Here is a 57,111-nt window from a genome sequence, read left to right as displayed (position 1 = left end):
TTCAGGCGCAGCACTTTTGTGTGCGTCGTTCTCTCTGCCGGCACTGGCAACCCCCGAAAGTGACACCCAACCCGGCGACGCGGCCACGGCCTCGGCAAGCGAAACAACCCCAGCACCGATCACCGTTACCGCAACGCGCACAGACACCCTCGGGGACAAGGTTTATGTGGGGGACGTCCTCACCTTCACCTTCACCTACACGAACGAGACTGACAGTGCTCTGACCGTATTCCCGAAGGAATCGAACCTCGCGGGCGTCCTGACGACCGGCGCGCCGAACTGCCGCTGGCACAACCTCGCCGCGCACACGACCAAGCAGTGCAAGTCCGCGACCTACACGATCACCGAGGCCGACCTGACCGCCGGCTCCTTCACGCCGACCTCGACGTGGGCGGCGACCCGCGACCGCAACGGAAACGACGTTATCGCCGGCGGAATTACCGCCACTGCCGAGGCCATCACCGTGCTCCCCGGCTCGCGTGCAGCTGAGCCTGACCCGGTGGAAACCCCCAAGGACTACGCGATCGGTGAGGTCGCGCGCCTGGCCTCGCCCGGGCTGAATGGATTCAAGTGCCATCGCATCCCCGCGCTGACCACAGCCACCAACGGCTGGATCATCGCCGCATGGGACGGCCGTCCCGAAACCTGCCAGGATGCGCCCCAGGCGAACTCGATCGTCTACCGCATCTCGAAGGACGGCGGTAAGTCGTGGACCCCGATCCAAACTGCTCTGGCCGGGACACCCGGTGCGAATAAGGTCGGTTTCTCTGATCCTTCTTTCGTTGTTGATCGCACCACCGGGACGATCTTCCTCTTTTCGGTGAAATCTTTTGACGCGGGCCTCTTCCAGTCGCAGCTTGGTACCGATCCCAATGCGCGCAACATCCTCCACGCACACGTTGTTGAGTCGCACGACAATGGCCAGACCTGGGTGAATCCTCGCACGATTACTGATCAGGTGACGCAGGGCAATGAAGACCAGTGGTTTACTCGCTTCGCTTCTTCGGGTGAGGGCATCCAGCTGCGCTATGGCGCACACGCTGGTCGCTTGATTCAGCAGTACGCGGTTGCAAATGCTGGTAGCACCTCGCTTATGGCTGTTTCGGTCTACTCTGATGACCATGGCGCAACGTGGAAGCCGGGTGCTCCCAGTGAGGGGAGTGCGGATGAGAATAAGGTCGTCGAGCTTTCCGATGGGCGCCTGCTGCTCAACTCTCGTACGCAGGGTACCGCGGGCCAGCGCCTCGAGGCGATTTCCTACGATGGCGGCCAGACCTGGGGTCCTTTCCGCCACAACTGGGACCTGACTGATCCGCGCAACAATGCTTCGATCATTCGCGCATATCCGAATGCGCCTCAGGGTTCGGCGCGCGCTCGCGTCCTGCTCTTCTCGAACGCAGATTCGTCGAGTGCCCGCGCGAATGGAACGATTCGCGTGTCTTATGACGATGGTTTCACCTGGAACGAAGGCAAGGTCTTCGAGAGCGGCGACATGGCCTACTCGACCCTGCATGCGCTGAATGATGGAACCTGGGGCCTGCTGTATGAGACCGGTGGGTACAAGAACATTGATTTCATGCGCGTTGATGCCGCTTACCTGGGTTTGACGGACCCGGGCGAGGACGTCGCGCCTACTCCGCAGCCGACTCCTTCGGTGGACCCGACTCCGGCACCCACGCCCTCTCCTTCGGTGGACCCGACTCCGGCTCCCTCCCCGTCAGTCGATCCGTCGCCCGCGCCGCAGCCCACCCCTGATCCCGAGCCGACCCCGACCCCTGATCCCACGCCTTCCGCAACTCCCGCGCACTGGGTGAACACCGGCGCAGGCTGGAAGTGGCAGCTCGAGGATGGCACCTTCGCGGCCTCGCAAAGCGTCGTCATTGGCGATGCGACGTACCGCTTCAACGCTGATGGCATCATGGTCACCGGTTGGGAGCAACAGGACGGCAAGTGGAGCCACTACAGCTCGTACGGCGCCCGCACGAACGGCTGGCTCCACGAGGACGGCAGCTGGTACTACTTCGATCCGAGCACGGGCGTCATGAAGACCTGGTGGGCGCAGATTGAGGGCCACTGGTACAACTTCGGCCTTGACGGCCGCATGGTGACCGGCTGGAAGAACCTCGACGGACACTGGTACCGCTTCGGAACCGACGGCCATATGGCAACCGGGTGGCAGCGCATTGGCCTGTCCTGGTACTACTTCGGCACCGATGGCCAGATGCGTACCGGTTGGCAGATGATCGATGGCCGCTGGTACTACTTCGCTCGTTCGGGAGCGTGGATCTGACCGGATCGTCTGGTTTATCTGCTGATTGACGAGGCCGGGGCCGGGGAGCGCGATTATGCTCCCCGGCCCCGGCTGTTTGTATTGAAATGTGTTGGCAGTCCTAGGGCTATTCCGCTGAGCGGGCCCTAGGTGCTTTCACCGCAGCGCTTCAGTTTTCGCCGCGGCGACGCGCTGCCATGAGGACCGTGATTCCCATACTCAAGAAGGCTGCCGAGGCAGCAAGAGCGACGGGTGACCAACCGGTGTGTGCCAGTGCTCGCGGAGCGTTTCCACCCTGCGTGCCTTGCTCAGGTGCAGGCTGACCGGGCTGTGCTGGGTCGCCTGTTCCAGGCTGTGCCGGGTTGTCTGTTCCGGGCTGAGCCGGGTTACCGCCGGGCTGACCGGGGTCAGAGGGCTGGTTGGGAACAACCGGAGCCGGAGACTGAGGAGTGGAAGGCGTTGCCGGAGTTGCAGGCGTTGCAGGAGTGGTCGGCGCGACCGGGGGAGTAGAGGCCGAAGGCACAGGCGCCGGAGTGGTTACTGACGGAACTGGTGCCGGTGTGGTTACTGAAGGCGCCGGGGTCGTGGGGGTGGGGGTAGGAACAACGTTTTGCTCCCACTGTGCAACCAGCACGCGGTTCGGGTTCGCGGTGGTCAGCTCGACCGCGTCACCGGGAGTGAATTCCTCGCCACTTGCCTGGTCTTTCCAGCCCTTGAAAGTGTAGCCGTCGCGAGTGATTGCGTCAGCAGCGGTCTTCGTGACCGAAGGCTGTGTAACGTCACCGGTCTTGCGATCAACCTCGAAGTTGCCCTCAACACTTGGTGGCGTCGTCGAGCCGCCATTCGCGTCGTAGCGCAGAGAGTACTTCGGTGCCCACACTGCCTTGAAGGTGTTAGTTTCGAGCAGTTGCTCCCAGGTCTTCGTGGTGGCAGCGGTCGTCCATACGGAGACATTTGCCCCCGCCTTGTAGGTATAGGTGTAGGTTGTGCCGAGCAGAGTCGTGCTATTCGTCCAGTTCACGAAGGTGTAGCCATCGCGAATGGGCTCTTCAGTGAGGAGGCTCGTGCGCGTCGTAATTGAAGTACCGGTCGAGGCCACCGCGTCGGTGTAGGTCGGCTGGCCCTTGATGGTGCCGCCGTTTGCGTCATAGACGATGGGGGCGCAGTTTTTCGGCGCAACAACCTTTACGCGGAAGCCCGTGTAGAACAGGTGATTCGTGTTTCCGCCGGTGTTGATGGGGGAGTCTGAGTTTCCCATCAGTGTGTGGTGGAAGTACGCGATGTAGGTCTTTCCGACCTCGGCGCGATTCGTTGCCTTGAAAATGTAGGAGAGCTTGCCGCCGTTGTTTGCCTGGGAGATCGGGTCGGTTGAGGTGTTGATGACGCCGATCAGGTCGGGGTCGAAGTCGCCGCCAATCCCCGAGGGTGATGCAGCGATGATCGTGGTGTTGACGTTGAAAGTGCCACCCAGAGGGCGCGAGGTCGTGTACTTGGAGAACTCGCCCGAAACAGTCAGTGTCGAGCCCTGTGCGATCTCAATTTCACCGAAGCGGTCCGCTTCGTCGGTGGCAGTTGTAGCCGTCGGGTTGTGGTTGATAGTCAGTGAGTTGTCAACGTCGCCGTCGGGGGAGAAGACACTCTTGATGACGGTGTTGGGGGATTGGCAAACTTCGGGGCGCGTGATTGCCGAGGCCGTGCTCCCGTCTGCTGCCGAGGCTGCGTGAGTGGGGGTGAGCAGTGCTGCGCCCGCGAGGGGGACAGTGATGAGCGCTGCGGCCACGCCGAGCGCTCTGCGTTGACGAATAATTGACAGGATCATGCAAACTCCAGAGAAAATTCAGGTTTTCTTGAGATAGGTTTCCACTGTAACGCAGCGAGCCTGCAGTTCCATACAGTTTTGCGAAAATGTGGTCATTTCAACGAAAATAGCTGAAAGAAAGCTGGATGTGAGCAGTTCTTGCGTTCACTGGTGTCTTGCTTGGCCCCCGTCCTCCACACGAAGTCACTAAAAGACGCAGGCTATAAGGCATGACATTTGCCGACTTCGTGTGTGTTTTGAGGAGTGCAGCGTGGGGGCAGTCGGGAAGCTGCCGCTAGGCCTCGTCAGTGGAGGACTGGTCTTCTTCGATCGTCGCAAGCGCAACCTGGGTTGCACCTGCTCGCGCATTCCAGCCGAGGACTCCGACGGTGAGCGCTCCCATTACAAGGAAAATCAGGCTCGTCGAGGTTGAGCCAGGGGAGTGCATGAAAGCCATTGCGATCACGGCGATTCCCTGCGCGGTGCCCAGGACTCCGCCCATGAAGAGGAGGACCCACACGGCTTGATGGCCGGCGTTCCAGGCGTGCGAGCCGACCGGGATATCGCGCAGATAGAGACCGAGAGGCGGGCGAACCGCTTGGTTGCGGACCAAGAGTCCAGTCACGAAGAGGTGGAGGCCGGCAACGACAACGATGAGTGCGGCGCAAACCAGAAGGATAGTGACCAGGGTATTCATGTGTTTCCTCTCGACTGTTCCAGACTAGCAGGCTCGAGGGGAGTCGAAATTGTCAGAAGGGCGGGGCGCGGTCTGGCAGAATGAGGGTATGGGTTTGTCGAAAAAGCTCCTGAGCAAAGATGAAGTTGTCGTCCGTCATATGCACACGCACATCAAGGTGCTGCTGTGGAGGATTGTGGCGGTTGCGCTGCTGCTTGTTGCCGCGATTGTTGGATCGGTGTTTGTGCCTGTGGACTCGCGGAAGTGGGCGCTGCCGGCAATTTGGATCGTCTTTGTGATCATTGCGATTCCGTTATTTGTTGTGCCCTGGGTCAAGTGGATGGCCGCGACCTATACGGTGACGACGAAGCGGATCATTACGCGCTCGGGTATTTTCCAGCGCACAGGGCACGACCTGCCGCTCAGTCGCATCTCGGACATTCAGATGGTCAAGGATCTGAACGATCGCCTGTTCGGGTGTGGAACTTTGGCCTTGCAGACCTCGGCCGATGACCCGCTGCTGCTGCACGACGTGCCGAATGTGGAGATCGTGCAGGTCGAGATCTCGAACCTGCTGTTCAACGACGTTCAAGGAGCGATCGACGCCGACCCGAATTCGTGAGGGGGACGCGGCAGCAGCTCTAAAATACTCATTCGGAAGCTGGAATGTAGACGCACGGAACTGTATCGGCGCTCTACTGTTCGTATTTCAAGGGCCGGCAGCGTCTCCAGGAGCTCCTGGGTGCGCATTGAGACCGTCACCAGGCGCTTGATCAGGTCGACGACCGCGTCGGGGCGGCCATGCTCACATAGGAAGTCGTTCGGGTCGTTGACGATGCCCGACGCCTTGTCTGTTTTCACCTGGTAGCGGTCGATGATCCACTCGAGCGGGCTACGACCCGAAATCGAATACCCCTGCGCCTTCTCTGGAATCCCAGTGAGCGTCACGTAGTCGTTGTACTCCAAGCGCGTGACGTCCTTATCACTGCTCCCCAGCTTCGGGAAACGCATCTTGCGCTCGCCGATCCGGTAGCGCTCCCACGGGTCCGCGGGCGCGTGCAGGCTCGCCTCCTCCTGCACGGATGGGTACGGCTCCACCCGCTCGTAGTTCACGTGCAGGTCCGCCAGCTCGCGGCCCACGCTCGCATACGTGTGGAAACCCGCCGCACGAGGAATATTCGGCAGCATCTTCTTTAAATCATCCGCGTAGCGCTCGCGATACTCCGGGTGCTGCAGCAGCGCGTACACGTAGAAGAAAATGTCCTCCTTCGTGATCCCCGCATCCCCGTAGTGCTCCCGGTACGAGGCCAAGGTCGCGTCCGTGACGTTATCGACGTGGCTGTAGCCGTCCAGGATCACGGGGATCGATGCGCCGATAGCCGAATCCGGAACAGGAATGTCCCCAAGTCGGCTATCAGCGATGCGCCCGTTAGCGGTGTGTTAGCGCCTATCGGTCGCTCAGCGCTGCTCCTCCAAGGTGATGACGGTGTCATAGAGGCCAAGCAGGCGCTTTTGCTCCGGGTGGGAGCGGATGCCGGTGTAGTGCAGCGAGGCGTCCTCATAGCGGCGGAACGCGAAGACCGCCTGGTTCATATGGATCGAGTTGAAGACTCCGAGGTTCACGAGCAGGTTGAAGTCAGCCACCGATAGGCCGGTGACCTTCTTGAACAAGTCCGGCTCGATCTTGGTGATCACGTCATGCAGCGTGTTCTCACGGAAGTCGGTGAGGTACATGAACGCGGGGATCCGGGTAGCAAACTTGATGAGCTTTTCCTGGATCTGCTTGCGCTTGGACTTGTACTCCTTCTCTTCCTCGGTGAGTTCCTTCTTCTCCTTCTTGGTCAGGTCGCCGCCCTTTTCCTTCTTGGTGGCCGAGACCTTTTCGCTCTTGTTGACAACCGTTTCGAAGATGTCCGTGCCCAACGCACGGAAGCCCTCGATGTTCATGATGGCGTTCATGGCATCGGGGTTGTCCATGATCTTGCGCAGAGTCATGTTGTCCACGTTCACCAGGATCGCGGACTCCCACTTCTTGGCCAGCAAGGTGGCTGAGGTGCCGGAGATGGCAATGTCGAGGATCTCTCCGGCGTTGATCTCCTTCATGTTCGCCCCGTCGTAGGCGAGCACCGGGAGGAACTTCACCAGATCAGCAACCGCTCGCTCGGGGCTCTCAGCGGTGGGGTTCAGGCCACTGGCATAGTCGGCCATCTGCCGTAGTGCCCGGGTGGGGGCGAAGTCGAAAACGAAGGCGACCGGCTTGAGGACCTCCTCCTCGTGCGGGTTGTCACCGTTGGGGTTGGTGATCGCCCATGGCGACTGCACCCGGAACGCAGCTTGGAAGTAGGTTTCGGGGCTGGTGAGGTTACGCAGCATGAGGATCGCTGACCACTGCTTCACCGTCACTCCCGTGGTGAGTTTGCCGCACGAGAGCGTGATCGTCTTCGTGTCGTAGCCGTCATCGATTGCTTCGCGCACGGGTGGCAGGGCTGCCACACCAATGCCGGCCTTTGCTCCTGCGGCAACGATGACGTCGTAGGAGTGCCAGTAGGTGTTGTGGCGGGCGCGCAGCAGGTTTGCCATCGCGAAGCACGAGGCGACCGAGGGAAGGAACCAGAACGAGTGCTGCATGTAGGGCAGCAAGCGAGCATCCGCATAGGGGAAGGGTGGCTTGCTGCCGGCTTTGAGGGAGTCAAGCTGCGTCGGTGCGTGTTCACCACGGATCAGGTCAAGCCACTTCTGCACATCCGACTCGTGAACGAAACGGGCAGCGTCCCCCTCTCCAGTGGCTTCAAAGAAGGTGTTGAGGTCGAACTCATCGAACTCGCCCTGTGCGGCCACCGAGAGGATGTCATCGGGCATCTGATAGGTCAGCAGCCGCATCTCCGGCAACGACCCGTAAGGGTTTCGTTCACCAGGGCGCTCGAGCTCCCACCGAGCCTTGGCTTCCTGCTCGTCGGTGTAGGTCCAGTTGAAGATCTGCTCCTCAATGAACTCACCCGTTGACAGAGCCTTGAACGGAGTGCCGGAAAGGTAGAGGTAGGCGCGAGTGGTGATGGGCAAGAACTCTGCCTCCTCACTGCCCAACTCATCGAGCTCGGTATCGAAGGTGTCCAGCGCGCCATCGGCGAACTCGGCAGCCAACTCCTTGTCGGCTACCTTCTGATCCTCGCCCTCGAACAGAGCCTTGGCCGATTCGCGCCAGGCACCGAAGTGGTACTCATCGAAGATCACCAGGTCCCAGTTAATGGTGTGAACCCACTCGTTCTTTGACTTGATCAGCCCAGTCTTCTTATCCCGTCCCAGCAGGTCTTGGAAGGAGCCGAAGTACACCAGCGGCTTGTCCGGGTCGCCGGGGCCCTGCTCAGCCATGAGATCGGTGTTGCGATACTGCCAGCCATCAAAGTCAACATGGCTGGCTAGATCCTCATGCCATGCGTCCTGCACGGCCGGCTTGAACGTCACCACGAGGACGCGCTGAGCTCCCATGCGCTTGGCGAGCTGGTAGGAGGTGAAGGTCTTGCCAAAACGCATCTTCGCGTTCCACAAGAAGCGCGGCACAGCGTCGGGGTCTTCTGCCCAGATCGACTCGAAATAGCCGATGGTCTGGTCCACCGCACGCGCCTGCTCAGGTCGCATCCCGAAAGTCTGGTAGTGGTGGCCGGTGAAGACCACACCCTTACGTAGTTCTGCAATCGCCGACAGGACGTCGCGCGGCTTGCATCGCACCCACTCAGTTGCGGACCCGAAGTGAGGGTTCTCGAATCCCTTGGCCTTGAGGCGCTCGATGACGTCCTTGTCGCGGAAGAGTGACCCATCGTCACGTTGGGCGATCTCATCGGCATACAGCGTGAACTCTTGTTGCACCTGGCCCTGGGACTCGCGGATTCGCTCACGCACGTCCTCACGCGTAGTCTGACCGACCTTGATGAGTCCCTGATACTCAGGCGCGGGGTTCTTTGGTGACCACGCGTAGATCCGCAGCCGCACAGACGAACGGACAGGTAGGAGATCCTCGACAGAGCGCATGGTTGTCAGTCCAGATCCATCGGACGAATGAGCGATTCGATGTAGGCGATCTCAGTCTCGGTCAGCGAATACTTTTTGTAGAGTTCCTCGTCTGTCCACGTCCGATCCCAGGATTGGATAGGAACCCAGCGGTAGGTAGCGTGTGTCGCATGCTGGGTGATCTTTCGCAGTGACACCAGAAATCTAAAGAATTTTGTGGAGTAGTAGGACCGGATAGATCGGATTTCTTCTTCCGTGTCGGCATAGAAAAATAGGAACGACTGCGTACATACCGATGGTGACGGTGCGATTTGCGACGGGCCGAGAACTAGATCGACGCCAGTACGTTCCCGCTCCCGTCCGGAGCCGACTTCTGGCACCAGGAGCTTCCAGGTGTCGATCAGCTCGGCACTCTTGGTTACTCTATTCCTCGAGATATAACCCATCTTTCGCTGCATGGACTCGATGTAGTAGATCGGAACCGAATCTTCACCTGGGCGCGATCCGAAGTCTCGGAAGTTTGAGGTCCATCCGAACTCTTTGTCGCGGGCAAGGATTGTATTAATTGATGGTGGGTCATCAGCTTGCACTTTTCTGAGGATGGGGAGTGCGTGGGCATCGCGGATGAGGATGTCAAATTCGTCCAACCGGCGCGTTGAGCTACTTGTCGATTTGTCAGCACGAACTGTGGTGACTTCACAGTCACCCTTGTATTGATTGGACCATAGAAAGTAGCATGCACCACCGTTAATCCCGACTCCGGGAAAGATGCCTGCCGCATTTTGATAGTCAACGAGAGCTCGGATGCGGCGATCTGTCAGCATCTCACGACGGAAATCGTTTAGACCAAGACCCGTTGCCATCCAACGAGATGGGATGATCATCATCAAAAGGCTTGGGTCAAGTTCTTTAGCCTGACGGACGAAGTGTTGATAGATAGGAATGTCTCGCGTACCGCCGTCAGATCCCAACTGGTAGGGAGGGTTTCCAATCACGATGTCGAAGTGCATGGCGGCTCCAAATATTTCGTTGATACGTTGTTTGATGTCATCGGTATGGATGAACGCGTACGCGTGTGTCTCAAGACCCTCGCCACGCCCATATTCTTTTTCGCCTGCCCCGCAGTAGGAGCACTTGCGGTTGGTGTAAACGAAGATCTTGTCTCCAGTGATTGGATCAATGCGGCTCTCGCGGGTGCCGCCCGTCCAGGTGTGTTCGGTTCGTTCGAACCAGATGTTCCCGTCCGGGGTGTCAAAGGCAGCGCAGATCGAGTGCTCGCTGTTCGCGCGTTTGGAGCAGTAGAGGCTTCTCCGAGCCATCAACGCAGTGAGCTCAGTGATGGCAATCCCGTACACCTGCTTGGTGAGAACGTGGTTGACCCGCTCTTGCAGGTCCGGAATCTGTGCCTCGAGGCCTTCGACGAGTCGGCGGGTGATCTCCCGGAGGAACACGCCCGTCTTCGTAAACGGATCCAGGAACGTCACGTCTGGGTTCGCCCACAGGTTCTCACCGCCATGGTCGGCGGCCCATGCCTCGGCAACCATGTCGAGCATTGCGCTGGCCATCTCTGGCGGGGTGAAGACCTCGTCGTTGGACAGGTTCGCGATACAGGTGAGCACATCAGGGTTGTGTGCGCGTCCGAGCAGTCCCTCCATGTTCACGCCTCCAGTGCGGCGATGTCAGACACGCTCATCACGGGAAACGACGTGGTGGGGGTGAAGATGTCGGCGATCTCCATGTTCCCGAACAGAGTGTCCTCACCGAAGGCGGATCGCTTGGCTAGGTCGCCGTAGAGGAAGTCGCGGCGTTGGAAACGTCCCTTGCCGAGATACCCCCACTCGGCGAAGGTGATTGCCTCACCGTTCGGAAGTTTCATGGTCAGTGCGTCCGCTTGGACGATGTTGGTCTTGAGGACCACGCGGGCTGCCTGTGCCCACTCGGGTTCTGCGTTTGGGCCGAGGAAGTCGACGAAGATCGCGTGCAGGTTGTCTCGGCAGATCTGGGCGTTGTCCTCGAGCAGTTCAATACCGTAGGTGCACATCAGGCTGAGCAGTCCGTAGTGGCGGCGTTCAAACTCGTTCTTGCCGTAGCGTGCCTGGCAGGTTGTGAGTTTGCGGCGCAGTACCTCTTGCAGGAATGCGCCTTCACCGCAGGCTGGCTCGAGCACTCTGGCGTCGATGCGCTCTGACTCGTCTTTGATGAGGTCGAGCATGTCGTTGACCATCCAGGAGGGTGTGAAGACTTCGCCGTGGTCGGCAACTCGTTGTTTGGATTTCACGAGGTTGTCGTCTTCGCTCATTCGTGCTGCTCCTGGTTGGGCACGCCGCAGGCCTTGGGGTGGCTAACAGAGTGGGTGTTGCTGGCTTCTTTGCGCACGATTGTGCGTAAAGACTGCTCCTCAAATTATCACCATGGCTGCCTCATGGTGTTGAGGAAGCGCCGTGAAGGTCTTGCCGGTGCCACAAGCCATGACCATGGTTCCACGGTTGTGTTTGGTGAACCCCTCCATGACTGCGGAACGTGCGCGTACCTGGTGATCTCGAGGAACTTTGCGCTCGCGGGTCTTGGGTGCCTGCATCGAGCCCAGTGAATACGTGCGCCAGTCGATGTCTGAATCGTGCAGATCCGCCAAGGTGATACGCGAGACGGGGATTGGCTGGCCTTCGATCGCGTCTTGGGCGTTCTTGCCCAGTCGATGCCAGTGTCACCCGTGCGGCGCTCCGGCCACTCGCCCCACAGATAGACCTCTTCGAATTGATGAGCGAAACGCGCGTCATGTAGCAGGAACTGACGGGTGAGTTCTTCGAAGAGCGTGTCCTTCTCGCGTTCGCTTGTCGCGCGTGCACGGTACTCGTTCAGCAGTGAGTCCAGAGCGCTGGCTGAAGAAGACGGGGGAGTGGAAGGCTCAGTGACCGTAGATACAGAAGGGGTAGAGCTTCCGTTGGGCGTTGGGGTGCCATTAACTTCAAATGCAAGCTGGTCTGCATTGGAATCCCTGTGCATGGAGATGCCCTTCTGTGTGGCGGATAGATGCCGGGTGAACATCGCTGATCACTGGCTGCATTCTTGGGGATTTCCCCGAAGGTGTGCTGCGTATTCCCAGATTAATGCATCTGAATCACGTAGATGTAATTTTTGCGTGTTATTTTTCGCTGTTTTTGTATTGGTGTTGCGCGGATTTGTGCAGGTGTCAATCGCTGTTATCAGGCGGATCAATCCAGCTGGTCATACTTCACGCTGCTCCCACGAGACATTTCAACCGGATACTTCTGCGCCGTCACAGCAAGCTTTTCTAAGACGATCTGATCTGGCTCAAGCCCGACCTTCATTGCAAGGAAGTAGCAGTAGGTGAGGACATCGGCGAGCTCTTCCTTGACTGCCTGGGGATCCCCATCGGGCGACCACTGGAAGCACTCTAAAAGCTCCGCGGCCTCGATAGAAATTGATTTCGCTAAGTTTTCGGGCGTGTGGAACTGGTCCCAATCGCGCTCCTCAGAGAACGCGCGCAATTTCTGTGCAACCGCATCGTCAAGCATGCTTTCACTTTACTGTGAAGCACTCCTATCTGGTGGCAGATGCACCAGCTTTCAAGCCAATGACTAGTTGGTATCTCTTCCCTCGCGGATTTCTGAACGCGTCCTCGCCATAGAAATTGATTTGTCTGTCGCCCCACCAGGAAAGGAACTCCTCAGCAGTTTCGCCGTTGTGCTTTCCGTCGAATGCACTGTCAAATGAAGCGATGATTCCATCGGTTGCTTCAGCCAGGGCTGCGCAAACCAATCCGTAACCGGTTGAAGCAACGGGAGGGCCAGCAAAGTTACGTTCGTCGGACCAGTAGTGGTCTTGTGCCAGAATTTTTGCCAGTCGAGTCGGAGGAACAATATCTTCGAATTCTTCAACGATGTACCACAAGCCAAGGTGCTCTGGTTTCGAGTTGAATGGGTAGACCAAGTCTTCTTCGCTAATTCGATCGTCATCTTCGACGAAAGAACAACTAGGCCAAGAAGCCGAATCCCAGATCCCGTCAATCAAGTAATCGAAAGTGAGATACAAATCCGGTGTCCACACCGTGTCTTTTTCAACGTACTCAATTGGCCTATCCGCTGGAGAGGGATAGCGAGCTTTAACCTCGATTGTTGAACCGATACCGTGACGGTTCAACAATGTTTGAAATAACTCTTGTGTGCGCCCACGAATCTCCTCGACAAGAGGAAGGGCATTTATTGTCGGATAAACATCAATGGTTGTCGACATGTGATTATGCTACTGACTCCCACCTTCAGTTCGCGCCGGTTTGACTCACAAACGGAAAACAGATTTTAAGTCCAGCCCACATCTGACCCATTCCACTCGTGGGCACGAAAGCGTCGCCCTTCACCATCGCACCGCTCGCTTGGAGGCTCCCACAACAGTGCGTAACGAGCGGGAATAGGCTTCGAAGCTACCCCGATCGCATGACTAATCCGCCCGCGAAGTTCATTCCAATCATTGAAATCTATCCAATTGACTCTGAGGAAACGCCAACCTTGGTCTTGCAGAGCTTGTTCGCGTTGAACCCACGAACGTTTTGCGCGGTCGAATTCGCCTTGTGTTGAACCCAGTTTCTCGATTCCATCGAACTCGATAATGAGTTTGCAATGTGGAATTGCGATGTCGGCAAAGAAGCGTCGGCCACCTGCTGAGAGCTCATATTGCGTCGAAACTTCGTAGGGGCATAGTGCGCGAACCACCCACGTGAGTGCGGCCTCGGCAGGATTGTCGCAACCCGGATCAATCGAACTCAGGATCCGTCGCGCGCGGACACAACCTCGGTGGCCCTCTGCACGTTCCAAACGCGAAAGGAGCTTCTCTCGAATGACTTCGGCACGGCCTCGGCACGTATCTTGCGAAAAGTTACTAAACCCGGACCACTTGTGGAGGGCACTGCATCCAAGGGCGAAGGCTTGAAGCGCATCATCGTGCATTGCGCAGCGGATGAGCGCATCGTAAGGGTGTTCGGTCAGTATCCCTGAAACCCGCGTGCGTTCCGAGGTAATTGGGGGAGTGCGCCGATAGACTCGCAGGATCGCGGGCACAGAAATTGTCCCGCATCTGCACGGAGGAATGAGCTGGCTTGTCCGGCGCTGCGGCTGATACAACTCAACGTTTGGGTTTGAGATCCAGCCTCGTACCCCGTGAAGTAGAAGCGCAGAGCTGCCAACCACAAGTGGTGTCGTTTTTCCTTGCTGTACTGACGCAATAATGCGTGCCAGCGCAATTGACTCCCAGATTTCCCAGGGCTTCGCCTTACTGAGGTCAAATGGCAGTTGAACGTAGGCGCCGCGGTGTAAGCGCAATTGCCCCTTGAGATGGGAACTTTTGGAGGAACTCCCGCGATAGCTCAAGGTCACGTTCGGCAGTTGCGTGCTCATAGTGGACAGTGTGGGGCGGGGGAGAAGGCTATGTGTTTTCCGGCCGAAAACATGTGGATGAATCGTTGCAATCCAGCGTTGTGGAAAAGTTTGTTGCGTGCGAAGCGGGTCTTTTGCGCGGTGTTCGGGCGGTATAGCGCTATTTCGCGGTTCGTGTGTGGCGTCTACGGCGCGATTCGGTGACTTCGAGGCGGATTGACACTGGTTGGAGTGCTTCGTGCCGGGTATTCACGGCTAAGTCTGGCTATATCGGAGCGGATTGACACTGTTTGGCGTGATTGGCACCGTTTGGAGGACGGGAATCGCGGTTTTTGGGGTACGCGATGTCGCCAAGTAGCGTCAATGCTGCCAATTGGTGTCGATACCTGGGGGCCAGGGGCTGGGCACGAGGGCCGTGGCTGGGTTTGGCCCGGGGGTTTGCGTACGCGGCCGTGGTTCGCCCTGGCGCTGGGGGCCGGCCCCGCACGCCGCACCCCGAAATATGGACACCTTCTGCCGACCTGCCGCCCCCGCGCAACAATGGCAACATGACAAATCTGAAACTCGCAGTAATCCCCGGTGACGGCATCGGGCAGGAAATCGTCCCCGAAGGCATCAAGGCTCTGGAAGCTGTCATTCCCTCTGATGTCACACTGCAGTACACAGAATTCGATCTTGGCGCGCGCCGCTACCATCGCACCGGCGAGATCCTCACCGACACGGACCTCGAGGTCATCGACCAGCACGATGCCATCCTCTTGGGTGCGATCGGCGATCCTTCGGTTCCCTCAGGTGTTCTTGAGCGCGGCCTGCTCCTTAAGCTCCGCTTCTCCCTGGACCATTACGTGAATCTGCGCCCCTCGCACTACTACCCGGGCGTCCCGACCCCGCTGGCCAACCCCGGCGACATTGACTTCATCGTCGTGCGCGAGGGCACCGAAAGCCTTTACGCCGGAAACGGTGGAACCCTGCGTAAGGGCACGATTCACGAGGTCGCACAGGAGATCTCCGTCAACACGGCCTTTGGCGTGGAGCGCTTGGTGCGCTACGCATTCGAACAGGCAGCAGCCCGTCCGGCTCACCACCTCACGCTGGTCCACAAGCACAATGTTTTGGTCTTTGCCGGCGGTCTGTGGAGCCGGATCGTCGAGGAAGTGGGCCGCGAATACCCGCAGGTCCGCGTCGACTACTGCCACATTGATGCCGCAACGATTTACATGGTGACTGATCCGGGTCGCTTCGATGTCATCGTCACCGATAACCTCTTTGGCGACATCTTGACCGATGAGGCGGGAGCCGTCACTGGCGGCGTTGGCCTCTCGGCCTCGGGAAATATCAACCCCGAAGGTGCGCACCCCTCAATGTTCGAGCCTGTCCACGGCTCCGCGCCCGACATTGCAGGTCAGGGCAAGGCGGACCCGACCGCAACCATTGCCTCTGTTGCGCTTATGCTCAACCACCTCGGCTATGCCGATCAGTCGCGCGCGATCATGGATGCGATTGAAGAGGATATGTGCAATCGTGCGGCGGCTAACGCTGCTGGCGATCCCTTGGTGCGTACGACCGAGCAGATCGGCAATGACTTGGTCGCGCTGATTCGCCGCTAACGAGGCCGCGCCCGGGGGAGTGGGAACCGAGAGGTGCTCGCGCCCCGAAAGCGCGGCACAGCCTGGAGGAACGCGAAGTTAGCACCGGGAACGCGAACCGGAAGGCAGTCGCGCCAGGGGAGTGGGAACCAGAAGACAGTCAGGCCCTGGGCGTGGGAATCGGAAGGTACCCCCAACGGGTCAGATGGCGGACCACCCCATGCTTGACCCCCGCAAGGGGAATATTCTGAAGCTACTTCAGCTTTTGAGGAGGACACGATGACAGAAACGCAGCACACTCCCACCGAATTGGAGCGATTGGGGGAGGAGCCTCTGCCTTCGGCAGATGAACTGGCTGGTCGTTTCCCGCTGACCCAGAACCCGAATCCGACTCCGCAGGCGGATTATGAAAAGGCCATGGAGGAACTGAACTTCGGAACAGTTTTCACCGATCACATGGCACACATGCGCTGGACGCCTGAAACCGGATGGGGCCAGCGTGAGGTCATTCCCTTCGGTCCTCTTGACCTGTCTCCCGCGGCCGCTGTCCTTCACTACGGACAGTCCGCTTTCGAAGGTATCAAGGCCTACCGTCACTCCGACGGCAGCATTTGGACATTCCGTCCCGGCTTCAACGCCGCGCGCATGAACCACTCGAATTGGCGTCTGGCCATGCCTCAGCTGGACCGCGAGGACTTCGTGGGTGCGCTCGTCAACTACGTGCGTGCGGACGAAAAGTGGGTTCCGGGTGCCGAGGGTTCCTCGCTCTACCTGCGTCCCTTCACTTTCGCGTCCGAGCCCTTCCTCGGCGTGCGCTCCGCCCATCAGGTTGATTTCTACGTCATCGGCTCCCCGGTTGGCCCCTACTTCAAGTCGGGCACTCAGACCGGCGTCTCCATCTGGGTTGAGAAGCAGTACCACCGCGCTGGCCCTGGCGGAACCGGTTCGGCGAAGGCCGGCGGTAACTACGCGGCCTCGCTGCTCCCGCAGAACTTGGCTGCAGAGCGCGGTTTCAAGCAGGTCTGCTACCTGGATACCTACGAGCACAAGTACCTCGAAGAGCTCGGCGGCATGAACATGTTCGTCGTCATGGCCGACGGAAGCGTGCGTACCCCCAAGCTCACCGGCGTGATCCTCGAGGGTGGCACCCGTAGCGCGATCTGCCGACTGCTGCGTTCGCGTGGCGTGCCGGTAACCGAAGAATCCATCGCTCTGGCCGACCTGGTCGAGGGTATTAAGAATGGCTCGGTTGCTGAGATCTTCGCTTGTGGTACCGCCGCGGTCGTGACCCCGATTGCACGCCTTGCGTCGGATGATTTCGATGTCGAGCTTCCCGCGGGTCCTGTCACCCACCAGATCTGGAAGGACATCACGGATATCCAGATGGGTCGCGCGGAGGATCCCTTCGGCTGGATGTACCGTCTGGCCTGACCCGATTGACGAGGCCGTGGCCGCCTTCCCGCGCACTTAAGCGTGGGTGTGTCCGCTAGTTCGCGTTGTAAACCTTAATAAAGGGGCGTTCGGAGTAATCCGAACGCCCCTTTATGCACCCTCTTTTTGCCCCAGCCTTCTATATGACTTTCTGTCATTAAGAAGCTAAGGTAGTCCTAAGTAGCGTCATAATGAAATGACGTCATATAGTCCAATGAGGAGAGCGAATCGATGGGACCGGAGCTCAACGCCTCGCCAAGCGCAGTACCGAAGCCTTTCCCGAAACAGCGGATGGCGAACGTCATCGAGATCATCAAAAATCTGCTGCCTGCGATGTTCCTGATCATTCTCTACATCGAGCTCGGTTTAGTCATTGATGCTCTCATCAGCGGCAATATCAGTCTCCCGTCACTGGGATACCTTTCACTCTTAGCCTTAGCAGCAGGAATGATGGCGTTTAGCGCCTCTTTCTCGGGAGGTACACGCCTGCGCGCAGAAGAACCACGTCTACGTCACGCCATGGTCACCCAGGTATTCCGCTTGGGAGTCAGCGAGCGCACGAAGGAACGCTCGGGTCGCATCGTCAATACTGCAACCGATGGTGTTGAGCGCAGCTCCAATTATCGAGGCACCTTCATTGCACCCATGCTGGCCTCGCTGATCACGCCGATCATGGTCGTTGCAGTCGTATTTACTTTCGACTGGGTATCGGCCGCGGTCCTGGCAATCTCTATTCCCGTTGTTCCCCTTACTGTCGGTGCTTTCCAAAGGGCGTTCCGTTCCGTGTCGAAGCGCTACCGCACAGCATCGCGAGCGCTCGCTGCCCAAGAACTTGACGCGATCCAGGGACTTTCAACACTGTCCTACATCGGAGCTGGAAAGCGCGTGGGCCGCACCCTTGCACAGGCCGCAGAAAACGTTCGCCGCAAGGTCATGCGTTACCTTGCCGGAAACCAGATGGTCCTGCTGGTTGTTGATGGTGTCTTCTCGCTGGGAATGATTACCGGTGCGACCGCTCTTGCCTACTGGCGTCTGAGCGATGGCTGGTTCACCATCGGGCAGGCCATCACCCTTGTTCTGCTCTCCTCGATCATGCTCGACCCTCTGGATCGGATCGGCCAATTCTTCTACATCGGCATGGGTGGAATCGCTGCGACCCGCGAAATCAAGCGCTTCACCAGCGAAACCCCAGAGGTCATCGACCCGGCGGAAAATGGCGTTCTTGCTCCGATTTCGCTTCCCGAACCCGGGGAAGTGCGCATCGACAGCGTCTCCTTCGCCTACGAGGCCGACACCCCGATCCTGCGCGGAGCTTCCCTTCGCGTCGCCCCCGGTGAGCACATTGCCATCACGGGTACCTCTGGCGCTGGAAAGTCAACGCTTTCAAGCCTGATCCAGGCACACCACCGTCCCAGCGAGGGATCCATCTTCATCAATGGCGTTGATATCTCTCAGGTACCCCTGCAATGGGTTCGCTCGCAAATCGCAGTTGTTGAACAAACCACCTACCTTTTCTCTGACACTTTGCGCGCGAACATCCTGATCGCCAACCCCGCAGCCAGCGATGAGGACATCCTCACGGCATTGCGCACCGTCGGCCTCGAGGATCTTCTGGCGAGGCTTCCCGAAGGCTTGGATACGCGCGTCGGTGACAAGGGACTGGCTCTCTCAGGCGGTGAAGCACAGCGCGTCGCACTTGCCAGGGCGTTTATCAAAGATGCCCCGATCCTGCTTCTTGATGAGCCGACTGCGCACGTTGACCTCGAAAGTGAGAGGCGAATTCTGGAGGCAATCGATACCGTTGCACGTGGGCGTACGACCATCACAATCTCTCACCGAGGAGCAACGATAGCCCACGCAGACCGCCAGGTTGAACTGAAGGAAGGGGGACTCCGATGAACCCCCAGAGCTTCACGCGCATGGACCTCTCGCGCCGCCTCATTCGCGTCGCTCGTCCCGTCCTTTTCCCGCTTGTTTTCTCTCTCATTGCGCGTATTGTTGCGCTGGTCTTGGGGATCGCGCTCTTTGCGGTGGGAACATGGGCATTGGGCTCCTATGCCTCGGATCCGGCCTCGGTCACCCTGTCATGGGTGGTGTGGGCGCTGGTGATCATGTCCCTGCTCAAGGCCCTGTTCCGCTACCTCGAGCAATACGCGGGACACTACGTTGCTTTCCGTTCTCTTGCCCTCCTGCGCAACTATTTCTTCGACTCTCTTGAGCCTCAGGCTCCAGCAATGACCGAGGGCGCAGACACCGGTGACCTTCTGTCGCGAGTCACGAAAGACGTCGATCGTGTCGAGGTTTTCTTCGCACACACCCTGGTGCCCCTCGCAACGGCAGTGATTGTTCCCATTGGGACTGTCGTGTGGATGGGCGTGGCGATCTCGCCGCTCAATGCTCTTGTTCTGGCACCTTTCCTTGTTCTGGCAGGGATTTGTGTTCCGATCTTCGGTGGCAAGACCACCGACGAAGCTGCGCAAGTACTTCGCGCGACTCGCGGTAGGCTCTCGCACCACGTCACCGACTCGGTTCAAGGCGTGCGCGAAGTCATTGCTTTCGGTGCACAGGAACATCGCATGAAGGAAATGGCTGACGAGCTGGAAGAGTACATTTTCCAAGCTCAGTACAAGACCTCTTTCTGGATTGCCGTTCGACGAGGCTTTAATCAAGCACTGCTTCCCCTGGCTGTCATCGCTCAGCTCCTCGTTGCCTGCTCGGCTTACCCCTCAGGCAAACTGAGCATCGCGCAGGTCACCATGTCCTTGGGCGTTGCACTGGCCTCTTTTGCGCCGGTTTTGGCGGTTGAGGATCTCACTGCGGATCTGGACCAGGCCTACGCCTCGGCAGCGCGAATCTTCGCAGTGACCGATCGTGAACCGTTGGTTCCCGATCCGGAAGCCCCTCACCCCATCGCTGGCAGCGGCGATCTTCAGATTATGGGCGTGGACTTTACCTACCCGCAGGTTGCTATAGCTTCAGGCCTCCAAGATGACTCAGAAGGATACGAGAACCATCGCCCCCAAGTCCTCCACGACGTAACTGTCACTATTCCGGCCGGCTCAACAACCGCAATCGTCGGCGCATCGGGCTCGGGTAAGTCGACACTTGCTGCTCTGCTCGCCCGCGTGTGGGATCCGGACTCCGGTTCGATCAGCATCGGGGGAGTGAACCTGCGTGAGGACACTCAAGATCACATTCGTTCTGTTGTCACCCTGGCCCCGCAGCGCGCGCACGTCTTCAACGATTCAATTCGTGCAAACCTTCTGCTTGCACGTCCTGACGCAAGCGATGCCGAACTCTGCGACGCCTTGGAAGCGGTTGACCTGACGGCTTGGGTCGCCTCGGAAAGCGAAGGAATCGACACTAAAGTCGGCGAAATGGGCGAGCGCATCTCCGGCGGACAACGCCAGCGTCTGGCCCTTGCCCGCGCGCTCCTGCGCGAAACCCCCATCATGATCCTTGACGAGGCCACCTCCCAAGTTGATCGCGAAACCGAGGCACGCGTGCTGGCTGGGATTCGCCGGCGGACCAGTGAGAAGACCCTGATCGTCGTCGCACACCGCCTGGACACCATTCGCGATGTCGACCGCATCATCGTCATGGATTCGGGCCGCATTGTGGAGAGCGGAACCTGGGATGAACTCTACGAATCGGGTGGAGCGTTACGCGCTCTCGCTGAACGCGAAGAGGGGACACGCTAAACTTTTCACACATACCGAGTGTTTCGGAAAAACGTCGTCCACTCGTTGTTCTCCAACGACGCACGGACCTCGGTGTCACGGAAAGGCTGAGGAGACCAGATGGAACAGCTGCAGGGCTGGCGCAAGTTTGACGATTGGGGCTCACAGAGCGCAATCGCTGAATTCCTGGGTGAGACCCCAGGTCCCAGGCCTGTTTCGGAGCTCTGGTTTGGCAATCACCCCGATGGTCCAACACTCATCAATGATGGGCGAACCCTGGGTGACCTCATTGCGCAGGATCCGAAAAAAGCCCTTGGCTCGGGCATCCTCTACGCCTTCGGAACCAACCTGCCCTTCCTCATGAAGGTCATTGCACCGGACGAGACACTCTCTCTTCAGGTTCATCCCACCAAGGAAATCGCGCGTGAGGGCTACCTGCGCGAAGAAGTTCTCGGAATCGAGCGCACCGCGCCGAATCGCTCCTACCGGGACATGAACCACAAGCCCGAGATGCTCTACGCCTTGACCGATTTCGATGCACTTATTGGCTTTAGAGTGCCTCGAAAGGCGCGTCGACTCCTCGAAGGGCTGGATGGGGAGCTGGCCGAATTGCTCCGCCGTCGCCTCAACCTCTCCACGGTTCGCGGGGGCTTGCGTTCTTTGGCCTCGTGGGTCTTCGATATCGATTCACCGGTAACTCCGCCGTTGGTGGAAGAATTTGTCGCCGCCTGCCGGAGCCGCCTCGAAGCAGGGGAATCGCCTTCGCTTCGCGCGGATCAACTGGTGTGTGAGCTCGAGGCCGCGCACGGTGGTGACGCGGGAATCATCCTGGCATTCCTCATGAATCCCGTGTCTTTGCGTGCAGGAGAAGCGGCCTACATTCCGCCGCGCCAAATCCACGCCTACCAGCGGGGACTGGGCGTTGAGGTCATGGCGGCCTCGGATAACGTTATTCGCGCGGGGCTCACCCACAAGCACGTCGATAGCGCGCAATTGGTGGAAATCGCTGAATTTTCGGCGCTCCCGCCGATTCGCCTCGCTCCCGAGCACCCCAGCCCGCACTCGGATCGCTTCCTCGCTCCCGCGCAGGAATTCGAACTCACCGTGACGACCTGCACCCCTGAACTCACCGCTTTGCGTGTCCCGGGCGAGGGTCCGCGCATTGCCCTTGTCACCCGTGGTCGCTTGAGTTTGTCGACCGAAGCGGGGGAGTGCACGCTGGGGCAAGGCGAGGCCGTCTTCATCTCTGCCGCGGAACACCACTTGCGTATCGCGGGCGAGGGCGAGCTCGTTCAGTGCTCCGCCCCGTGATCGGATTTCACAGCCCACACAAAGGGTGAGCAAAACTCTTCCATGCCTTGCGCCGTGATGCTACAGGCATGAGTAATCTTCTTGAACCTATTGTCCAAGCCGTTGTTTCTCTTGTTGGTGCCCTTGGTGCACCCGGCGTAGGTATTGCTGTTGCTGCGGAGAACCTCTTCCCGCCCATCCCCAGCGAAGTGATCCTGCCTTCCGCAGGCTTTGCTGCGGCCTCGGGAAGTATGGGGCTGATCAGCGCAATCGTGTGGGCGACGCTCGGATCGGTGGCTGGTGCGCTGGCCCTGTATGCCTTGGGTGCATGGTTTGGCCGGGCGCGCTTCTACTCCCTGGCCGCGAAGATTCCTTTTGTTAAGGAGGCCGACATCAAGCGCGCGGAAGCATGGTTTGTGCGCCGAGGCCCGCTTGCAGTTCTCCTGGGACGCATCGTCCCCGTCGTGCGGTCTTTGATTTCGATTCCGGCCGGTATTGAACGAATGAAACTGCTGCCCTTCACCGTGTACACGGCAATTGGTTCAGCGGTGTGGAATTCGATCCTTATCGGTGCTGGATATGCGCTCGGCGCGAATTGGGCGCTTGTCGAAGAATGGATTTCGCGATACCAACTTATCGTTTTTGCTCTGGCTGGTATTGTTCTGGCCGTGTGGGCGGTCAAAAAGTGGACAGCTCGCAAAGCCTTAGTAAGCGCCGCAAAACCGCGCCACATGGCGAAAAGTGTACGCAAGGCCTCGTCCATTTCCTGATCTGGGTGAGAACTAGCCCCCGTGCGGAACTAGGGTTGAAACAGTTACAAAAATGTCATTGGGGGAGTAAACGATGAGTAAGCCCTTGCGTTCAGCAACATCAACTCAAGGCCGCAACATGGCCGGAGCACGTGCGCTCTGGCGCGCGACCGGCATGGGGGACGGAGATTTCGGCAAGCCGATCATCGCGATCGCGAACTCTTTCACCCAGTTCGTTCCCGGCCACGTCCACCTCAAGGACATGGGCGAGCTTGTCGCCGGCGCAATCCGCGAGGCGGGCGGCGTCGCGAAGGAATTCAATACCATCGCCGTTGATGATGGCATTGCTATGGGCCACGACGGCATGCTCTACTCGCTGCCTTCGCGCGAGGTGATTGCGGACTCGGTGGAGTACATGGTCAACGCTCACCGCGCGGACGCCTTGGTGTGTATCTCGAACTGCGACAAGATCACTCCCGGTATGCTCATCGCTGCCATGCGCTTGAATATCCCAACGATCTTCGTCTCCGGTGGCCCGATGGAGTCTGGTGCCTCCATTGAAGGAGTTGTGGAGCACCGTCTCGACCTGATCGACGCAATGGTCATGGCCGTGGATAATTCGATTTCGGACACCCAGCTTGCCCAGGTTGAGGCCAACGCTTGCCCGACCTGTGGATCCTGCGCGGGCATGTTCACCGCGAACTCCATGAATTGCCTGAACGAGGCTATCGGCCTCGCGCTCCCCGGTAACGGCACCACCTTGGCCACCCAGGTTGAGCGTAAGAAGCTCTTCTTGGAAGCTGGACACCGCATCGTTGATATGTGCCGCGCGTACTACGACAACGATGACGATTCGGTTCTGCCGCGCTCGATCGCTACCAAGCACGCTTTCGAGAACGCGATGAGCTTGGACGTTGCCATGGGCGGCTCCACGAATACTGTTCTTCACATTCTTGCGATCGCTCACGAGGCCGGGGTTGATTTCACCTTGGACGATATCGATGCGATTTCGCGTCGCGTCCCTTGCCTGTGCAAGGTGGCTCCGAACTCAACGACCTACCACATCGAGCACGTGCACCGTGCCGGTGGAATCCCCGCCCTGCTTGGCGAGCTTAACCGCGCGGGCCTGCTGAACCGCGATGTGCACTCCGTCCATGCTCCTTCCTTGGAGGAGTGGCTGGGTGCGTGGGATATCCGTAGTGGCAGCGCCACTGACGAGGCCAAGCATCGCTACCTTGCAGCGCCCGGTGGCGTGCGCACGACCCACGCTTTCTCAACAGCGAACCTCTTCGAGTCCTTGGAAACGGATTCCGAGAATGGCTGCATTCGCGACGTCGAACACGCATACACGAAGGATGGTGGTCTGGCAGTTCTCTACGGCAACATTGCGGAGAACGGTGCAGTTATTAAGAGCGCAGGTATTGATGAGTCACTCTTCCACTTCGTTGGCCGTGCATTCGTTGTGGAGTCTCAAGAAGAGGCCGTTGAATCGATTCTGAGCAAGAAGGTTCAGGAAGGCGACGTCGTCGTCATCACCTACGAGGGCCCCAAGGGCGGACCGGGTATGCAAGAAATGCTCTACCCGACCTCGTACCTCAAGGGACTGGGGCTGGGTAAGAAGTGTGCGCTGATCACCGATGGTCGTTTCTCTGGCGGCACTTCTGGTATCTCGATCGGTCACATCTCTCCCGAGGCCGCTGCAGGCGGCGCAATCGGTTTGGTCCGCACTGGCGATGAGATCGAGATCGACGTCAACAAGCGTCTGCTTCGAGTGAATGTCAGCGATGAGGAACTTGAGCGTCGCCGCGCTGAGAAGGGGGCCGCTCCTTGGAAGCCCTCCAAGCCTCGTTCGCGTCACGTTTCCGACGCCTTGAAGGTCTACGGAATGCTTGCCGCGTCTGCGGATAAGGGCGGCGTGCGTATTCTTCCCGACTGGGCATAGGACCATTGAGAGGAAGGCAGATGACTCTGGCGACCGCTGGCCGTTGGGGCTATGCACTTGTGGCAATTGCCGCGTGGCTTGGTGTGGTCCTCACGTTGGTCATTACCGCTGTCGACGGGTATTCTCGCGAGGCCGTGGCCCGGCCTGGGATGTTCGGTGGAGCTCCCTTTGGCTGGGCCGGGTTTGGCCAGAGAATGATCGAATGCCTGTCTTACTTCACGGAGTGGTCGAATATTCTGGTTGCCATTGTCGCAACGCTCATCGCACTTCGAGGCAGTGAGATTGGCTCGTGGGGACGCGCGTTGCATTTATGTGCGCTCATGATGATCACAGTGACGGCCATTGTTTATCACTTCTTGATCCGTCCAACTGAGGTTTTGAGCGGCTGGTCTGTCCTGACAAACCCGCTCCAGCACGTCGTTGTTCCACTCCTGATGATCGTCGTTGCATTGGCATGCGGGCCGCGTGGAGGAGTCAGCGGTGGAGTCGTCCTTAAGGCTCTGGTCATTCCGATTGCCTGGATCATCTACACGCTGGTTCGTGGTGCCTTCGTCCACCAGTACCCTTACGATTTCGTCAATGTGACGGTCTTGGGCTACCAGCAGGTATGCGTCAATATCGTCGCAATCTTGTGCGGGGCGCTGGTATTCCTCGGTGCGATCGTTGGGATCGATTGGATCGCCGGGAAGGCGCTATCCCCGCGCAGCTAAGCGCCGGGCCCCAAAAACTGCGGTTCCCACTCGAACGATTGTTGCCCCTTCTGCAATCGCCCATTCGAGGTCATTACTCATCCCCATCGACAGCTCAAGGGTGTCTGTGGGGAGGTTAAGCTCTTTGGCGCAGTGGTCACGTAGCTGGTGCAGCTGGGCGTATCCGCGGCGCACATCTGTTTCGGCAGAGGAGTTGAGACCGACGGTCATAAAGCCTGCGAGGCTCAGGTGCGCCGAGGAGGAGACGGCCTCGAGAAGGGCAGGGACATCGGTGGGGCTGCAGCCGTGTTTGGTGTCTTCGCCAGAGATGTTTACTTCGATGAAGACGGGGAGTTTTCGGCTCAGGCGTGAATCGATTTTCTGGACGAGTGGGGCAGAATCAATCGATTCAATTGCGTCGACGCAGGCCAGGGCCTGATTGATCTTGTTCGATTGGAGCGGGCCGATTAAGTGGATCTGTGCTCCCGCTACCTGTCTAATTGCTTCAACTGTTGCCGTTGCTTCCTGGACGCGGTTATGCCCCAAGAGGATCGGCTGTCCCAGATCGCTCAAGGCTTGGGCTGCCTCGCGACATTCCTCGGGGGTGCGAGTTTTTACCGCGAGTTCTAAGGCGACGCGATCGCTGCGACCGGCGGCCTGGCGTGCGCGGTCGATGCGGTCAATGGCCTCGGCAATCGCTGAAGGAATAGTCATGGTCTCAGTGTAGCCACACGACTCAGGGAGAAATCGGGGGAGAATCAGGGGAAAAGCGAGCGTCAATTGAGGGGCGGCTGTGCGAGACTTGATGCAGTACAACTTGATGGAAGGAATGAAATGCGCTTCTGGCTCAATATTATTTGGCTAGTTTTCGGCGGTTTCGTACTGTTCTTGGACTACATCTTTTTCGGATTGCTCGCGTGTATTTTCATCGTGACAATCCCGGCGGGTATCGCCTCGTTCCGCATTGCGAGTTACATTATCTGGCCCTTCGGTAAACGAGTTGTCCCGATGCCTGGAGCTGGTGCTGGTTCGGCACTGATGAATCTGATCTGGTTCTTCATTGCCGGTATCTGGCTGGCAATCGGACATGTCATCACGGCTTTCTTCCAGGCCATCACCATCATCGGTATTCCCTTGGCGATTGCCAATCTGAAGCTCATCCCGATCACCTGCTTCCCCTTCGGCAAGATGGTGATCGATGATCCGCAGGCGACCTTCGTCTAAAGTGCCGCTCCGCTGTTTGTGGTGAAACTCAGGGCCGGGCTGATTTCCATCAGCCCGGCCGCTTTCTATTTTTGCTGAAACCAAAAGACTGTTTCCTTGGGACTTACACTGGGGGTATGGCTCGTAAACACTCCAAAGATCACGCTTCAGGCCCCACTCACGCAATTGAGGAATTGAACGAGGCCGGGGTTCCTTTCGTTGTTCACGAGTACGAGCATGATCCTTCCGCGCGTGCCTACGGTGAAGAAACCGTTGAGAAATTGGGGATCGACCCAGCAATTGCTTTCAAGACCTTGATGGTCAAGCTTGAGCCGACGGGGGAGTTCGTGGTGGGGTGTGTTCCCGCGCTTGCGCACCTGTCAATGAAGCTCATTGCCAAAGCCGCCGGAGCGAAGAACGCGGCTATGGCTGATCCTGCCGTTGCGCAGCGCCGTACGGGCTATGTCGTTGGCGGGATTAGTCCTTTGGGGCAGACAACAAAACATCGAATCTTTATCGATTCCTCATGTTTGGATCATGAAACGATGCTGGTATCGGGAGGCCGCAGGGGAGTGAGCGTGGAGCTGAGTCCGCTTGACCTAGCGGAAATCGTTGGTGCCGAGGTCGTTGATCTTGCAGCGCAGGCCTAATCGTCCGGAGTGGCGCACTTTTGCATTTTCATTGCGCTCTCTGACTGATGCGATCGAACTCGGAAAAGTGTATGACACGCTTACCCTTGAATAAGGGAAGATATATGTCACATGACGTACATTGTGTTGGCATTGTAAGATTTCTGTTGTACATCTGTTTGTCGAAGGGGCTGAGTCATGAAGACTGCAACACTCAACATGCGTGTGGACCCAAGCGTGAAAGAAGAGGCTGAACGGGTGTATGCCCAGTTTGGGATGAACCTCACCGACGCAGTAAACGTGTTTCTGCACAAATCGATCATGGAAGGTGGTTTGCCCTTCGAACTGCGCCCCCCTCGTTTCAATGCTGAAACTGAAGCTGCTATGCGTGAAGCTCGTGAAATTGCTGCCGGACGTGTCGCTGCTAGTCGCTATATGTCGGCATCGCAGGCGTTCGCTGATGTCGATGATGAGTGACTCTCAACAAGGGCGACGGTCCCTTGTGATGACAAGTCAGTTCAAGAAGGATTTGAAGCGGGCGCGTAAACGGGGGCTTCCTATCGGGGAACTTGAAGCGGTCATCGACGCGATCCTTGAAGGTGCAGACTTGTCTCCGAGACATCGTGACCACCTTCTGAGCGGCGATTATGCGGGGTTTCGCGAGTGCCATATTCAACCGGATTGGTTACTGATCTACCTAGATGAACCTGAGCTTTGCGTGGTGACAGCAATTCGTACAGGTTCCCACTCCGACCTGTTTTAGTGGCACCCTGCAAACCGCTGGAATTGAAATTGCCCGACAGCCGTGACCGAGTTCAACTTCTGTATCCGAGCTGCCTGATAGACTGCAGAAATGACCTGTGAACCCGGGCTTGTTCCTGAACTTTCCGTCACCGATTACGAGGCCTCCCGGCATTTCTGGTGCGATCTGGTCGGTTTTTCCCTCCGCTATGAGAGGCCCGAAGAGGGGTTTGGATACCTCGTCTTAGGTAATGCGCACCTGATGCTCGACCAGATCAACCAGGGGAGGACGTGGGCGACCGGCGCGCTTGAGCCACCACTTGGTCGCGGGATTAACTTCGAGGTACAAGTCGAGAACCTAGATCCTGCGTTGCAGCGCATCATGAGCGCAGGGTGGCCAATCTTTGTTGAGCCTGAAGAGAAGTGGTATCGAGCAGGTGATATTGAGATCGGTGTCCGTCAGTTCTTGGTTCAGGATCCTGACGGCTATCTCTTGCGTCTTCAGCAGGAGATTGGCGAGCGTCCTGTGGGGGAGAACGCGTCGCGATCTTTGTAGTAGTCAAGGCTGTCGATTAAGACTTATCCCCGCTCGTGATCCTGCCAGATCCTAGGCAGAATGCTGTTGTGTGCTCACTGAGCGTATCGTCATAGATACTCGTTTAATCCGTCTATACCCCCTAATGTTGCATCGGAACAGACCCACCACTAAGGTAGTAATCAACCGATTACAACAAGAGGAAAATGATGAAGATTCTCGTTATTCAGGGCAGTCCAGACGCTGAAAGTTACTCTCATCAACTTGCTTCCGCATACGCCGATGAGGCGCGCGTTGCTGGGCACAATGTGCGGATAATCGACCTTGCGAGAGAAGACTTCGATCCTGTTCTGCGCTATGGATACCGCCAACATATGGAGGACGAAAGCGCACCTATGCGATACCAAGAGGACATCGCTTGGGCGGATCATCTCGTGTTCAGTTTCCCGATCTGGTGGTCAGCTGAGCCCGCAATTCTTAAAGGTTTTCTTGATCGCACTCTCACTCCCGGATTTGCGTACCGTTACATCGGTGCTAAGAGCCAGGGACTGCTGGAAGGTAAGACCGCAGCGCTAATCGTCACGTCACGTGCGCCATCGTTCATTTACCGCCTCTTCGGAGGTCCGATTTCGCGGTGGAAGCAGATGATTCTGGGATTCGCTGGGATTCGACTCACTAAAACTCTAATGCTCGGCCGGATCGAGCAGGACGTGGATACTCCCTCATACCGCGCTGCATTCGTCGAAAAGGTTCGTGCTTACGCTCGCGGATAGACTGTATGTAACAGTGGCACTGAGAGGATGAGACATGGTTGCGACGCGTATGCCTGCGAATGAGCGCAAGGCGCTCATGCTAGAAGCTGCAGTGCGCGTGTTCGCTCGGGTCGGCTACGCTGCGGCCACGACCGACTCGATCGCGCGTGAGGCAAGTGTCAGTCAGGCATACGTCGTGCGTTTCTTCAGATCTAAGGAGACGCTCTTTGAAGAGGCTGCTACACATGTGGTTGAACAGCTGTGCCAACGCTTCGTCGAAGCCCCGGTGTCGCCGGATGCAAGCGAATTTGAACGCCGACAAGCGCTAGGGGATATGTACGCGGAGATCGTGAGGGACCGCGACACATTCATGATGATCGTACGTCTCTTCATGATGGGATCCGACCCGCGTTTTGGCCAGCTCGCCCGCGAGAGTTTTGCTCGCGTGTACCGTCTGCTTCGGGATGAAGGCGGAATGGATTCAGCCCAGGCCCGGCTCTTTCTTTCTCACGGTTTGCTGATCAACCTGGTGCTTTCTCTTCGTCTATGGGAAGGCGAGAAAGAACTATCGGATGAGATCCTCGAATTCCTTGGGGATGGTCGCGTGGAAAGTATTTATTTACTTCACGAGGGCGACACCTTGCCGGGTGAGGGAACCCCTACCGCGCGTCGACCGTGAGCACTGTCAGAACCGCCCGCTTTTCCTTGTCAGAGGCAGCCAAGTCCACGAGGGCGGCAATACGCCAGTCCATATTGCCTTCAGGATCCGTGATGGTCTGAGTCGCCAACCAGACCGAACCGGCGGGAGCCTCATCGACAGCCCGCGCAAGGGCCTCAATGCGACTGCGCTGATTGGCGTTATCCCTGGCGGAGAAGGACATCAAGGCCAAGATGTCTTCGCCGCTGATCTGTTCTTCCAAGGCACAAAGCGCTTGGGAACGCGCGCCCTGATTGATGTCGATCCAATCGTGTTCAGCCCAGTAGCGTTCTAGGGCATGATCCCAGTCATCGCCGGTCCACGGCGCAACCTCAGCAAAGAGTCCATCGGCATCCGCGGCCTGCGCGCTTGCTCGCTCAAGCCCATCGACATCATCACGACTCATCAACTCAACAAAATTAAAGAGCGCCCGACGTACGGCATTGCGGAAAGCATGACGATTTGCCGTGAAAGCAATAACTCCGGACTCATCGGCTCCAAATGCGCGCTCAGCTCCAACGGTAGAAGAAACCCCTTCGGCCTCGGTCAATTCCTCCCCGTTCATCATTGCTTCCCACTCATCCAGAAGAGAAGAATCAACACTTCGGATCAGATCAGCCAACCACGAAATCATGGACTCAAGTTCCTCGGTCATGATTTCTTCTGGGATCACTTGACGCATCATTCGATAGGCATCACTGAGATAGCGCAAAATGACGCCCTCTGAGCGCCCCATGTCGTAACGGGAAATGAGCTCGGTAAAGGTCATGGCGTTTTCAATCATTTCGCGGATGACCGACTTGGGAGAGAGTTCAAGATCTCCCACCCACGGGTTTGAACGCGCATAGACGCTGAAAGCGGGGGAGAGGAGTTCTTCCAAAGGCTTAGGGCACGAGATCTCCTCTAGAGCAGCCATGCGCTCGTCATACTCCATCCCCTGAGCCTTCATGGAAGCAACGGCCGCCGCCTTTGCCTGGTTTTCTTGCGCATACAGCAGGGGCCGGGGATCCTCAAGCACGGCCTCGACAATGGAAATCACGTCAAGGGCAAAAGTCGGCGAATCCGGGTCGAGCAGCTCAAAAGCAGCCAAAGCGAAGGGAGAAAGCGGCTGATTGAGCGCAAAATCATCCGGCAAATCCGCAACCAATTGCAACCTAGAGACACCCAACTCCTGAGCCCGGGCACTGGAGAGATGCTCGACAACCCCGGCTTGGAGAAGAGAAGTATAAATATCTGCAAGATGACGGATATGCGGGTTCGCAGGGAGCGGTGGGTCATCGTTGTGCAATGCCAAATCGACGAGATGCTCTGCAGGATCTCGCCCAGCATCTGCTGCTCCGCCCAACACGTTGAGAACAGTGGAGTGAGTCATCTCGAAGTGAGACTGCAATGCTTCAGGGGCAGCATCGCGCAGGCGCTCAAAAGTCGAACGAGACCAGGTAATCTGGCCTTCCTTGGGACCGCTGCGCTTCTTGGATGCCTTCTTCTTCGCCTTCTTCGCCTCGCGTTCATCACGAGCCGCCTCTTGAGCAGCCGTTAAACGGGCGCGCTCGCGGGCCGCCTCTACTTCGTGCTCGGGGGCCAGAACTCGGACAAAACCAACGGTGTCGAAACCAGCGCGCCCCGCGCGTCCTGCAATCTGGTGGAATTCACGCGAACGCAGGTGCCGCATCTTGCTTCCATCAAACTTCACCAAGGAAGTGAGCAAAACCGTGCGAATGGGGACATTGATACCGACTCCAAGGGTGTCAGTTCCACAGATGACGGGGAGCAAACCCTGCTGGGTCAGGCGCTCAACGAGGCGTCTGTAGCGCGGCAGCATTCCCGCGTGGTGAACCCCAATCCCGTGAGAAAGAAGGCCACGCAGAGTCTGCCCAAAGCCCTTCGTAAACGGCACTGTCGAAATCTCGCGTGAAATCTGAGAACGAATTTCAGGAGAAATGAGCTTGCGATCACTCAGAGCAGCGGCCGTATCAACCGCATCTTTTTGGGAAAAATGAACGATGTAGATCGGGTGACGTCCCTCTGAAAGAAGGCGCTCGACCGTGTCCTGAAGGGTGTCAACAACATAGTCGTATTCCAAGGGAACAGGACGCTGCGCATCGGTAATTTCCACCGTCGGCCGTCCCGTGCGATCCGTCCATTGCTTGCGAAAAACAGTCGTATCACCAAGCGTCGCGCTCATTGCAATGAACTGAGGACGCGTGAGCTCAAGGAGTGGAACCTGCCAAGCCCAGCCTCGTTGGGGATCAGCATAGAAATGGAACTCATCCATGACGATCATGTCTGCGTCTAAAGTCGATCCCTCGCGCAAAGACTGATTCGCCAGGATTTCCGCAGTACAGCAAATAATCGGAGCGTCCGCATTCAAAGACACGTCGCCCGTCACCATGCCGACGTTTTCGGCGCCAAAAAGCGCCACTAAATCAAAGAACTTCTCTGAGACCAGTGCTTTCAAAGGCGCGGTGTAATACGAGCGCCCACCATGTGCCATCGACACAAAATGTGCAGCCAAAGCAATCATTGACTTGCCAGAGCCCGTGGGCGTTGCCGCAATGACGTGGTTTCCCGACAAAATTTCAATGAGAGACTCATCTTGGTGACGGTAGAGCGGACGCCCCGTTGATGATGCCCAGGATGAAAATGCCTCATACAGGGCATCGTCGTCGGTCAATACACCGCGATCTTCCAGATCATCGAGGAGTTCATTCAGTGGCGCGCTCATGCTTCTATCTTCCCAGACGTCCCCTCATTTGCGTCCAGTTTTCGGCCGCGTTCAAAGAAAATGCGTAAAGACCTGTAAACTGCTGGGCACACACCACCCGATCGGCCACCGCGCACCTGCGCGCCCGCGCACCACGGCCTCGTACGTATTGGAGAAACGAATGGCGAACCTCGCACAGTCCATCCAAAACATTGCTGACTGGATTACCCTGCACATCACAGTGTGGGTCCTCATCGGAACCGGTCTGTACTTGACTTTGCGCTCGCGGTTCATGCAAATTCGCCAATTCCCCGAGATGATCCGATCGATCTCCGGCTCCCGAGGCGGCGCAAAGGGTGGAATTTCTTCCTTCCAAGCCTTCACGATCTCGCTAGCTGCGCGCGTGGGTGTCGGTAACGTTTTCGGCGTGGCCGTTGCTCTTCTCGTGGGTGGCCCGGGTGCAATCTTCTGGATGTGGGTCGTTGCCATCGTCGGCATGGCGACCGCCTTCTTCGAGGCCACGCTTGCCCAGGTCTTTAAGGTTCGCTCCGCTGACGGAACCTTCCGCGGCGGTCCTGCGTACTACATTGCCCTCGGGATGAAGAACAAGATTCTGGCCAGCATTTTCGCCATCATCACCGTTGTGACCTGCGCATTCGTTATTACGTCGGTGCAATCCAACGCCATTGCTTCGACTCTTCTGTCCGCTTTGAGCCCCTCGGCTCGTGAACCAATCGCGGGATTGGGAGGCCTGTCCAGCGCACACCTGGTCATCGCTGCGCTTCTCTTTGTGTTCTCCGCAATGGTGATCTTCGGCGGAATTAAGACCGTCGCTCGCGTGACCGAGTGGATGGCGCCGATCATGGCCACCGTCTACGTCATCATGGTTGCGGTGATTTGCGTAATGAACCTGCCCAAGTTCGGCGCTGTCATCGGTCAGATCTTCGCCGCAGCTTTCGCTCCGCAACCGACCCTTGCGGGCTTGGGTGGTGGAATCCTCGCCGCGGTCATCAACGGTACGAAGCGTGGCCTCTTCTCGAACGAGGCCGGTCAGGGTACCGCGCCCAACGCTGCGGCAACCGCGACCGTATCGCACCCCGTTCGCCAAGGTCTCATCCAGTCTCTGGGCGTTTTCGTTGACACGATCATCGTGTGTACTGCAACTGCTTTCGTCATCTTGATTGCCGGCGAGAAGGTTTGGTCCAACCCCGAGGCAAATCCGGCGAACCTGACAACCCTTGCGGTTGCCGATCAACTGGGACAGTGGACCATCATGCCCATGTCGATCCTGATCTTCGTTCTTGCCTACTCCTCCGTCATTGCGGCTTACGTCTACTCCGAGATCAACCTGTCTTTCGTTGTCAAGTCCAAGGCTGCAACCTGGGCGGTACGCATCATTTCCGTGGCCTCGGTCGTCATCGGTGCGCTGACCACCCTTGATCTGGTCTGGAACGCGGTTGATATCGCAATGGCCATCATGACGGTGACGAACCTGGTTGCTTTGATTGTCCTTGCCCCTTGGGGTTTGGGCGCGCTGCGCGATTATGAGTCCCAGCGCAAGAGTGGCATTGCTGATCCGGTGTTCGTTGCGAAGGATAATCCGCTCCTTCCTGGCGACCTTCCCGGCGATGTGTGGGATGGGGAGCCTACTTCGCGATAGGCTACTTGCGACACAAAGGAGGTCGTCATGCGTATCGCTCGTTTTTCTCAAGGAAGCTCGATTTACTACGGAGCTTTAGAGGATGAATCGACTCGAATCGTTGGCTTGAAGGGTGACCCGCTCTTTTCGCCTGTCGAACCCTCGGGCCAGATTTTTGAGCTGGACGAAGTACGACTTCTCTCGCCTGTCATTCCTCGTTCCAAGGTTATTGGCCTAGGCGGGAACTATCCTGCTCCGGGCGCAGCTCCGAGCAATCCCCCTGCGCGTCCCAGCGTTTTCTTGAAGCCGAACACTACGGTGATTGGCCCCGATGACCCGATCGTCTTTCCTTCTTGGGGACAGGAAGTCTTTTACGAGGCCGAGCTTGCGGTGGTCATTAAAACCTTGGCCAAGGATGTGAGCGTTGAGGATGCTCCTTCGGTGGTGCTGGGCTATACCTGTGCGAACGACCTGACCGCGGCGGATGCTGCACGCGAGGACGGCGGCGCGCTTGGTCGCGCTAAGAGCTGGGATACCGCGTGCCCGCTTGGTCCATGGATCACGGTCGGTTCTTCTTTCGACCCTGATAATGCCCAGATCACGCTGCGCATTAACGGGGAAGAACGGGGGAGTGGAAGCACCTCGCAAATGGGATATTCAATCGCTCAGATCGTGTCCTATGTGTCGGGAATTTTCACTCTACTGCCCGGTGACGTGATCCTAACGGGCACTCCTGCCGGAGGTCGCCTGAATTCCGGTGAACGCGTTGAAGTCGAGATCGAGGGCATTGGAACGCTGACAAATCTGGCGATGTGAACCTTATTACAGATCGCATAGTGACCCTTTTTCTCCATGAATTTTGCGCCCCGGGGGACGACGGATGTAGCGTAAAAACATGGCAGATACGTCAGGCTTAGGTGGATTTGGTAAACACCACAGCAGTAGTACAGACGAGGGTGCCTTTGGCGGTGTTGATGAACTGCTAGCAGCAATCGACGCACAAGTCGATGAGTCTAATAAAGCTGCAGCAGGCGCCTTCGAATTCGTTGAACGCATGAGGGATATCCGCGGCGAAGGTGAATCAAAAGATCACGCGGTCCGCGTCGTCGTTGATTCCTCGGGCACTCCCATTGAGGTTCAGGTTCCTGACCATCCGGCTCTTGGCCACGCCTTCCTTGAGGCGTTTAAACATGCTCGTCAAGATGTCGGTGCTCGCGTAGCAGATGCTGCTGTCGATGCTTATGGAGATTCCTCTATTGAAGCTCAAGTGCTCGTAAAAACCTATGGTTCGCATCGAGAGCACGCTGATGAAAACACTGGAGCTCATGCCGCATTCGATCATTTCGGTCGTCTAGATGCGGGAGCACTTCGCCACGGCGGAGACAAGTGAAGGTCATTTAAGGAGAAAAGATGAATGAAGTAGCCTGGCAGCCAGGTGACGCTGCACTTCTTGCAGGACGCATCGCATCTCAAGCGGGGGAAGTGAAGTCTTTGGCCAGTAAAGCCCGCGGTGGGCGTGTCGGCTCTAATGCTTTTGGCCTGATGATTTCCCCCTTGGTGACCCCAATCGCCGAACTCTTCCTGGACATCATGGGAACTGCAATCTCTCTAGCCGGGGAAAGTTGCTCTGATCTCTCATCCGCATTGAAGAAGGTCAATGCGAACTTCCAAGAGACGGAATCTGGCAACATCTCCGCTGTTCAAACTACCGGAGAGATGGCTAATGGAGGTGCTCGCTGATGGCTGCTCCTCACACTCCAGGGTCCACCGCAACAAAGCCCGCAGGCGGGCAAGCTGGGGCGTCGGCCTCGGCACAGGGGGGAGAAGATCCCTGGTACACCGGAGGCGGCGCGCTTGAAGATATCGCAGGGATTTCTTCCGCTGTTAGCTCGGGAAACTGGGTCCAGGGTGGTTTGAGTACTGCATCGTTGATTGCTGACACTGCGTCTGCCTTCATCGATCCTCTGGGAACCGCGTTGTCGTGGGGAGCAGCGATCATCATGGATCACTGCCAGCCCCTTCGCGGATGGCTTCAAAAGCTCGCCGGAAATAAAGACGATGTCCTTCAAAAGGCAAACTCGTGGCGCAGCGTGGCCTGTGCCCTGGAAGAAAATGCGACGCGCCTGAAGACAAACGTCACCTCTTTCACGCAGTATTCACGAGGCCAGGCAGCCGAATCCTTCGCAAAACGAGCTGGTGGAATCGGCGTTTTGATCGCGGGTGCGTCAAAGGGTGCGCACGCCCTCGCTGAGGGAATGAAAGTTCTCTCATCTGTCGTTGAAATCGTGTACTCGATGGTGCGAGACGCGATTGCGCAGATTGTTGGAACCTTCATCAGCGCGGTTGTGCAGGCATTCCTGAGTGCCGGACTTGCCTTGGCGAAGCTTATTCCCGAAATCGTCATGCACGTGAAGAACTGGGCGACGAAACTGGCGAAGTCGGTCAAGGATTTGATTGCTACAGCGGGCAAGCTTAAAGACTTGTTCACTCACGGGCGTGAAGCAGTGTCCTCGATCATGTCGAAGATCAAAGAAGGGATTGCTGGCCTGAAGTCCGGTGAACCCCACGTGCCTCATACTCCTGAGACGCCTCGAGAACACTACAGCTCGCCCGTCGAGGTTGACCCTTCCTCGGTGCGTACACGTGAGGATTTGCTGAGGGACGCTCCGAAGGATACCCGCGATCCCGGCCTTCCTGACGCAGTTATGCAGGAGGGACGCATTGAGGGCCTCTCCGGTGCTGATTTTGTCAGGAAACCCGATGATGTCTGTGGTTATGCACCCGATGGCACTCCGCGCAATTATGAGGGATGGAATCGGGACAATCGCATTTTCTACGTTGATGAGGATGGAGTAGCGACAGAAGCTACTAAGTGGCCCGATCACGATGGCTATAAGGACGGGGTGCGAGAGTATTCAACTGCTGAAGAATATGCAGCTGAACACGGCCTCATTGTGGACCGCATTGGTAACCCTCGCGGCGGTTATTTGGGGGCTGTCGAAAACGGCCATGTCTCAACCTTTGAGGAACGTGCTTTGGCGCCCGGATCCGTCCATGAGCCCTATTACCAGTACCAAATCAACCCTTCCAACATGCCCGAAGGATGGCAGATCGAGCACGGTACTGCGGCGCCGTGGCAAAGCGAGGCAGGCGGTGCGCGTCAGCTTCGTATCCTCGACGCGAAAGGTAACTCCAAGAGCGTTGCGGACCTTCTCGATTTGGGTATTTTGCAGGGTGTGGAGGTTCCTGTTGGACTTCGTTGAGCGTTTCGCCCAAGCGGTGAGTGCCGCCTGGGGGGATCAAGTTAGGGGAAGTCTAGAACCAGGCTATTCCCTGGTGGTCTACCCGTCTTCTGTTGCAGCAGAACCATTCGGCGTGTATTTCGACGACAATACGTACTCCTTTTACACGCACGAGCGCGGTTCACGTATTGGTCCCGAGTTTCAATCTGACGATGTCAGAGTGATCGAACACTGTCTGACTCTGCGCGTGGGCAATGCACTTCGAGTTGCGCAGGGCTTCGAAAAGCTAGCGTTGTACAACACCGCTCCGATCCGTTCTGGATGGACCATGGTTCGATCGGCATCGGCAGATAATCCGGGGTTCACGGGGATTCGTTCAGATCGCGGTGTCTTCTATCCCTGCGCGTGGGCAAACCGTTGGCTGCTCGCGGGTCTCTCTCACGTTGTTGAGTATTCGCCGCTCGACGTGTTGGAGTGCTACTTGCGTCCAGACGCTGCACCGCTGCTCAGCGAATGGCTCCAGAAGAGATAAGTGAGCCTCGATAATGAAGGCAGAGCTCGGTGGCAGCTTTCTCGATCGCTTAGCCTCGGCGCTTGACGACGCTTGGGGAATGAAAGTGAACGGGAGCTTTACCGCTGACGCTGGGATTGTCTTCAACGCCGGAGTTTTTGCCGCTCCCCACGAAGAGTCCGATTACCAAGAGGGTGTCTATTCCTTCTACTACTGCGAGCGTGCCTCCAGAGGTGCTGCTCTGTTCCAGACGACTAATCGGGACGTTTTCGACCACTGCGTACTTCAATACTATGGAAATCCTCTGCGCCGTCGATACGGTTTTCCCAAATTGACACTGGGAGACACTGCTTCAATCCGTTCGGGGTGGGCAATGACTCACACCGATTCTTCGCTTCGACATGATTACCTCGGGATTTGCTCGGAGGATGGGAGCTTCTATCCGTGCACAACGAGCGATTTTCGCCTGCTCGCGGGGCTCTCTCACGTGGTTGAGTATTCGCCGCTTGAGGTGTTGGAGTGCTACTTGCGTCCAGACGCTGCGCCGCTTTTAACGCAGTGGCTTTCGAAGCCCGCAGGATGACAAGTTTCGTGGCATATGATGGGGAATAGCTCGCGGAAAGGTGAAATACATGGATTCAACGACACCAGAGCCTAAGGAGCCGCAGGGTCCTTGGCGTTGGCTGATGGACAGTGAAGAGGTCAGTTCTTCACTGGTGCGTTCCAGCATTGAGCAGTTCACCAGCCTGGAGGCCTACACCTCTAAGTTTGGCGATATGGTCGACATGATCGGCTACCCCTATCTTTCGCGCGTGTGGCAGGTTGATCCCAATGGCAAGCCCTATTCCTTCGAACAGCGCTGCCTGGCAATCACCGATGTCCACTCGCCCTACTACGCGTACACGATTGCGAAGCTTCCCGTATATGCGTTGATCGTGACCGGCCTGACTGCGCCGAACTTCGGTATGGAAGGCGGTGCGCGGGAAGTGCGTTTCATCTACGGTGGCGAGCTTCTCACGGTCGTGGAGTGTGTTGAACTGGGAATCTTGAAGGGACGGGCTGTGTCATGAGTGTTACCAGTCAACTGATCGAATTCGCTAAGTCCTCCGGTGCTTTCTGGATGAATCGCGGCACTGGTATTGCACTGACGTGGGATAGCGGTATTTACTGGCATAATTTGTGGACCGAGCACGATGATCAGGGCACTTTGCTGTACAAGTATGGTCCCAGTGAGCGTTGGGAGGATCGCTCGACTTTCGTTGCTTCGCCCTTCGAGGATTGGACGGCGAAGGGCGCGATTATCCACGTGGGCGAGTTCGCACGTAGTTATCTAGGTTGGGATCCGATCATCATTCCGCAGGTTGATTCTGATCCCGTTGCTCATCCTTATGTGTATTCGCAGTTCTTTCCGTGGGTTGGAGGGCTAGAGCTGGATGGAAAAGTCCTGCCTTTGACCGTCCGTACAATGTTCCCCACCCACCGAGAACTCACTGCGTTTGCGCATATTGCGTCTGTTGATTCCCAATCGTTGCTGGATGCTTATATGTCTGAAGATGGTGGGATTCTGCGGAATTGGGTTCGTCGCAGTTAGTTGCTTGATTTTCGAGGCCGAGGCAGCCGGGTGGACGTGTTGAGTTCATCCGGCTGCTTTTCGTCTTGTGAAGTCTTTCTGGACCTTCTCTTAAATCTTGACATTGTGGGGGGCGTGGTTGCAGCGGGGGCTTGCACCTGCTTCAGTGTATGAACCCTACTATCAGTATGTGTTTACCGGTCATATGCCTGAGGGCTGGCAGATTGAGCACGGGATTGCTGCATCGTGGGAAAGCGAGTGCGGTGGGGTACGCCAGCTGTGAGTCCTTGATCAAACCGGACGACCCATGAAAATATCAGAACTGATTGAATCTGGCGTTTTAAAAGGCGTGGAGGTGCCTGTTGGACTTTAGCGAGCGATTCTCTCAGGCGCTTCAGGCGACGTTAGGAATGGAAATGTGTGGGCAGCTCGGCGAACCTGGGCTGGTGCGTTTTTCCCCTTCGACGGTGACGTTTGGTACTGAGGAGCTTGAGTATCGGGACGGTGTGTATTCGTTTTACCAATATGAGCGTGCGTCACGTGGCGGAGCTTCTTTTAAATCGAGTAGTTTGCATGTGATGGAGCACTGTTTGACCTTGCATTTCGGGAAGCGCTTCCGGATCTGGTCAGACTATAAGCTACTTACGCTGGACGAATGCTCAGTGCCTCGCGTTGGTTGGTCCCTTGTGCCGGTTGGGGATGGGAGGCAACCTGGTTATTTAGGTATTCGCTCTGAGAGTGGAGTTTTCTATTCGTGTAAAACGTATGGGAGTCGGTTGCTCTCATGCCTGTCGTATGTTGTTGAGTATTCGCCTTTGGATGTGTTGGAGTGCTACCTGCGTCCGGATGCTGGTCCGCTCCTGAGTCAGTGGGTTGATCTTGAGCGGACGCCTGAGGAGGGGGAATAGGGCTTCTTTATTGAGGGGATAGTTTTCTACGTGTGGAGGTGCCTGTTGGACTTTAGTGAGCGTCTTGGTCAGGTGATGCATGAGGTCTGGGGATGTGACGTGGTGGGTGATCTGGGGAAGGATGGTTATTTGGAGTTCTTTCCCACGGACACGGTCTCTGAACCGGAGGTAGTGCACTGCAAGGAAGGTTTGTTCGCCTATTACGAGTATGAGCGCGGCGATATCGGGGGACCTGTTTTTCAGTCGAGTAGTTTGCGTGTGATGGAGCATTGTTTAGCTCAGCGCTATGGGAATCCTCTTCGTAAAAGGTTAGGGTTTCAGCCTGTTCGTTTGGCTTACGATTTGAAAATACGCGGGGGTTGGTCCCTTGTGCCGGTTGGGGATGGGAGGCAACCTGGTTATTTAGGTATTCGTTCTGAGAGTGGAGTTTTCTATTCATGTAGAACGTATCAGAGTTGGTTGCTCTTATGTCTGTCTTTTGTTGTTGAGTATTCGCCTCTAGACGTGTTGGAGTGCTATTTGCGCCCGGATGCGGGACCGCTCCTGAGTCAGTGGGTTGATCTTGAGTGGACGCCTGAGGAGGATGAATAGGGCTTCTTTATTGAGGGGACAGTTTTCTCAGCGTGGAGGTTCCTGGCGGACTTTAGTGAGCGTTTCTCTCACGCCAACGCAGTATCTCTTCCTGTGAAGGTGTGGGCAATCCCTCGAATCAGTTTCATGAGCATCTGTCCTTCGTCTGCGTGCTTTCCCTATAGTTCATAGTGTGGATTGAGAGCCACATGAACTGCGGTAACACGAATGCAGAGGAGCATTGTTCATGAGTGAGACCACTCAGGTTTCGTCTGGTCTAAACATCGAGATGGCCGGCCTAGATGTGATCCCCGAATCCGAAAGAAAAGGCACGCCATCGTCCTTATTCATGCCTTGGTTTGCCGCTAATATCTCTGTCCTCGGCATTTCCTGGGGTTCGTGGGTGCTGGGTTTTGGCCTTTCGCTCACGCAGGCGATTCTTGTCAGCGTTGTTGGCGTTGCACTCTCATTCCTTCTGTGTGGTCTGATCGCTATCGCCGGTAAGCGGGGCTCTGCACCGACCCTCGTGCTCTCTCGCGCGGCATTCGGATATAACGGAAACCGTATCTCTGCAGCAATCTCGTGGATCCTCACTGTTGGGTGGGAGACCTTCTTGGCCATCATGGCGGTTCAAGCAACCGCGACCGTCATGGGAGCGCTTGGTTTCAGCAACCACCTGCTTGCGCAGATCATCGCCTTGATCGTCGTTGTTGTCCTTGCAGCAGGAGCGGGCATCCTCGGATTTGAAGCGATCATGAAGGTCCAAACGTGGATCACCTGGGCGACGGCAATCCTCACGATCGTCTACCTTCTGCTCTCGGCCTCGACAATCAACTTCTCGGTTCTTTCCGCGCGTCCCGCGGCTCCCTTCGCAATGGTCCTGGGGGCGATGTGCATGCTCATGGTTGGTTTTGGTTTTGGATGGATTAACGCAGCAGCGGACTATTCGCGCTACCTTCCTCGCAAGGCCTCAACCGCCGGTGTCGTCGGCTGGACGACCGCAGGTGCCGCGCTGCCCGTCATTATCTTGGTGATCTTCGGTGTGCTGCTGGTTGGGTCCAACTATGACACCCTCTCTGAAGCCATCGGCAACGACCCGATCGGCGCGCTGACAACAATTCTTCCGACCTGGTTCCTGATTCCCTTCGCGATCGTTGCAATCCTTGGCCTTGTCGGTGGAATCGTTATGGATATCTATTCTTCTGGGTTCTCGCTTCTGGCGACTGGTGTCCCGGTGACCCGCCCTGTAGCCACCGCAATCGACGGCACCATCATGACCATCGGAACGATCGTCGTTGTTTTCTTCGCCGATTCTTTCCTCACTCCTTTCACCGCCTTCCTGACAACCCTTGGCGTTGTTATTGCGACCTGGGGCGGTGTCATGCTTGCCGACATCGCGCTCCGTCACCAGGACTACGACGAGCCCTCACTCTTCACATCAACGGGACGCTATGGTTCCGTTAACTGGGGAGCTATCGCCACGCTGGCTGTGGGTTCCTTCGTTGGCTGGGGCTTCGTCGTCAATGCGAATGCCTCGTGGCTTGCGTGGCAGGGCTATCTCCTTGGCCCGCTCGGAGGGCGAGAGGGTGATTGGGCTGGTTCCAACATTGGGATTCTTCTTGCCCTTCTCGTGGGATTCTTGGGATATTGGCTGACCAGTGCGCGCCGCGTTCGTGCGCAGGAAGCCACCCCTTCCTACACGCTCGGCTAAATGTTGAGGAAGGTGTGCTTTGACAGCTGATCCCCGTTTCTCTTCTGTTCTTTTCGATCCCGAGGCCACTGCCGCCGCGGAGCAGATTCGTTCCCTTTGCGGGGGAGTGCCCTTCGCATTGGTCGTCTTGGGGTCGGGCCTAGCAGACGCGCTTAACGAGCGGTGGGGAGTGCCAGCGGCCTCGCAGCCTTTGGGCTCACTTCCCGGTGTGAGCGCCCCGGTTGCGGATGGACACCTCAATGAACTTCGTGTCTATATGCGCGAATGCGGCCCCGTTGTGGTCGCAGGTGGACGAACTCACCTGTACGAGGGACACGGGCCTCTTGCTGTTACCGCACTGATACGTGCGGCTGCGTGCGCGGGCATTGAACGCGCAATTGTGACCAATGCAAATGGCTGCCTGCGCGACTGGTCGCTGGGTGATGTCATGGTCATTACAGACCACATGAATCTCAGCGGTTCCTCACCATTTGACGGGCCTCTGTTCGTCGATATCTCACAGGTTTGGGACCGTCAAATGAGCAAGAGGATGCGTGAGCACTGTAGCCGAGAGGGGACCTACGCCCTCCTTCGCGGGCCTGAGTACCAAACAGGTGCAGAAAGCCGAGCCTTAGCGCAATTAGGCGCTGACTGTGTTGGGATGTCGACCGTTCTTGAGGCAATAACCGCCCACGCACTTGGAGTCCGTGTCGCAGGTATGTCTGTTGTCTCAGACTTGTCTTTCGCTCAGGTGCAAACCGACCCGCAGGACGTTGTAGATGCCGCGCGAAAGGCATCCACAACGGTCGTTGCCGGTATCGAGGCCGCTCTGGCTGCAGAGTGAAGGACTAAAGAACGTCCAAAACCCGAGAAAGCATCTCTTCGGCCACCTTCGGCGGGCACGCGAGGTTCATTCGTGCCCACTTTGAGTAATCCGCGCCCAGTGTGATCCCAGCATTAACCGCAATATGCGCGCGCTCAAGCAACACACTCGCGGGGGAGTCCCCGAACTGCGGGTAGGCCTCGAAACCCCACCACGTCAGGTACGTTGCCTGCGGAGGGCGGAAGTCGATCTTCGTGGAAGCAAGTGCCTCACTCACAGTGCGGATATTGCCTTCGATGACCTCGAAAATTTCACGCTGCCACTCGTCGCCGTTCGTGTAGGCCTCGATCGAACCCAAGGCACCAATCGTCGACATTGAATGGGGGAGTTTCTCTTGACAGATGCCGTCCCAGCGCTCGCGAAGTCCCTCATCTGGAATGATGACCTGCGCATTGGGCAAGCCCGCAATGTTCCAGCCTTTTGTCGCCGCGGTTGCGGTAATTGTATGGGAAGCAAACTCTGCGCCCATCCGCGCATAAGAAACAAAATCGCGACCACCCAAAACCAAGGGGGAGTGGATCTCGTCAGAAAAGACCAGTGCGTCGTAGCGCGACACGAGCTCTTGCAAAGCTCGCATTTCTACCTCGGTGAGGACGCGCCCTACCGGGTTCCACGGGTTGCACAAGATGACCAAGCCAGCGCCGGCCTCGAGGCCCGCCTTAATTCCATCAAGATCCAGTGTCCACCCGCCGGGGTAGGCATCGCCGTGGAGGGAAGGAACTTCGATGACGGAGTGCCCCAATGCAGGTGGGATCGTCAAGAAAGGCATGTAAGCGGGAGTCGGGACAATGACCGGGGAGCCCGGGCGAACCAGGTACTGAATCATCGCCTCCAGCGCTGGAAGAACCGCAGGAGCAACCCTCACCGCTTTCGGATCCAGATCCCAACCAAAACGCTTCTTCTGGAAAGCGGCGGTCGCCTCGGAAACTGCGGGGGCGAGCCATGTCGGGTTGTAGCCCAAAAGCCCGTCCTGAATCGCCGAAACCATGACCTTCTCAACGCAAGGAGCGGTACCGAAATCCATTTCAGCAACCCAAGCACCCAAAACATCGCTGCCATCGGCAGGCTTAATGCCCGTCCACTTCAACGAGCCGATGCGACACAGCTCTTCAGCGCTACGAAATTCCATGCGACAGCTTCTTTCACGATCGTTCGAGGGAGGCCTTCAGACGAGGCCGGGAATGTGAGCTGGCTCCCATTGTATGGCTTCAGATTCATATTCGGAATTCGCCTTGGCCCTCAAAGGAAAGTGATGCACCTATCCCGCCACCAGCCTCGCCGGTCGGAAGAATGTGCACGGGCGCAAATTCTGGGAGCTAAACTTAGAAATTATGAGTGTGACTACCGCAAGTGGCGCCGATGTTCGCGTCCGATTCTGCCCTTCGCCAACTGGAACCCCCCACGTGGGAATGGTCCGCACCTGCCTCTTCAACTGGGCATACGCGCGCCATACCGGAGGCACCTTCGTCTTCCGTATTGAAGACACCGATGCTGCTCGCGATTCCCAAGAATCTTTCGATCAGATTCTTGATTCGCTGCGTTGGCTGGGCCTGGATTGGGATGAAGGTGTCGGTAAGGGAGGCCCGCACCCGCCGTACCGCCAAAGCGAGCGCATGGACATCTACCGCGATGTTGCCGCAAAGCTCCTCGAAGCCGGCTATGCCTACGAGTCCTACTCGACTCCAGAAGAGGTCGAAGCTCGCCACATCGCAAAGGGTGAGGATCCCAAGCTTGGCTACGACGGCTTTGATCGCGATCTGACCGAAGAACAGATTGCCGCCTACCGCGCCGAGGGACGCAAGCCGGTTCTGCGCCTGCGTATGCCCGATGAAGACATTACCTTCACCGACCTGATTCGCGGCGAGATCACCTTCAAGCCCGGTTCGGTTCCGGACTACGTCATTGTCCGCGCCAATGGTCACCCGCTGTACACGCTGGTCAACCCTGTTGATGACGCGCTCATGGAAATCACGCACGTTCTGCGTGGTGAAGACCTGCTCTCTTCGACGCCTCGTCAGATCGTCCTCTACCGAGCGCTGGAAGAGCTGGGTATTGCCAAGTTCATGCCTCGCTTCGGCCACCTGCCCTACGTGATGGGCGAAGGCAACAAGAAGCTCTCCAAGCGCGACCCCGAATCGAACCTGCTCCTGCATCGCGAAGCTGGAATGATCCCCGAGGGCCTGAACAACTACCTCGCACTGCTGGGATGGTCGATCAGCCCCGATAACGATGTCTTCTCGATGGAAGAGATGGCCGCGGCCTTCGATATTTCCGACGTGAACCCGAACCCCGCACGTTTCGACCCCAAGAAGTGCATTGCGATCAATGCTGAGCATATCCGCCTGCTTGAGCCGGATGATTTCCGAGGCCGCATCGTCCCCTTCCTTCACCGCGACGGTTTGGTGTCGGCTGATTCCTTCGACGAGCTGACCGCTGACGAACAGAAGATCATGCAGCACGCCTCTCCGCTCATCCAGACCCGCATTCAGTTGCTCGGTGAGGCTCCTGGAATGCTGGGCTTCCTCTTCACGGAGGATGACGCGCTTGAGCTGGATGAGAAGTCCGTATCGAAGCTCAAGGAAAACGCTCCTGAGGTTCTGGACGCGACGATCCACTTCATTGAAAACTACGACGGCCCCTTCACAACCGAGGCTCTTGAGCACGCGTTGCGCGAGCTCATCGTTGAAGGCATGGATATCAAGCCGCGTATTGCTTTTGGTCCGATTCGCGTGGCAGTGACGGGACGCCAGGTGTCCCCGCCGCTGTTTGAATCCATGGAAATCTTGGGTCGTGAGAGTGTGCTCAATCGTTTGCATTCATTGCGCAACCGACTGGGCTAAACTGGTCACCACCTGAGATGGCTGACGCCGAGCGTTAGCACCATAATCGGCCGCAGGAAGTGGGATGGAGCTGGAGCCTAAGGGCTCCGGTGGGGGACTCACTTCCTGCGGTTCTTCATATATGTCGCACTATGATCAGTGCCACGTTCCTGCGATTTGGCAAGTAGAGCGCAGTTCGCTATTCTTTTCTCTTGTCGCCGCTTCGGTCTGACCGAACGGATTGCGCCATGGGGTATGGTGTAATTGGCAGCACGAGTGATTCTGGTTCATTTAGTCTAGGTTCGAGTCCTGGTACCCCAGCCATCGCAAAGGAATTTGCGAGAAGGCCCCCATCGTCTAGCGGCCTAGGACGACGCCCTCTCACGGCGTTAACACCGGTTCAAATCCGGTTGGGGGTACGATTCTTTTTCACGCTTTGTTGCGTAAAAGAACAGCGCACGTTGTGGCGCGCCGCCCCCATCGTCTAGCGGCCTAGGACGACGCCCTCTCACGGCGTTAACACCGGTTCAAATCCGGTTGGGGGTACAACTCTTCGCAGGGCTTCGGCCCTGCTTTTTTGTTATCCAAAGATCGCCACCCAAGCGCTGCCCGTCAAGCATGCAAGAATGACACCATGCGCATTATTTTGGTCTCCGATACTTTCCGTCCCACCATGGGCGGGATTGAAACGCAGGTAGGGGCCCTTGCTGACCACCTCCACTCCCGAGGCCACGAAATCGTTGTTCTCACCTGCACGCCTGAGGGCGCGCAGACCGAGCCTTGCCCCTATACGGTTTTGCGCTCGACGTGGTCGAATCCATTTGGCGCCCCCGTCGATCCGAAGGCGCCCCGGCGCTTCCGCGACTTCATTACGCGTTTCCAACCCGATGTCGTCCACCACCACATGGGTGAACTTACGCCGGTCGTCCAATCCCTCTTACTGCGCCTCAAAGACTCTGGGATCCCTCAGGTCGTCACCGTGCACTCCCTGTGGGATCCACGCCTGACAATTCCGAGCTTCACTGCCATCGCGCGCAGAACGGGCCTTAATAGGGCTCCGATCATCTGGACGGGTGTTTCACAGCTCGTCAATGATCAGATTCGGGCGGTCATGGGGGAGAGCGTCCAAATTGGTACTTTGCATAACGGCGTTGATCTAACTCCTTGGCAGCGTCCACCTCTTGCGCACGAGGGAATCCTCGCTGTTACGGCGACCCGATTTGCGCCTCGAAAGCGCGTGGACGCACTCATCGATATCCTTGCGGAGACCTCTCGCCGCTGGAATTCCTACTATCGCCGAGGCGACGCTTCCTCTTTCCCTCTGCGTGCGGTCATCGCGGGCGAGGGACCACTTTTCAATTCTGCTGTGCGCAAGGTGGACAAGTATGACCTCGGGGAGTGGGTTCTTCTTCCGGGACGTATGAGCGCCGCTCAACTACAGGACCTGTATTCGCGAGCGGATATTTTCCTTGCCCCTTCGATCAAAGAATCTGCTTCGATTGCGGGACGCGAAGCCCTCGCCTCTGGACTTGCAGTGATGACGCGTTCACAATCTGGGCTTGCCGAGGTGGTTGAGAACGGCGTGAATGGGTGGAGTCTTGACAGTGACGAGGACATGATTGAAACGCTCGTGGGCGTACTTGAGCGTCCTGAGTGCCTCGGCGACATTCGTGCGCACAATATGAGCGCGAGTTTCCCCTTCTCGTGGGAGAAGGTTATTGACTCAACGGAGGAGTATTACCGGCGCGCGATGGCAGCGGTGTCTTAGTCTTCCATTCCTTCTGCGGAGCGGAGGAAATCCGAGAGCCTATTGGCTGCAGCGACCGCGGAGGGGCCGTGCTGGCGTCCCGGTTGACGTCCCATGCGCTCGACGGGGCCAGAAATTGAGATCGCGGCCAGAACTCGGCCGGAGGGGCCTCGAACGGGGGCGGAAACCGATGCGACGCCAGGCTCGCGTTCTGCGACCGACTGTGCCCAGCCTCGGCGACGAACTTGCGCGAGCATCGTCGCGTTGAAAGTCGCGCCATACAGACCGCGGTGCAAGCGGTCGGGTTCTTCCCACGCAAGAAGAACCTGCGCGGCAGAACCTGCCTTCATAGTGAGGGTTGCGCCAACGGGAATGGAATCGCGAAGCCCCATTTCACGTTCAGAGGCGGCAACGCACACGCGGAAGTCGCCTTGACGACGGAAAAGCTGGGTCGATTCCTTGGTGTGATTGCGCAATGCGATCAGAACGGGCATTGCGGCAGCAAGCAGACGGTCCTCGCCGGCAGAAGAGGCGAGTTCTTGGAGACGCGGCCCCAAAACGAAACGTCCTTGCATGTCGCGTGCAACGAAGCGGTGATACTCCAATGCGACGGCCAGGCGGTGTGCTGTTGGGCGTGCAAGACCCGTCGTTGCGACCAACTGTGCAAGGGGGGCCGGACCTGCTTCGAGGGCGCTCAAAACCAACGCGGCTTTATCTAGAACGCCAACTCCACTTCCAAAGGCTTCTGAGTCCTCCATGATGTTATTTTCACATCTCATTAAATGAGATATCAAGTCCAACTCCACCGTAAGTGTCAATCATGGGAAGAAAGAAGTCGAAGAAGGAGCGGTAAATGAGTGGAACGCTGGCCGAAAAGGTCTGGGCTGATCACGTAGTTGTGCATGGGGAAGATGGGGCCCCGGACCTGCTCTACATCGACTTGCATCTTGTTCACGAAGTGACCAGCCCCCAGGCATTTGACGGTTTGCGCATGGCTGGACGCAAGGTGCGTCGCCCCGATCTCACGATCGCAACCGAAGATCACAACACCCCCACCGTGAACATTGATCTGCCGATCGCAGATATCACCAGCCGCACGCAGATCGATACTCTGCGCAAAAATGCGAAGGAATTTGGTATCCGTTTGCACTCCCTGGGGGACGCCGATCAGGGAATCGTCCACGTCGTTGGCCCTCAGCTTGGGCTCACTCAACCCGGCATGACTATCGTCTGCGGTGACTCTCACACCTCGACACACGGTGCTTTTGGCGCTCTGGCAATGGGAATTGGAACCAGTCAGGTCGAGCACGTCCTTGCTACCCAGACACTTCCCATGGCTCCTTTCAAGACCATGGCTATTACCGTGAACGGTTCTCTGCCCAAGGGTGCGACTGCAAAAGACATCATCTTGGCCGTGATCTCGAAGATCGGAACCGGTGGGGGACAGGGATATGTCCTTGAGTATCGCGGTCAGGCAATTCGCGAGCTTTCGATGGAAGGCCGCATGACCGTGTGCAATATGTCCATCGAGGCCGGTGCTCGCGCCGGAATGGTCGCCCCCGATGAGACGACCTTCGCCTACCTCAAGGGACGTCCCCACGCTCCTCAAGGTGAAGACTGGGATCGCGCCGTCGAATACTGGAAGACACTCCACTCAGATGAAGATGCGGTTTTCGACGCCGAGGTCATCTTGAATGCCGAAGACCTCGAACCCTTCGTAACCTGGGGAACCAACCCCGGGCAGGGCGTTCCTCTGTCTGGTCAAGTTCCCAACCCCGAAGACTTTAGTGATGAGACCTTACGTGCGGCCGCGAAGAAGGCTCTGGACTACATGGGCCTCGAGGCCGGCACTCCGATGCGCGATATCAAGGTCGACACCGTCTTCCTGGGTTCATGCACGAACGGCCGCATTGAAGATCTGCGTGCCGCAGCCGAAATCATTCGTGGCCACGAAAAAGCCCCGGGACTACGTATGCTGGTTGTTCCCGGTTCGGCGCGTGTTCGTCTTCAAGCCGAGGCCGAGGGCCTGGATAAGGTCTTCACGAATTTCGGCGCGGAGTGGCGCAATGCCGGTTGCTCAATGTGCCTGGGGATGAATCCCGACCAACTGGCACCTCAAGAACGCTCCGCCTCGACCTCGAATCGTAACTTTGAAGGCCGCCAAGGAAAGCTTTCGCGCACACACTTGGTTTCCCCACTGGTCGCAGCAGCAACCGCAATTCGTGGAACACTGTCCTCGCCCGCAGACCTGGATGAGCCGGCTCAGCGCTGATACACACCGAAGGAAAACTCATGGAAAAGTTCATTTCGCACACGGGTATTGGCGTCCCGCTCCGCCGCTCAAATGTCGACACCGACCAGATCATTCCGGCCGTCTTCTTGAAGCGCGTTACAAAGACCGGCTTCGATGACGCGCTGTTTTACGCATGGCGCCGCGAGCCTGACTTCATTTTGAATCGTGAACCCTACAGCCAAGGATCGGTCTTGGTCGCTGGGCCAGATTTTGGAACCGGCTCATCGCGCGAGCATGCGGTGTGGGCACTTCGCGACTACGGCTTTAAGGTCGTCCTCGCACCCAAGTTCGCCGACATCTTCCGCGGAAACGCGGGCAAGCAAGGCCTCGTTACTGGAATCATCAGCCAGGACGACTGTGAAAAGCTCTGGGAACTGCTCGAAGCTGATCCCGGCGCGCAAATCACGGTTTCTCTGGAAGATAAGACCGCGCGCCTCGGTGATTTCACCTGCACTTTTGAAATCGATGACTACGTGCGCTGGACGCTGATGGAAGGTTTGGACGACATTGCCTTGACCTTGCGTCACGAGGCAGAAATTACCGCCTACGAAGAGCGCAGGCCGTCCTTCAAACCGAAGACACTTCCTGCAAAGACTCTTCCCCTGCAACTGGTTGTTTCTGCACGTCCCGTCGCCTCTGAGTAGTTCGCCACCCGCAAAAGCTGCCCGAAGCGCACGCAGATGAGGGCGAGCTGCTCTAAAGTGGTCACAGAAAGTCGACAGCTAGGAGACCAGCAAGATGTCCTCGATTCTGCGAGTTGAAGGTGGCCACCCGCTTCAGGGCACCATTACCGTGCGCGGAGCAAAGAACTTTGTTCCCAAAGCGATGGTTGCATCGCTGCTGGCCGACACGCCCTCAGAGCTCTACAACGTCCCTCTGATTCGTGACGTTGACGTGGTCTCTGACCTCTTGTCCCTGCATGGGGTCAAGGTTGATTACGACCAAGAGCGCGGCGAATTGCGCATGGATCCCGCGAATGTTCGCGTGGCCTCGCGCTCTGATATTGACACTCTTGCGGGAGCTTCGCGTATTCCGATCCTCTTCTGCGGGCCTCTTCTCCATCAACTTGGTGAAGCATTCATTCCGGAACTGGGAGGATGCGCTATCGGTGGCCGTCCCATCGACTTCCACTTGGAGACCTTGCGTAAGTTCGGCGCGATCGTTGAAAAACAGCCCGATGGTGTTCATATCAAGCGCCCGTCCTCCGGACTACACGGCGCAATCATTGAGCTTCCCTTCCCCTCTGTTGGCGCGACCGAACAAACGCTGCTCACGGCAGTGCGCAACGACGGCATCACAACCTTGAAGGGCGCGGCAATCGAGCCCGAAATTATGGACCTCATCAATGTTCTTCAGAAGATGGGCGCCATCATTTCCGTTGATACTGACCGCACCATCCGCATTGAAGGCGTGCAAACCCTCAGCGGATACCGCCACACCGCTCTTCCTGACCGCATCGAGGCCGCTTCCTGGGGAGCGGCAGCCCTGGCCACTCACGGTGACATTTACGTCCGAGGCGCGCACCAGCCGGATATGACGACTTTCCTCAACACCTTCCGTAAAGTTGGCGGCGCTTTCGATATCGATTCAGAAGGTATTCGCTTCTATCATCCCGGCGGTGAATTGCATTCCATTGCTTTGGAAACCGCCGTTCACCCCGGTTTCATGACGGACTGGCAGCAGCCCCTCGTCGTTGCTCTCACTCAGGCCGAAGGCTTGTCCATCGTCCACGAAACCGTGTATGAAAACCGCTTCGGTTTCACCTCTGCGCTGCGTCAAATGGGTGCAAATATTCAGGTTTACCGTGAGTGCTTGGGCGGAACACCGTGCCGTTTTGGCCAGAAGAACTATTACCACTCAGCCGTTATCTCGGGGCCGACGCCTCTTCACGCTGCAGATATCGTTGTTCCTGACCTTCGTGGTGGCTTCTCGCACCTGATTGCCGCACTGGCCGCTTCGGGAACCTCAACCGTTTCGGGAATCGATGTGATTTCGCGCGGATACGAGCATTTCATCCGTAAACTGCGCGAGCTGGACGCGCGCGTCGAATACGCCGACCGCTGAGCTTTCCCAAGTGCCTTTCGTGGACCCTTCAGCGCCCTCCTTACAGCTCTTCGTCTCTGCTCTTTCTGGCCGAGGCCGAGCGTTGCGCCTCGCACCCCAAGCTGCTGCGCTCCTGCGCGAACGCGGATGGGAAGTCGAGGTGGTTGTTACTCATCGTGAGGACGATCCGGGCCAGCTTGCTGCCGCGTCGACGCACCAGTGGGTCGGAGTTTTTGGCGGCGATGGGTATATCGCTCACATCGCCTCTGAGGTTGGGAAACGAGGCGGGACGGTGATCCCTCTTCCCGGAGGGCGGGGCAATGACTTGTGCCGCTGTCTAGGGATTGGTACGGATGCGCTGGCGCATATCCGCACGCTTCCCCAGGCCTCGGAGATCGTTTCGTCGCAGGCGGGCACCATTGGGCGTTTTCGCGATGTGGATGCTATGAGGGTCGCGCCGCTTGCTCATGCAGGCGAAGCGCAGAATTTAGACGCACAGGGCGCGCGCTCCGGTGAGGCATCGCAGGTTCTCGGCTTAGTCTCTTTTGGTCTCGATGCCCTTGCCAATCAGATTGCCAACGAGTCGCCTTTCAGTTCCGGGACGCTCGCATACGCGTGGGGAGCGGTATGCGCGCTGGCCAAGTTCAAGCCTCGGACCATGGAAATCGAGGTCGATGGCCAGGTGCGGCGTATCCGCGGGTGGTTGGTCTCCGTCTCAAACTCGGGATGGTTTGGCGGTGGAATCAACATCGTTCCCACGTCCAATCCCAGTGACGGCAAGCTTGAGCTTCTCACCGTTGACCCGGTACCAAAACACCAAGCGATCCGCGTTTTGGCGCGGGTACTTACTACTCGGCGCGTCGATGACCCGATTGTGCATGTGGAGACGGTGAGCCAAGTCAAAATCCTTGATAACGCCGGACTGATCGCGATGGGAGACGGCGATCAGGTTGCGCACGGATCCGTTGAGATTTCGGTTCAACCTGGGGTTTTTCAGGTTTTCGCATAGAAAAACACGTGCCGGGTGGGCAGCAGCGTTTTTACCCGCGTGCCCGCTTCGTTAGACTACACACATGACTCACCGGCTCACAGGTTTCTACCGTTTCGCGCGAGGCGTCTTCCGTACCTTCATGGTTCCGTGGACAAAAATCGACGTGGAAGGCCTCGATAAGCTTCCGCGCGAGGGCGGTTTTCTACTGGTGTGCAACCACCTGTCAAACATCGATCCGGTTTGCCTGCTGTGGGTCATGATGAAAGCCGATATTCCCGTTCGAATCATGGCGAAGTCTGAGCTCTTCAAAGTGCCGCTCCTAGGCGGTGCGATGCGCCAGATGAAGCTTCTGCCGGTAAACCGACGCGCCAAGGATCCGGGTGCCATTCTTGCCTCAGCAGCTCAGGCCCTTCGCGAGGGCGAATGCGTGGCCATTTATCCGGAAGGCACGCTGACTTTGGATCCTGATTTGTGGCCGATGCGGATCAAGACGGGCGCTGCGCGACTTGCCTTGGACACCGGCGCGGCGGTGATCCCCTTTATTCACTGGGGAGAACAGAAGATCATGCGCTCGGGTTCTGCACTCATTGACTTCCGTCCACGCAGGCGAGTCTCGGTGCGTATCGGTGATCCGATTCCCCTTCAGGATCTGTGCCGCGAATCTGGCTCAGCCGACCACGAGGCCGTCGAAGAAGCAACCAAACGAATTCAGCGCGTGATGATCGAGGAAGTTGCCGCCCTTCGCGGGGAAGAAGCCCCCGCAGGCGTGTGGGATCGCAAGCTCAAGGAACGCGTCGACTACTAGCGCCGAAGCCCTTGTGTTACTTCGCGATATCGATGACAACTCGCGAGGGACTGCTGAGCGCACTCAAGGTGACCTCACGCTTTCGGTCCATTCCGATGACGATGTGAGTATCGGCCTCGAAAGTTCCATTCTCGAGTACGCGTATCGGCCCGATATCAAGGGTCTTGGGCCCTTTGTAATAGTTGGCTGCTAGTTCCTCGCTCACGGGCATAGCCCCGCCTTGAAGATTGAGATCAAGATAGACAGGCGTTCCCAAATCGATGGGATCTCCCTTGCCCTGGGTGAGCGGGGAGGTCGTCCACCCTCCGATCCATCCCACGTCATCACTTCCAGTGAACTCAACGACAACGCGGTAAAAACCGTCGTGGTCTCCCACGCGCATATCGTGGAAGACCGGTGCGTGGTTGGCGTCTTCTTTGCCAAGGGATTGCTGTGGGAAGCGGGGTTCAATGCTCTCCCACGTACTGGGGGACGCCGATGTACTTGCGCTGGCGCTAGGGGCAAGCGACGGGGATTGGCTGCTTGCCGAGGCCGTGGGCGCGCTTGAAGCGTTGCTTTGCGATGGGGTGGGGGAGCACCCGCACAATACAGCTGTCGTCACAAGAACGAGGGCAGATAGGGCTGTGCGTTTAGACATGAGCTCCTCCTTGGGCACGTCGCGTGTCTTTATCCTAGTAGGGTTGAGGCGGATGGGAGAGGAATGACAATGATGACACGAATGAGCGTGCTGGGCACGGGCGCGTGGGGAACCACTTTTGCCCAGGTTCTTGCAGATGCTGGACACGCTGTCACTATGTGGGGACGCAATCCAGAGATCGTCTCCGCGATCAACTCGCATGAAAATCCTCGCTATGTTCCCGACCTGGTTCTCTCCGAGTCGATTAGCGCGACCTGTGATCTTCGCCAGGCCGTTGATGGCGCGGATCTTCTCATCGTTGCAATCCCCGTCAAAGCGGTACGCGCGACTCTCGAGGCAGCGCGCCCCAGCCTCGGAAATCAAACTGCGCTGCTCTCGCTGGCCAAGGGACTTGAGTTGGGCTCGCTTAAGCGAGTGGATGAGGTGTTGAGTGAAGCTTCTGGTGTGGGTCACGATCGGATCGCGGTTCTTTCCGGGCCTAACCTCTCGCGTGAAATTGCGGTGCACCAACCGACAGCAACCGTTGTCGCCTCGAGCAACCTTGAATTAGCCAAGGAAATTGCGGGAGTCTGCCACAACTCTTATTTCCGCCCCTATCTGTCCTCGGATGTGATTGGCACAGAAATTGCCGGCGCGACGAAGAACGTTATCGCCGTCGCGATTGGTGCGGCGGAGGGGCTTGGTTTAGGAATTAACACCCGCTCGACCTTGATGACGCGCGGCCTCGCAGAAATGACGCGTCTGGGCACTGCCTTGGGCGCAGATCCGGCAACCTTTGCGGGGCTTGCAGGAATTGGCGACTTAATCGCAACCTGTTCGACCACGCTGTCCAGAAATTTTGCTTTCGGACATCGAGTCGGGACGGGTATGAGCGTTGAGGATGCTCTTGCTGCTTCTGCGGGTGTCGTGGAAGGCGTGGCCTCGGCGATCCCGATTCTGCAGCTTGCCCAGTCGATCGGTGTAGACATGCCGATTACGACCGCAGTTGTTGAAGTTGTTGAGGGGCGCGCGGGAATCAATGACATGGGGAACATGTTGCTCTCGCGTCCACGAAAGATGGATGGGTGGAAAATTGAGTTGGTCTGAAGGCGCGCACAGTGCGGGCAAGGTCGATTCTCGCGGTAATCTTGACCCCATGAGTGAAGTCAAACGTCCTCGCGTCCTCGTTGTTTTTGGTGGACGCTCCAGCGAACACTTGGTCTCTTGTGCGACGGCTGCCGGTGTTCTTCATGCTCTTGACCGTGAGCGCTTTGATGTCCTTGCCGTTGGAATTACACGCGATGGGCAGTGGGTGCGCGTGGATGATAACCCGGAGTTGGTGGATCTTCGCACGGCCTCAGATACGACGATTGTGCCGGGATTGAGCCGCGTGAGCCTGCTTCCCGGCCTTGCCCGCCTTGTTGAAACGACCTACGATCGCTCTCCTGAAGATCACAATGCCCAAATTGTCGGAGTTGAAGATTTGGGCGTGATCGATGTGGTCCTGCCTCTCTTGCATGGTCCTTACGGCGAAGACGGAACGATTCAGGGCCTCTTCGAGATGTCCGATGTGCGCTACGTCGGTTGCGGCGTAACGTCGAGTTCGGCCTCGATGGATAAGCACTTGACGAAGACGGTCCTTGCCGAGGCTGGAATTTCGGTTGGTCGTTGGGAATTGGTCACCGAGAAACAGTGGTCGAAGGATCCGCAGGACGTGCGTGCGCGCATTGATGCCTTGGGATACCCCGTCTTTGTTAAGCCCACGCGTGCAGGCTCCTCAGTAGGTATTTCTCGCGTTGATTCGCCCGATCAGCTGGACCTTGCGATTAAGGAAGCAGCCGCGAACGATCCGCGCATCATTGTCGAGGCCATGGCCCATGGTCGTGAGATTGAGTGCGGTGTGCGCGTGCCCGCCGGTGGCGAGGCAATGGCTGCGCCCTTGGGTGAGATTGGGGTTCCCGAAGGGGAGTTCTACGACTACGCACTCAAGTACGTCGACACCGATGCGATCTCCTTGA

General features: G+C 57.5%; 52 protein-coding genes and 3 tRNA genes (2 of these 55 only partly in view). 40 read left to right on the top strand and 15 right to left on the bottom strand.

The genetic code is table 11. From position 1 onward, the window contains the following. A protein-coding gene (locus tag ACWNMW_RS01600; protein ID WP_449489820.1) for an exo-alpha-sialidase crosses the window boundary here: on the top strand, positions 1–2,290 show its 3' portion. It extends 38 nt beyond the left edge of the window; only the last 2,290 of its 2,328 coding nucleotides appear in the window; its start codon lies off the left edge, out of view; its stop codon occupies positions 2,288–2,290. A 148-nt stretch (positions 2,291–2,438) separates the two neighbouring features. Here the strand turns inward: ACWNMW_RS01600 and ACWNMW_RS01595 are convergent, their stop codons facing one another. Together ACWNMW_RS01595 and ACWNMW_RS01590 are read right to left on the bottom strand one after the other, a co-directional pair. Beyond that, on the bottom strand, positions 2,439–4,088 hold the full coding sequence (locus tag ACWNMW_RS01595) for an InlB B-repeat-containing protein (RefSeq protein ID WP_449489819.1): 1,650 nt from the start codon (positions 4,086–4,088) through the stop codon (positions 2,439–2,441). Positions 4,089–4,362: 274 nt separating this feature from the next. Then, positions 4,363–4,764 carry a hypothetical protein gene (locus tag ACWNMW_RS01590; protein WP_449489818.1) on the bottom strand — a complete coding sequence of 134 codons (402 nt, stop codon included), beginning with the start codon at positions 4,762–4,764 and terminating at the stop codon, positions 4,363–4,365. A gap of 88 nt (positions 4,765–4,852) precedes the next feature. On the opposite strand from ACWNMW_RS01590, the gene ACWNMW_RS01585 reads away from it, so the two are divergent. Further along, positions 4,853–5,365 (top strand): PH domain-containing protein, encoded by a 513-nt coding sequence (locus ACWNMW_RS01585; protein ID WP_449489817.1) that lies wholly within the window; start codon positions 4,853–4,855, stop codon positions 5,363–5,365. Here ACWNMW_RS01585 and ACWNMW_RS01580 read toward each other — a convergent pair. From ACWNMW_RS01580 to ACWNMW_RS01545, 8 genes are all read right to left on the bottom strand, one after another. Then, positions 5,332–6,102: a type ISP restriction/modification enzyme gene (locus ACWNMW_RS01580; RefSeq protein WP_449489816.1), complete on the bottom strand. Its 771-nt coding sequence runs from the start codon at positions 6,100–6,102 to the stop codon at positions 5,332–5,334. The two genes, ACWNMW_RS01585 and ACWNMW_RS01580, sit on opposite strands and share 34 nt — an antisense overlap. Positions 6,103–6,201: 99 nt before the next feature. After that, positions 6,202–8,769: a DEAD/DEAH box helicase family protein gene (locus ACWNMW_RS01575; protein ID WP_048714277.1), complete on the bottom strand. Its 2,568-nt coding sequence runs from the start codon at positions 8,767–8,769 to the stop codon at positions 6,202–6,204. Between the two features lie 5 nt (positions 8,770–8,774). After that, positions 8,775–10,403 (bottom strand): Eco57I restriction-modification methylase domain-containing protein, encoded by a 1,629-nt coding sequence (locus ACWNMW_RS01570; protein WP_449489815.1) that lies wholly within the window; start codon positions 10,401–10,403, stop codon positions 8,775–8,777. A gap of 2 nt (positions 10,404–10,405) precedes the next feature. Then, positions 10,406–11,047, bottom strand: a complete 642-nt coding sequence (locus ACWNMW_RS01565; protein ID WP_449489814.1) for an SAM-dependent DNA methyltransferase — start codon at positions 11,045–11,047, stop codon at positions 10,406–10,408. A gap of 99 nt (positions 11,048–11,146) precedes the next feature. After that, entirely contained in the window at positions 11,147–11,380 is a 234-nt protein-coding gene (locus ACWNMW_RS01560) for a DEAD/DEAH box helicase family protein (protein ID WP_449489813.1), read from the bottom strand. A gap of 580 nt (positions 11,381–11,960) precedes the next feature. Further along, positions 11,961–12,284: a nucleotide pyrophosphohydrolase gene (locus ACWNMW_RS01555; RefSeq protein ID WP_449489812.1), complete on the bottom strand. Its 324-nt coding sequence runs from the start codon at positions 12,282–12,284 to the stop codon at positions 11,961–11,963. Between the two features lie 25 nt (positions 12,285–12,309). Then, on the bottom strand, positions 12,310–13,002 hold the full coding sequence (locus ACWNMW_RS01550) for a hypothetical protein (protein ID WP_449489811.1): 693 nt from the start codon (positions 13,000–13,002) through the stop codon (positions 12,310–12,312). Between the two features lie 65 nt (positions 13,003–13,067). Then, the gene (locus ACWNMW_RS01545) at positions 13,068–14,159 is read right to left on the bottom strand and encodes a hypothetical protein (RefSeq protein WP_449489810.1); all 1,092 of its coding nucleotides are present in this window, start codon (positions 14,157–14,159) and stop codon (positions 13,068–13,070) included. Positions 14,160–14,686: 527 nt separating this feature from the next. Here ACWNMW_RS01545 and ACWNMW_RS01540 point away from each other — a divergent pair. The 8 genes from ACWNMW_RS01540 to ACWNMW_RS01505 all read left to right on the top strand — a co-directional run bounded on the left by ACWNMW_RS01540 (position 14,687) and on the right by ACWNMW_RS01505 (position 25,526). Next, a complete protein-coding gene (locus ACWNMW_RS01540) occupies positions 14,687–15,745 on the top strand; it encodes a 3-isopropylmalate dehydrogenase (RefSeq protein WP_449489809.1) in 1,059 nt (352 codons plus the stop codon). Positions 15,746–16,003: 258 nt separating this feature from the next. Then, positions 16,004–17,155: a branched-chain amino acid aminotransferase gene (locus ACWNMW_RS01535; RefSeq protein ID WP_449489808.1), complete on the top strand. Its 1,152-nt coding sequence runs from the start codon at positions 16,004–16,006 to the stop codon at positions 17,153–17,155. Positions 17,156–17,386: 231 nt separating this feature from the next. Next, the gene (locus tag ACWNMW_RS01530) at positions 17,387–19,054 is read left to right on the top strand and encodes an ABC transporter ATP-binding protein/permease (protein WP_449489807.1); all 1,668 of its coding nucleotides are present in this window, start codon (positions 17,387–17,389) and stop codon (positions 19,052–19,054) included. Then, complete coding sequence (gene cydC / locus ACWNMW_RS01525; protein ID WP_449489806.1) at positions 19,051–20,856, top strand: thiol reductant ABC exporter subunit CydC; 1,806 nt, start codon at positions 19,051–19,053, stop codon at positions 20,854–20,856. Before ACWNMW_RS01530 ends, cydC begins: the two co-directional genes overlap by 4 nt. A 99-nt stretch (positions 20,857–20,955) precedes the next feature. Then, positions 20,956–22,146: a mannose-6-phosphate isomerase, class I gene (manA, locus tag ACWNMW_RS01520; protein WP_034502588.1), complete on the top strand. Its 1,191-nt coding sequence runs from the start codon at positions 20,956–20,958 to the stop codon at positions 22,144–22,146. 68 nt (positions 22,147–22,214) lie between these two features. Beyond that, positions 22,215–22,895: a DedA family protein gene (locus ACWNMW_RS01515; protein ID WP_449489805.1), complete on the top strand. Its 681-nt coding sequence runs from the start codon at positions 22,215–22,217 to the stop codon at positions 22,893–22,895. Between the two features lie 73 nt (positions 22,896–22,968). Next, positions 22,969–24,816 carry a dihydroxy-acid dehydratase gene (gene ilvD / locus ACWNMW_RS01510; RefSeq protein WP_034502591.1) on the top strand — a complete coding sequence of 616 codons (1,848 nt, stop codon included), beginning with the start codon at positions 22,969–22,971 and terminating at the stop codon, positions 24,814–24,816. Between the two features lie 20 nt (positions 24,817–24,836). Then, positions 24,837–25,526 (top strand): Pr6Pr family membrane protein, encoded by a 690-nt coding sequence (locus ACWNMW_RS01505; RefSeq protein WP_449489804.1) that lies wholly within the window; start codon positions 24,837–24,839, stop codon positions 25,524–25,526. Here the strand turns inward: ACWNMW_RS01505 and ACWNMW_RS01500 are convergent. Further along, positions 25,509–26,219, bottom strand: a complete 711-nt coding sequence (locus tag ACWNMW_RS01500) for a YggS family pyridoxal phosphate-dependent enzyme (protein ID WP_449489803.1) — start codon at positions 26,217–26,219, stop codon at positions 25,509–25,511. The two genes, ACWNMW_RS01505 and ACWNMW_RS01500, sit on opposite strands and share 18 nt — an antisense overlap. Positions 26,220–26,339: 120 nt before the next feature. Between ACWNMW_RS01500 and ACWNMW_RS01495 the strand changes: the two genes are divergently transcribed. The 7 genes from ACWNMW_RS01495 (at position 26,340) to ACWNMW_RS01465 (ending at position 30,044) form a co-directional block, all read left to right on the top strand. Next, positions 26,340–26,729 carry a YccF domain-containing protein gene (locus ACWNMW_RS01495; protein WP_034502599.1) on the top strand — a complete coding sequence of 130 codons (390 nt, stop codon included), beginning with the start codon at positions 26,340–26,342 and terminating at the stop codon, positions 26,727–26,729. 116 nt (positions 26,730–26,845) lie between these two features. Then, positions 26,846–27,358, top strand: coding sequence for a Cys-tRNA(Pro) deacylase (gene ybaK / locus ACWNMW_RS01490; protein ID WP_009409047.1), 513 nt, complete (start codon positions 26,846–26,848; stop codon positions 27,356–27,358). 177 nt (positions 27,359–27,535) lie between these two features. Then, entirely contained in the window at positions 27,536–27,814 is a 279-nt protein-coding gene (locus tag ACWNMW_RS01485) for a type II toxin-antitoxin system RelB/DinJ family antitoxin (RefSeq protein WP_449489802.1), read from the top strand. Continuing rightward, positions 27,702–28,100: a type II toxin-antitoxin system YafQ family toxin gene (locus ACWNMW_RS01480; protein ID WP_449489801.1), complete on the top strand. Its 399-nt coding sequence runs from the start codon at positions 27,702–27,704 to the stop codon at positions 28,098–28,100. Before ACWNMW_RS01485 ends, ACWNMW_RS01480 begins: the two co-directional genes overlap by 113 nt. Before the next feature lie 90 nt (positions 28,101–28,190). Next, positions 28,191–28,634: a bleomycin resistance protein gene (locus tag ACWNMW_RS01475; protein ID WP_449489800.1), complete on the top strand. Its 444-nt coding sequence runs from the start codon at positions 28,191–28,193 to the stop codon at positions 28,632–28,634. A 185-nt stretch (positions 28,635–28,819) separates the two neighbouring features. Beyond that, a complete protein-coding gene (locus ACWNMW_RS01470; RefSeq protein ID WP_314212767.1) occupies positions 28,820–29,386 on the top strand; it encodes an NAD(P)H-dependent oxidoreductase in 567 nt (188 codons plus the stop codon). Positions 29,387–29,420: 34 nt separating this feature from the next. Continuing rightward, the gene (locus ACWNMW_RS01465) at positions 29,421–30,044 is read left to right on the top strand and encodes a TetR/AcrR family transcriptional regulator (protein WP_034502617.1); all 624 of its coding nucleotides are present in this window, start codon (positions 29,421–29,423) and stop codon (positions 30,042–30,044) included. Here ACWNMW_RS01465 and ACWNMW_RS01460 read toward each other — a convergent pair. Further along, positions 30,025–32,787, bottom strand: a complete 2,763-nt coding sequence (locus ACWNMW_RS01460) for a DEAD/DEAH box helicase (RefSeq protein WP_449489799.1) — start codon at positions 32,785–32,787, stop codon at positions 30,025–30,027. The genes ACWNMW_RS01465 and ACWNMW_RS01460 overlap by 20 nt on opposite strands. A gap of 160 nt (positions 32,788–32,947) precedes the next feature. Here ACWNMW_RS01460 and ACWNMW_RS01455 point away from each other — a divergent pair, with 160 nt between their 5' ends. From ACWNMW_RS01455 to ACWNMW_RS01405, 11 genes are all read left to right on the top strand, one after another. Next, a complete protein-coding gene (locus tag ACWNMW_RS01455; RefSeq protein ID WP_448751004.1) occupies positions 32,948–34,426 on the top strand; it encodes an alanine/glycine:cation symporter family protein in 1,479 nt (492 codons plus the stop codon). Between the two features lie 27 nt (positions 34,427–34,453). Beyond that, the gene (locus tag ACWNMW_RS01450; protein WP_299062361.1) at positions 34,454–35,221 is read left to right on the top strand and encodes a fumarylacetoacetate hydrolase family protein; all 768 of its coding nucleotides are present in this window, start codon (positions 34,454–34,456) and stop codon (positions 35,219–35,221) included. 79 nt (positions 35,222–35,300) lie between these two features. Beyond that, the gene (locus tag ACWNMW_RS01445; protein ID WP_449489798.1) at positions 35,301–35,795 is read left to right on the top strand and encodes a hypothetical protein; all 495 of its coding nucleotides are present in this window, start codon (positions 35,301–35,303) and stop codon (positions 35,793–35,795) included. A 20-nt stretch (positions 35,796–35,815) separates the two neighbouring features. Next, on the top strand, positions 35,816–36,145 hold the full coding sequence (locus ACWNMW_RS01440; RefSeq protein ID WP_314212773.1) for a hypothetical protein: 330 nt from the start codon (positions 35,816–35,818) through the stop codon (positions 36,143–36,145). Then, positions 36,145–37,668, top strand: a complete 1,524-nt coding sequence (locus tag ACWNMW_RS01435) for a glycohydrolase toxin TNT-related protein (RefSeq protein WP_449489797.1) — start codon at positions 36,145–36,147, stop codon at positions 37,666–37,668. The genes ACWNMW_RS01440 and ACWNMW_RS01435 overlap by 1 nt, the downstream gene beginning before the upstream one ends. Beyond that, positions 37,655–38,179 carry a hypothetical protein gene (locus tag ACWNMW_RS01430; RefSeq protein ID WP_449489796.1) on the top strand — a complete coding sequence of 175 codons (525 nt, stop codon included), beginning with the start codon at positions 37,655–37,657 and terminating at the stop codon, positions 38,177–38,179. The genes ACWNMW_RS01435 and ACWNMW_RS01430 overlap by 14 nt, the downstream gene beginning before the upstream one ends. Positions 38,180–38,192: 13 nt before the next feature. Continuing rightward, positions 38,193–38,741 (top strand): hypothetical protein, encoded by a 549-nt coding sequence (locus ACWNMW_RS01425; RefSeq protein WP_449489795.1) that lies wholly within the window; start codon positions 38,193–38,195, stop codon positions 38,739–38,741. A gap of 49 nt (positions 38,742–38,790) precedes the next feature. Continuing rightward, positions 38,791–39,228 carry a hypothetical protein gene (locus tag ACWNMW_RS01420; RefSeq protein ID WP_449489794.1) on the top strand — a complete coding sequence of 146 codons (438 nt, stop codon included), beginning with the start codon at positions 38,791–38,793 and terminating at the stop codon, positions 39,226–39,228. Beyond that, positions 39,225–39,749 carry a hypothetical protein gene (locus ACWNMW_RS01415; protein WP_449489793.1) on the top strand — a complete coding sequence of 175 codons (525 nt, stop codon included), beginning with the start codon at positions 39,225–39,227 and terminating at the stop codon, positions 39,747–39,749. Before ACWNMW_RS01420 ends, ACWNMW_RS01415 begins: the two co-directional genes overlap by 4 nt. Before the next feature lie 1,704 nt (positions 39,750–41,453). Continuing rightward, positions 41,454–42,917, top strand: coding sequence for a purine-cytosine permease family protein (locus ACWNMW_RS01410; RefSeq protein WP_449489792.1), 1,464 nt, complete (start codon positions 41,454–41,456; stop codon positions 42,915–42,917). 19 nt (positions 42,918–42,936) lie between these two features. After that, the gene (locus ACWNMW_RS01405) at positions 42,937–43,740 is read left to right on the top strand and encodes a purine-nucleoside phosphorylase (RefSeq protein ID WP_449489791.1); all 804 of its coding nucleotides are present in this window, start codon (positions 42,937–42,939) and stop codon (positions 43,738–43,740) included. Between the two features lie 4 nt (positions 43,741–43,744). Here ACWNMW_RS01405 and ACWNMW_RS01400 read toward each other — a convergent pair whose 3' ends face one another. Continuing rightward, positions 43,745–44,908, bottom strand: coding sequence for a MalY/PatB family protein (locus ACWNMW_RS01400; RefSeq protein WP_449489790.1), 1,164 nt, complete (start codon positions 44,906–44,908; stop codon positions 43,745–43,747). A 202-nt stretch (positions 44,909–45,110) separates the two neighbouring features. Here ACWNMW_RS01400 and gltX point away from each other — a divergent pair, with 202 nt between their 5' ends. From gltX to ACWNMW_RS01375, 5 genes are all read left to right on the top strand, one after another. Continuing rightward, positions 45,111–46,619, top strand: coding sequence for a glutamate--tRNA ligase (gene gltX, locus ACWNMW_RS01395; protein ID WP_034502657.1), 1,509 nt, complete (start codon positions 45,111–45,113; stop codon positions 46,617–46,619). A 228-nt stretch (positions 46,620–46,847) separates the two neighbouring features. Beyond that, positions 46,848–46,922, top strand: a tRNA-Gln gene (locus ACWNMW_RS01390). A gap of 22 nt (positions 46,923–46,944) precedes the next feature. Then, a tRNA-Glu gene (locus ACWNMW_RS01385) sits at positions 46,945–47,017 on the top strand. A gap of 54 nt (positions 47,018–47,071) precedes the next feature. Continuing rightward, positions 47,072–47,144, top strand: a tRNA-Glu gene (locus ACWNMW_RS01380). An 88-nt stretch (positions 47,145–47,232) separates the two neighbouring features. After that, complete coding sequence (locus ACWNMW_RS01375; RefSeq protein WP_449489789.1) at positions 47,233–48,366, top strand: glycosyltransferase family 4 protein; 1,134 nt, start codon at positions 47,233–47,235, stop codon at positions 48,364–48,366. Here ACWNMW_RS01375 and ACWNMW_RS01370 read toward each other — a convergent pair. Then, entirely contained in the window at positions 48,363–49,103 is a 741-nt protein-coding gene (locus ACWNMW_RS01370) for an IclR family transcriptional regulator (protein WP_034502660.1), read from the bottom strand. The two genes, ACWNMW_RS01375 and ACWNMW_RS01370, sit on opposite strands and share 4 nt — an antisense overlap. A gap of 95 nt (positions 49,104–49,198) precedes the next feature. On the opposite strand from ACWNMW_RS01370, the gene leuC reads away from it, so the two are divergent. From leuC to ACWNMW_RS01345, 5 genes are all read left to right on the top strand, one after another. Beyond that, entirely contained in the window at positions 49,199–50,617 is a 1,419-nt protein-coding gene (gene leuC, locus ACWNMW_RS01365; protein ID WP_295893189.1) for a 3-isopropylmalate dehydratase large subunit, read from the top strand. A gap of 20 nt (positions 50,618–50,637) precedes the next feature. After that, positions 50,638–51,282: a 3-isopropylmalate dehydratase small subunit gene (leuD, locus tag ACWNMW_RS01360; RefSeq protein ID WP_449489788.1), complete on the top strand. Its 645-nt coding sequence runs from the start codon at positions 50,638–50,640 to the stop codon at positions 51,280–51,282. A 94-nt stretch (positions 51,283–51,376) separates the two neighbouring features. Further along, positions 51,377–52,702 (top strand): UDP-N-acetylglucosamine 1-carboxyvinyltransferase, encoded by a 1,326-nt coding sequence (murA, locus tag ACWNMW_RS01355; RefSeq protein WP_034502667.1) that lies wholly within the window; start codon positions 51,377–51,379, stop codon positions 52,700–52,702. A gap of 19 nt (positions 52,703–52,721) precedes the next feature. Then, on the top strand, positions 52,722–53,690 hold the full coding sequence (locus ACWNMW_RS01350) for a diacylglycerol/lipid kinase family protein (RefSeq protein ID WP_449489787.1): 969 nt from the start codon (positions 52,722–52,724) through the stop codon (positions 53,688–53,690). A 64-nt stretch (positions 53,691–53,754) separates the two neighbouring features. Further along, positions 53,755–54,477 carry a lysophospholipid acyltransferase family protein gene (locus tag ACWNMW_RS01345; RefSeq protein ID WP_295895211.1) on the top strand — a complete coding sequence of 241 codons (723 nt, stop codon included), beginning with the start codon at positions 53,755–53,757 and terminating at the stop codon, positions 54,475–54,477. Between the two features lie 16 nt (positions 54,478–54,493). Here the strand turns inward: ACWNMW_RS01345 and ACWNMW_RS01340 are convergent, their stop codons facing one another. Further along, positions 54,494–55,114 carry an AMIN-like domain-containing (lipo)protein gene (locus ACWNMW_RS01340; protein WP_449489786.1) on the bottom strand — a complete coding sequence of 207 codons (621 nt, stop codon included), beginning with the start codon at positions 55,112–55,114 and terminating at the stop codon, positions 54,494–54,496. Positions 55,115–55,183: 69 nt separating this feature from the next. On the opposite strand from ACWNMW_RS01340, the gene ACWNMW_RS01335 reads away from it, so the two are divergent. Beyond that, positions 55,184–56,200 carry an NAD(P)H-dependent glycerol-3-phosphate dehydrogenase gene (locus ACWNMW_RS01335; RefSeq protein WP_449489785.1) on the top strand — a complete coding sequence of 339 codons (1,017 nt, stop codon included), beginning with the start codon at positions 55,184–55,186 and terminating at the stop codon, positions 56,198–56,200. A gap of 49 nt (positions 56,201–56,249) precedes the next feature. Then, on the top strand, positions 56,250–57,111 hold the 5' portion of the coding sequence (locus ACWNMW_RS01330) for a D-alanine--D-alanine ligase family protein (RefSeq protein WP_449489784.1). 275 nt of this gene lie beyond the right edge of the window; the window shows 862 of its 1,137 coding nt (coding positions 1–862); its start codon is at positions 56,250–56,252; its stop codon lies off the right edge, out of view.

It is taken from the genome of Actinomyces sp. Marseille-QA0893 (assembly GCF_976954355.1).
The sequence above is the reverse complement of the archived record's forward strand: the minus strand, read 5'-3'. Positions and strand labels throughout refer to the sequence as shown.

Coding starts and splice junctions, on each gene's coding strand:
- ACWNMW_RS01595 (WP_449489819.1), bottom strand. CDS start 4,088: ATGATCCTGTCAATTATTCGTCAACGCAGAGCGCTCGGCGTGGCCGCA.
- ACWNMW_RS01590 (WP_449489818.1), bottom strand. CDS start 4,764: ATGAATACCCTGGTCACTATCCTTCTGGTTTGCGCCGCACTCATCGTT.
- ACWNMW_RS01585 (WP_449489817.1), top strand. CDS start 4,853: ATGGGTTTGTCGAAAAAGCTCCTGAGCAAAGATGAAGTTGTCGTCCGT.
- ACWNMW_RS01575 (WP_048714277.1), bottom strand. CDS start 8,769: ATGCGCTCTGTCGAGGATCTCCTACCTGTCCGTTCGTCTGTGCGGCTG.
- ACWNMW_RS01570 (WP_449489815.1), bottom strand. CDS start 10,403: ATGGAGGGACTGCTCGGACGCGCACACAACCCTGATGTGCTCACCTGT.
- ACWNMW_RS01565 (WP_449489814.1), bottom strand. CDS start 11,047: ATGAGCGAAGACGACAACCTCGTGAAATCCAAACAACGAGTTGCCGAC.
- ACWNMW_RS01555 (WP_449489812.1), bottom strand. CDS start 12,284: ATGCTTGACGATGCGGTTGCACAGAAATTGCGCGCGTTCTCTGAGGAG.
- ACWNMW_RS01550 (WP_449489811.1), bottom strand. CDS start 13,002: ATGTCGACAACCATTGATGTTTATCCGACAATAAATGCCCTTCCTCTT.
- ACWNMW_RS01545 (WP_449489810.1), bottom strand. CDS start 14,159: ATGAGCACGCAACTGCCGAACGTGACCTTGAGCTATCGCGGGAGTTCC.
- ACWNMW_RS01540 (WP_449489809.1), top strand. CDS start 14,687: ATGACAAATCTGAAACTCGCAGTAATCCCCGGTGACGGCATCGGGCAG.
- ACWNMW_RS01535 (WP_449489808.1), top strand. CDS start 16,004: ATGACAGAAACGCAGCACACTCCCACCGAATTGGAGCGATTGGGGGAG.
- ACWNMW_RS01530 (WP_449489807.1), top strand. CDS start 17,387: ATGGGACCGGAGCTCAACGCCTCGCCAAGCGCAGTACCGAAGCCTTTC.
- cydC (WP_449489806.1), top strand. CDS start 19,051: ATGAACCCCCAGAGCTTCACGCGCATGGACCTCTCGCGCCGCCTCATT.
- manA (WP_034502588.1), top strand. CDS start 20,956: ATGGAACAGCTGCAGGGCTGGCGCAAGTTTGACGATTGGGGCTCACAG.
- ACWNMW_RS01515 (WP_449489805.1), top strand. CDS start 22,215: ATGAGTAATCTTCTTGAACCTATTGTCCAAGCCGTTGTTTCTCTTGTT.
- ilvD (WP_034502591.1), top strand. CDS start 22,969: ATGAGTAAGCCCTTGCGTTCAGCAACATCAACTCAAGGCCGCAACATG.
- ACWNMW_RS01505 (WP_449489804.1), top strand. CDS start 24,837: ATGACTCTGGCGACCGCTGGCCGTTGGGGCTATGCACTTGTGGCAATT.
- ACWNMW_RS01500 (WP_449489803.1), bottom strand. CDS start 26,219: ATGACTATTCCTTCAGCGATTGCCGAGGCCATTGACCGCATCGACCGC.
- ACWNMW_RS01495 (WP_034502599.1), top strand. CDS start 26,340: ATGCGCTTCTGGCTCAATATTATTTGGCTAGTTTTCGGCGGTTTCGTA.
- ybaK (WP_009409047.1), top strand. CDS start 26,846: ATGGCTCGTAAACACTCCAAAGATCACGCTTCAGGCCCCACTCACGCA.
- ACWNMW_RS01485 (WP_449489802.1), top strand. CDS start 27,536: ATGAAGACTGCAACACTCAACATGCGTGTGGACCCAAGCGTGAAAGAA.
- ACWNMW_RS01480 (WP_449489801.1), top strand. CDS start 27,702: ATGCTGAAACTGAAGCTGCTATGCGTGAAGCTCGTGAAATTGCTGCCG.
- ACWNMW_RS01475 (WP_449489800.1), top strand. CDS start 28,191: ATGACCTGTGAACCCGGGCTTGTTCCTGAACTTTCCGTCACCGATTAC.
- ACWNMW_RS01470 (WP_314212767.1), top strand. CDS start 28,820: ATGATGAAGATTCTCGTTATTCAGGGCAGTCCAGACGCTGAAAGTTAC.
- ACWNMW_RS01465 (WP_034502617.1), top strand. CDS start 29,421: ATGGTTGCGACGCGTATGCCTGCGAATGAGCGCAAGGCGCTCATGCTA.
- ACWNMW_RS01460 (WP_449489799.1), bottom strand. CDS start 32,787: ATGAGCGCGCCACTGAATGAACTCCTCGATGATCTGGAAGATCGCGGT.
- ACWNMW_RS01455 (WP_448751004.1), top strand. CDS start 32,948: ATGGCGAACCTCGCACAGTCCATCCAAAACATTGCTGACTGGATTACC.
- ACWNMW_RS01450 (WP_299062361.1), top strand. CDS start 34,454: ATGCGTATCGCTCGTTTTTCTCAAGGAAGCTCGATTTACTACGGAGCT.
- ACWNMW_RS01445 (WP_449489798.1), top strand. CDS start 35,301: ATGGCAGATACGTCAGGCTTAGGTGGATTTGGTAAACACCACAGCAGT.
- ACWNMW_RS01440 (WP_314212773.1), top strand. CDS start 35,816: ATGAATGAAGTAGCCTGGCAGCCAGGTGACGCTGCACTTCTTGCAGGA.
- ACWNMW_RS01435 (WP_449489797.1), top strand. CDS start 36,145: ATGGCTGCTCCTCACACTCCAGGGTCCACCGCAACAAAGCCCGCAGGC.
- ACWNMW_RS01425 (WP_449489795.1), top strand. CDS start 38,193: ATGAAGGCAGAGCTCGGTGGCAGCTTTCTCGATCGCTTAGCCTCGGCG.
- ACWNMW_RS01420 (WP_449489794.1), top strand. CDS start 38,791: ATGGATTCAACGACACCAGAGCCTAAGGAGCCGCAGGGTCCTTGGCGT.
- ACWNMW_RS01415 (WP_449489793.1), top strand. CDS start 39,225: ATGAGTGTTACCAGTCAACTGATCGAATTCGCTAAGTCCTCCGGTGCT.
- ACWNMW_RS01410 (WP_449489792.1), top strand. CDS start 41,454: ATGAGTGAGACCACTCAGGTTTCGTCTGGTCTAAACATCGAGATGGCC.
- ACWNMW_RS01400 (WP_449489790.1), bottom strand. CDS start 44,908: ATGGAATTTCGTAGCGCTGAAGAGCTGTGTCGCATCGGCTCGTTGAAG.
- gltX (WP_034502657.1), top strand. CDS start 45,111: ATGAGTGTGACTACCGCAAGTGGCGCCGATGTTCGCGTCCGATTCTGC.
- ACWNMW_RS01375 (WP_449489789.1), top strand. CDS start 47,233: ATGCGCATTATTTTGGTCTCCGATACTTTCCGTCCCACCATGGGCGGG.
- ACWNMW_RS01370 (WP_034502660.1), bottom strand. CDS start 49,103: ATGGAGGACTCAGAAGCCTTTGGAAGTGGAGTTGGCGTTCTAGATAAA.
- leuC (WP_295893189.1), top strand. CDS start 49,199: ATGAGTGGAACGCTGGCCGAAAAGGTCTGGGCTGATCACGTAGTTGTG.
- leuD (WP_449489788.1), top strand. CDS start 50,638: ATGGAAAAGTTCATTTCGCACACGGGTATTGGCGTCCCGCTCCGCCGC.
- murA (WP_034502667.1), top strand. CDS start 51,377: ATGTCCTCGATTCTGCGAGTTGAAGGTGGCCACCCGCTTCAGGGCACC.
- ACWNMW_RS01345 (WP_295895211.1), top strand. CDS start 53,755: ATGACTCACCGGCTCACAGGTTTCTACCGTTTCGCGCGAGGCGTCTTC.
- ACWNMW_RS01340 (WP_449489786.1), bottom strand. CDS start 55,114: ATGTCTAAACGCACAGCCCTATCTGCCCTCGTTCTTGTGACGACAGCT.
- ACWNMW_RS01335 (WP_449489785.1), top strand. CDS start 55,184: ATGATGACACGAATGAGCGTGCTGGGCACGGGCGCGTGGGGAACCACT.